General features: G+C 65.9%; 46 protein-coding genes (2 of these 46 only partly in view). 20 read left to right on the top strand and 26 right to left on the bottom strand.

What is annotated here, in order from left to right; translation table 11 throughout:
- On the top strand, positions 1-658 hold the 3' portion of the coding sequence (locus tag NHH73_16120) for a TIGR03013 family PEP-CTERM/XrtA system glycosyltransferase (protein ID USX24155.1). Its footprint begins 923 nt before the window's first position; 658 of the gene's 1,581 nt are visible here — the last part of the coding sequence; its start codon lies off the left edge, out of view; its stop codon occupies positions 656-658.
- A 102-nt stretch (positions 659-760) separates the two neighbouring features.
- Here NHH73_16120 and NHH73_16125 read toward each other — a convergent pair whose 3' ends face one another.
- The 8 genes from NHH73_16125 to NHH73_16160 all read right to left on the bottom strand — a co-directional run bounded on the left by NHH73_16125 (position 761) and on the right by NHH73_16160 (position 8,548).
- Positions 761-1,165 (bottom strand): hypothetical protein, encoded by a 405-nt coding sequence (locus NHH73_16125; protein ID USX24156.1) that lies wholly within the window; start codon positions 1,163-1,165, stop codon positions 761-763.
- Positions 1,166-1,604: 439 nt separating this feature from the next.
- Positions 1,605-2,015, bottom strand: coding sequence for an Hpt domain-containing protein (locus NHH73_16130; protein USX24157.1), 411 nt, complete (start codon positions 2,013-2,015; stop codon positions 1,605-1,607).
- A gap of 115 nt (positions 2,016-2,130) precedes the next feature.
- Positions 2,131-3,003, bottom strand: a complete 873-nt coding sequence (locus NHH73_16135; protein ID USX24158.1) for a proteasome-type protease — start codon at positions 3,001-3,003, stop codon at positions 2,131-2,133.
- A 46-nt stretch (positions 3,004-3,049) separates the two neighbouring features.
- The gene (locus NHH73_16140) at positions 3,050-3,853 is read right to left on the bottom strand and encodes a transglutaminase family protein (GenBank protein USX24159.1); all 804 of its coding nucleotides are present in this window, start codon (positions 3,851-3,853) and stop codon (positions 3,050-3,052) included.
- 15 nt (positions 3,854-3,868) lie between these two features.
- Complete coding sequence (locus tag NHH73_16145) at positions 3,869-4,822, bottom strand: alpha-E domain-containing protein (protein ID USX24160.1); 954 nt, start codon at positions 4,820-4,822, stop codon at positions 3,869-3,871.
- 9 nt (positions 4,823-4,831) lie between these two features.
- Entirely contained in the window at positions 4,832-6,262 is a 1,431-nt protein-coding gene (locus tag NHH73_16150) for a circularly permuted type 2 ATP-grasp protein (protein ID USX24161.1), read from the bottom strand.
- A 200-nt stretch (positions 6,263-6,462) separates the two neighbouring features.
- Positions 6,463-7,080, bottom strand: a complete 618-nt coding sequence (locus NHH73_16155; protein ID USX24162.1) for a PRC-barrel domain-containing protein — start codon at positions 7,078-7,080, stop codon at positions 6,463-6,465.
- A gap of 232 nt (positions 7,081-7,312) precedes the next feature.
- Entirely contained in the window at positions 7,313-8,548 is a 1,236-nt protein-coding gene (locus tag NHH73_16160) for a D-amino acid dehydrogenase (GenBank protein ID USX24163.1), read from the bottom strand.
- A 213-nt stretch (positions 8,549-8,761) separates the two neighbouring features.
- On the opposite strand from NHH73_16160, the gene NHH73_16165 reads away from it, so the two are divergent.
- The 9 genes from NHH73_16165 (at position 8,762) to NHH73_16205 (ending at position 21,125) form a co-directional block, all read left to right on the top strand.
- The gene (locus NHH73_16165; GenBank protein ID USX24164.1) at positions 8,762-9,646 is read left to right on the top strand and encodes an N-acetylmuramic acid 6-phosphate etherase; all 885 of its coding nucleotides are present in this window, start codon (positions 8,762-8,764) and stop codon (positions 9,644-9,646) included.
- Between the two features lie 29 nt (positions 9,647-9,675).
- The gene (locus tag NHH73_16170) at positions 9,676-10,566 is read left to right on the top strand and encodes a LysR substrate-binding domain-containing protein (protein ID USX24165.1); all 891 of its coding nucleotides are present in this window, start codon (positions 9,676-9,678) and stop codon (positions 10,564-10,566) included.
- Positions 10,567-10,802: 236 nt separating this feature from the next.
- Positions 10,803-13,568: a TonB-dependent receptor gene (locus NHH73_16175; GenBank protein USX24166.1), complete on the top strand. Its 2,766-nt coding sequence runs from the start codon at positions 10,803-10,805 to the stop codon at positions 13,566-13,568.
- The gene (locus tag NHH73_16180; protein ID USX24167.1) at positions 13,568-14,632 is read left to right on the top strand and encodes an LD-carboxypeptidase; all 1,065 of its coding nucleotides are present in this window, start codon (positions 13,568-13,570) and stop codon (positions 14,630-14,632) included. The genes NHH73_16175 and NHH73_16180 overlap by 1 nt, the downstream gene beginning before the upstream one ends.
- 52 nt (positions 14,633-14,684) lie before the next feature.
- The gene (locus NHH73_16185; protein ID USX24168.1) at positions 14,685-15,509 is read left to right on the top strand and encodes a ferritin-like domain-containing protein; all 825 of its coding nucleotides are present in this window, start codon (positions 14,685-14,687) and stop codon (positions 15,507-15,509) included.
- A 152-nt stretch (positions 15,510-15,661) separates the two neighbouring features.
- Complete coding sequence (gene paoA, locus NHH73_16190; protein ID USX24169.1) at positions 15,662-16,315, top strand: aldehyde dehydrogenase iron-sulfur subunit; 654 nt, start codon at positions 15,662-15,664, stop codon at positions 16,313-16,315.
- Complete coding sequence (locus NHH73_16195; protein USX24170.1) at positions 16,312-17,265, top strand: xanthine dehydrogenase family protein subunit M; 954 nt, start codon at positions 16,312-16,314, stop codon at positions 17,263-17,265. The genes paoA and NHH73_16195 overlap by 4 nt, the downstream gene beginning before the upstream one ends.
- 4 nt (positions 17,266-17,269) lie before the next feature.
- Entirely contained in the window at positions 17,270-19,471 is a 2,202-nt protein-coding gene (locus NHH73_16200; protein ID USX24171.1) for a xanthine dehydrogenase family protein molybdopterin-binding subunit, read from the top strand.
- Positions 19,472-19,565: 94 nt separating this feature from the next.
- Entirely contained in the window at positions 19,566-21,125 is a 1,560-nt protein-coding gene (locus NHH73_16205) for a TerC family protein (protein USX24172.1), read from the top strand.
- A gap of 33 nt (positions 21,126-21,158) precedes the next feature.
- Here NHH73_16205 and NHH73_16210 read toward each other — a convergent pair whose 3' ends face one another.
- From NHH73_16210 to NHH73_16230, 5 genes are all read right to left on the bottom strand, one after another.
- Positions 21,159-22,013: a class I SAM-dependent methyltransferase gene (locus NHH73_16210; protein USX24173.1), complete on the bottom strand. Its 855-nt coding sequence runs from the start codon at positions 22,011-22,013 to the stop codon at positions 21,159-21,161.
- 87 nt (positions 22,014-22,100) lie between these two features.
- Positions 22,101-24,575, bottom strand: coding sequence for a glycosyl hydrolase 115 family protein (locus NHH73_16215; protein USX24174.1), 2,475 nt, complete (start codon positions 24,573-24,575; stop codon positions 22,101-22,103).
- Positions 24,572-28,435: a beta-galactosidase gene (locus tag NHH73_16220; GenBank protein ID USX24175.1), complete on the bottom strand. Its 3,864-nt coding sequence runs from the start codon at positions 28,433-28,435 to the stop codon at positions 24,572-24,574. The genes NHH73_16215 and NHH73_16220 overlap by 4 nt, the downstream gene beginning before the upstream one ends.
- A gap of 205 nt (positions 28,436-28,640) precedes the next feature.
- Complete coding sequence (locus tag NHH73_16225; GenBank protein USX24176.1) at positions 28,641-31,859, bottom strand: discoidin domain-containing protein; 3,219 nt, start codon at positions 31,857-31,859, stop codon at positions 28,641-28,643.
- 344 nt (positions 31,860-32,203) lie between these two features.
- Entirely contained in the window at positions 32,204-32,956 is a 753-nt protein-coding gene (locus tag NHH73_16230) for an SDR family oxidoreductase (GenBank protein USX24177.1), read from the bottom strand.
- 99 nt (positions 32,957-33,055) lie between these two features.
- On the opposite strand from NHH73_16230, the gene NHH73_16235 reads away from it, so the two are divergent.
- Complete coding sequence (locus NHH73_16235) at positions 33,056-33,958, top strand: AraC family transcriptional regulator (GenBank protein ID USX24178.1); 903 nt, start codon at positions 33,056-33,058, stop codon at positions 33,956-33,958.
- Between the two features lie 106 nt (positions 33,959-34,064).
- Positions 34,065-35,240 (top strand): hypothetical protein, encoded by a 1,176-nt coding sequence (locus NHH73_16240; protein ID USX24179.1) that lies wholly within the window; start codon positions 34,065-34,067, stop codon positions 35,238-35,240.
- Here NHH73_16240 and NHH73_16245 read toward each other — a convergent pair.
- The 8 genes from NHH73_16245 to NHH73_16280 are packed head-to-tail and all read right to left on the bottom strand — an operon-like array spanning position 35,237 to position 42,436.
- On the bottom strand, positions 35,237-35,533 hold the full coding sequence (locus tag NHH73_16245; protein USX24180.1) for a DUF971 domain-containing protein: 297 nt from the start codon (positions 35,531-35,533) through the stop codon (positions 35,237-35,239). The two genes, NHH73_16240 and NHH73_16245, sit on opposite strands and share 4 nt — an antisense overlap.
- Positions 35,533-36,531 carry a HEAT repeat domain-containing protein gene (locus NHH73_16250; protein ID USX24181.1) on the bottom strand — a complete coding sequence of 333 codons (999 nt, stop codon included), beginning with the start codon at positions 36,529-36,531 and terminating at the stop codon, positions 35,533-35,535. Before NHH73_16250 ends, NHH73_16245 begins: the two co-directional genes overlap by 1 nt.
- Positions 36,532-36,540: 9 nt before the next feature.
- A complete protein-coding gene (locus NHH73_16255) occupies positions 36,541-37,374 on the bottom strand; it encodes an ABC transporter ATP-binding protein (GenBank protein ID USX24182.1) in 834 nt (277 codons plus the stop codon).
- Entirely contained in the window at positions 37,371-38,237 is an 867-nt protein-coding gene (locus NHH73_16260) for an ABC transporter permease (protein ID USX24183.1), read from the bottom strand. The genes NHH73_16255 and NHH73_16260 overlap by 4 nt, the downstream gene beginning before the upstream one ends.
- Before the next feature lie 10 nt (positions 38,238-38,247).
- Positions 38,248-39,660, bottom strand: coding sequence for an ABC transporter substrate-binding protein (locus NHH73_16265; GenBank protein ID USX24184.1), 1,413 nt, complete (start codon positions 39,658-39,660; stop codon positions 38,248-38,250).
- Positions 39,661-39,677: 17 nt separating this feature from the next.
- Positions 39,678-39,911, bottom strand: coding sequence for a ferredoxin family protein (locus tag NHH73_16270; protein USX24185.1), 234 nt, complete (start codon positions 39,909-39,911; stop codon positions 39,678-39,680).
- 10 nt (positions 39,912-39,921) lie between these two features.
- Complete coding sequence (locus tag NHH73_16275; protein USX24186.1) at positions 39,922-41,658, bottom strand: fumarate reductase/succinate dehydrogenase flavoprotein subunit; 1,737 nt, start codon at positions 41,656-41,658, stop codon at positions 39,922-39,924.
- 34 nt (positions 41,659-41,692) lie between these two features.
- Complete coding sequence (locus NHH73_16280; protein ID USX24187.1) at positions 41,693-42,436, bottom strand: GntR family transcriptional regulator; 744 nt, start codon at positions 42,434-42,436, stop codon at positions 41,693-41,695.
- A 502-nt stretch (positions 42,437-42,938) separates the two neighbouring features.
- Here NHH73_16280 and NHH73_16285 point away from each other — a divergent pair.
- The 8 genes from NHH73_16285 (at position 42,939) to NHH73_16320 (ending at position 53,769) form a co-directional block, all read left to right on the top strand.
- Positions 42,939-43,571, top strand: coding sequence for a response regulator transcription factor (locus NHH73_16285; protein USX24188.1), 633 nt, complete (start codon positions 42,939-42,941; stop codon positions 43,569-43,571).
- Between the two features lie 38 nt (positions 43,572-43,609).
- Entirely contained in the window at positions 43,610-44,776 is a 1,167-nt protein-coding gene (locus NHH73_16290; protein ID USX24189.1) for a response regulator, read from the top strand.
- A complete protein-coding gene (locus NHH73_16295; GenBank protein USX24190.1) occupies positions 44,773-50,208 on the top strand; it encodes a response regulator in 5,436 nt (1,811 codons plus the stop codon). The genes NHH73_16290 and NHH73_16295 overlap by 4 nt, the downstream gene beginning before the upstream one ends.
- A gap of 118 nt (positions 50,209-50,326) precedes the next feature.
- Positions 50,327-50,722: a hypothetical protein gene (locus NHH73_16300; protein ID USX24191.1), complete on the top strand. Its 396-nt coding sequence runs from the start codon at positions 50,327-50,329 to the stop codon at positions 50,720-50,722.
- A 147-nt stretch (positions 50,723-50,869) separates the two neighbouring features.
- Positions 50,870-51,517, top strand: coding sequence for a PEP-CTERM sorting domain-containing protein (locus NHH73_16305; GenBank protein USX24192.1), 648 nt, complete (start codon positions 50,870-50,872; stop codon positions 51,515-51,517).
- Between the two features lie 241 nt (positions 51,518-51,758).
- The gene (gene vapB, locus NHH73_16310; protein USX24193.1) at positions 51,759-51,989 is read left to right on the top strand and encodes a type II toxin-antitoxin system VapB family antitoxin; all 231 of its coding nucleotides are present in this window, start codon (positions 51,759-51,761) and stop codon (positions 51,987-51,989) included.
- Positions 51,990-51,997: 8 nt separating this feature from the next.
- Positions 51,998-52,405 (top strand): type II toxin-antitoxin system VapC family toxin, encoded by a 408-nt coding sequence (locus NHH73_16315; GenBank protein ID USX24194.1) that lies wholly within the window; start codon positions 51,998-52,000, stop codon positions 52,403-52,405.
- Positions 52,406-52,626: 221 nt separating this feature from the next.
- Entirely contained in the window at positions 52,627-53,769 is a 1,143-nt protein-coding gene (locus NHH73_16320) for a cellulase family glycosylhydrolase (protein ID USX24195.1), read from the top strand.
- A gap of 20 nt (positions 53,770-53,789) precedes the next feature.
- Here NHH73_16320 and NHH73_16325 read toward each other — a convergent pair whose 3' ends face one another.
- The 5 genes from NHH73_16325 to NHH73_16345 form a co-directional block, all read right to left on the bottom strand.
- Positions 53,790-54,953, bottom strand: coding sequence for an ROK family transcriptional regulator (locus NHH73_16325; GenBank protein ID USX24196.1), 1,164 nt, complete (start codon positions 54,951-54,953; stop codon positions 53,790-53,792).
- Positions 54,954-55,062: 109 nt separating this feature from the next.
- On the bottom strand, positions 55,063-55,515 hold the full coding sequence (locus tag NHH73_16330) for an RbsD or FucU transport (protein USX24197.1): 453 nt from the start codon (positions 55,513-55,515) through the stop codon (positions 55,063-55,065).
- Positions 55,508-56,302, bottom strand: coding sequence for an ATP-binding cassette domain-containing protein (locus tag NHH73_16335; protein ID USX24198.1), 795 nt, complete (start codon positions 56,300-56,302; stop codon positions 55,508-55,510). Before NHH73_16335 ends, NHH73_16330 begins: the two co-directional genes overlap by 8 nt.
- A 2-nt stretch (positions 56,303-56,304) precedes the next feature.
- Positions 56,305-57,264: an ABC transporter permease gene (locus NHH73_16340; GenBank protein USX29637.1), complete on the bottom strand. Its 960-nt coding sequence runs from the start codon at positions 57,262-57,264 to the stop codon at positions 56,305-56,307.
- Positions 57,265-57,324: 60 nt separating this feature from the next.
- On the bottom strand, positions 57,325-57,671 hold the end of the coding sequence (locus NHH73_16345; protein ID USX24199.1) for a sugar ABC transporter substrate-binding protein. Its footprint extends 631 nt past the window's final position; 347 of the gene's 978 nt are visible here — the last part of the coding sequence; the start codon falls outside the window, past its right edge — the gene reads right to left on this strand; it ends in the stop codon at positions 57,325-57,327.

Below are 57,671 nucleotides of genomic sequence, written 5' to 3' on the forward strand. Positions count from 1 at the left end.
GCAGGAGCGGGTCGGCCGCGACAACCGGCCGTTCAAGGTGCTGAAGTTCCGCAGCATGCGGGTCGACGCGGAGCTGGACGGCAAGCCGAAATGGGCCTCGCAGGACGATCCGCGCGTGACGGCGGTGGGCCGCTGGACTCGCAAGCTGCGCATCGACGAGTTGCCGCAGATGCTCAATGTGTTCAAGGGCGAGATGAGCTTTGTCGGTCCGCGCCCGGAGCGCGCCTACTTCGTCGAGCAGCTGTGCCAGGAGATCGCCTATTACAATGTGCGTCACGGCATCAAGCCGGGCATCACCGGCCTGGCGCAGGTGCGCCACGGCTACGGCGCCTCGGTCGATGACGCCGTGCGCAATCTGCTGGCGGCCCTGACCGACAAGCCGGCTGCCGTCAATCAGGTCTACAACGTCGCGCTCAATGCGCGCACCAGTCTGAACGAGCTGTATCTGACATTGCATGGCTTGCTGGTCGAGCGTTACCCACATCTGCGCGACTACCAGCCCACCTATGGCGAATTCCGCGCCGGCGACGTGCGCCACTCGCAGGCGGACATCTCGAAGGCGTCAAGTCTGCTCGGCTATGTGCCGACCCACGACCTGCGGCGCGGCCTGGACCAGGCGCTGCGCTGGTATATCGCCCAGCTGGATACCAAGGCCTGAAAGCGGATGCTCGGCGCCAGCCCAAAAAAAAAACCGCCGCACCTGGGGTGCCGCGGTTTGATGGCGCTAATGACGAGCTTTGAACTGTGGTAAGGGAAAACCTTAGCGCGGCGCGTAGTTGACGCTGGTCGCTTCCTTGATCACGCGGCCGGCGGTGCGCGCCGCGTTGGCGGCGGCGACGCCACCCATGCCGTCGCCCGCTTCGCGCGCCATGCCGACCAGGCCGACTGCCGCCTGGGCATCGCCGGCGCTGGCGGCGCGCTCGAACAAGGCGATCGCTTCGCTGCGCTTGGCCGGGTTGGACAAATACCGCAATGCCAGTTCGCGCTGGGCGACAGCGGAACCCTGGTCTGCCCACTCTTGCAAACGTCGCTCCGCCGCTGGTTGGCCCTGCGGACCGATTTGCATCGCGGCGGCTTCAATCACGGTCGAGGCGGGTACGGTACCTTCCTGCGCCTGGCAGGCGATCAACGCTCCGACCAGAACCAGAACCGATGATACCAACACACCTGACTTGTTGAATAAATCCATATATTAGTTACCCTTGGTAATCGCCATTTAAGACGCATTGCAGCATTATACTTGCATCCCGGCAAATTGTCTCTTACGCAATAGTACGCAGACGACGGAACCTTGTCCGTTAGCTTACGATATCGTCGAAATCTGTGTCGCACGTCCGGCGCAACTAGGTGTTAGCGCCAGCGATATCGAATGGTGGCGATATTAACATGAACACTTTCGCACGTCGGATTGCAAGTCCCCAACGAGGGTAACAATTGTAACCATTCGTTAGCAGGGCGCGAAACCCCGGAATCGAGCATAACAGTGTGCACTGCAACATGAGCGTTCGTTACAGTTGTTGAGCTATATCGTGAGATTTAGTGTGGCAGCCGGGCAGAGCCGACGAGCACGCCGGTATGAGGCCGCCGGTACGCGGCCGCAGGCGTTATGCCCGTGTTGTGTTGTCGTCGTGGGGAGCGTTAAGCAGCAGCCAATCCCCGGCTTGCCGCAGCACCAGCTGATATTCGGACTCGAGCTCGGCGAACAGAGGAGGGATAAGCCCGCTTTGGCGTTCGGCGATCGCCTGCTCAAGCTTGAGCGACGACGCCACCAGGCGCTTCGCCCCCAGCGTGCCGATGGAACCGCGCAGGCTATGGAAAATCTTGCCGGCGTCGACCAGACGCTCTTCCTGGAGCGCCGCGCGCGCCTGGTCGAACGGGGCCAGACCCGGCGCGCAAGCGTCGCGCACGATTTTGGAGACGATCGCCAGCGCCTTGTCGTCGTTGCCCATGTATTTGAGCAGCGTGGCAACCGAGAATACATTCTCTTCGGGTCCTGACGTACTGGTTTCAGACATGCGGCACTCCAAACGACATTAATTGACTAATAATACACTGAGCGCTGATGTTGCCTGACAGATTGCCCGAACTTCGCTTCGCTTACTCAAACGACATTTAAGCAAGATCAACACCCTATTGTTGTCCGTTGTTAAATTGCTGCGCCAGCGTCTGTAACGGCGCCGCCGGCGCAACCGGCGCGGTGCCGGCCGGCGGCGCGACGCGCACCGGCTTGCCGCCCGTCTTGGTTGCGTGCAGTACGTTGTTGGTGGCTTCGCGCGCCGCGTTCCACACCGGATTGTCGAGGCTTTCGAACACGCGTTTGAGCTGGTCGCCCCAAGTGTTGCGGATCATCTGGAAATACTGGTTGCGCTCGTCGATGGTGACGAAATGCGTGACGGCCAGCGCGTCGGTATCATAGACCAGCAGATCGAGCGGCAGGCCGACCGAGACGTTGGAGCGCAAGGTCGAATCCATCGAAATCAGCGCGCATTTGGCGGCATCGTCCAGGCTGGTGGCCGGCGTGACCACGCGGTCGATGATCGGTTTTCCGTACTTGGCCTCGCCGATCTGGAAATAGGTGTTTTCATCGTGCGACTCGATGAAATTGCCGGCCGAGTAGATCTGGAACAGGCGGCAGCGCTCGCCCTTGATCTGCCCGCCGAAAATAATGCTGACGTTGAAGTCGATGCCAAAGCCGGCCAGGGACTTGGCGTCGCGCTCGTGCACCCGGCGCACCGCGTCGCCGAGGATGCGCGCGGCCTCGTACATATTGGGCGCGTCCCACAGGCTGTGGCCGTCGGCGGTGGCACGCTCCGACACTAGCTGGCGTATGGATTGCGAAATCGACAAATTCCCGGCGGTCATCATGACCATCATGCGGTCGCCCGGGACCTCGAACACGCTCATCTTGCGGAACGTGCCGACCTGGTCCACCCCGGCGTTGGTGCGCGAGTCCGATAAAAACACCAGCCCGGCGTCGAGGCGCATGCCCACACAATAAGTCATCGTCGTAAAGTATTGAATATAAGTACGACTATTTTACACCTGGTAATTACCTGGCACCAATTTTCACGTCGACTTCCATCGATTCCTGGCCGCCGCCGCGCCGCACGCCGCGCACCGGCGCCGCCGCATCGTAATCGCGCCCGATAGCCAGGCGGCAATAGGCGTCGGTCATCAGGCGCGCGTGCGTGACGTCGATGCTGATCCAGCCCACATAATCCTTGTCCTCGGCCCAGGCGTCGACCCAGGCATGGCTGGCCGCGTGGCTGGTGTCTTCGGGATCGATATAGCCCGACACGTAGCGCGCCGGAATGCCGTGCGCATGGCAGCAGGCCAGGAACAGGTGGGCATGGTCCTGGCACACGCCCTGGCCCAGCGCCAACGCGTCGCTGGCGGTGGTGGTGACGACGGTCGCACCGCTTTGATACCGGACCGCACCAAAGATGTGCTCGGCCAGCGAAAGCAGGTCCTTGCTCTGCGCCCGGCCGTCCGGCAGGCAGGAGGCGGCCAGTTCCAGGATGCCCGGCGTGGCCTCGGTCAGGCGCGTGGGCACCGTGAAAATCAACGGCGACAGCGTGTCGCCGTTCGGCACCCGTCCCTTGAGCGGCATCTCGGTCTGGATCACGCCGGCGGCGGTGATGGTCAGGCCGTGGTGCGGCGTGGCCATCGTCATCATGTGCGACAGGTTGCCGTAGGCGTCCGTGTAGGCGTGCACATGGCCGGGCATCGCGATATTCCACGACATCACATGCTGCTGCGGCTCCTTGCGCGGCGTCAGGTGCAGCTGCTGGATGGTGTAGGCCAGGGGCGTGGTGTAGGTGTAGCGCGTTTCATGCCGAATATTCAGTTGCATGGATCAGTCGCTCCCTCAAGCCGCCAGCGGCACCAGGAAATCGCGGCTGACGCGGTCGCCCAGTTGGTTGATGTCGGCCAGGAAGCGGGTCAGCGTCTCGTGCAGGCCGGCCTCCAGGATATCGTCGATATTGCTGAATTGCAGCGCGGCGCGCAGCCGGCCGGCCAGGCGTTCGGTATCGGCCGACACATCGTTGCGCACCTCGGCCAGGTTTTGCACCACTTCGTCCATACAGGCCAGCAGCGAGCGCGGCATGTCGCCACGCAGCATCAGCAGTTCGGCGATGCGGGCCGGCGTGATCACGTCGCGGTACACCTTGCGGTAAATCTCGAAGCCCGATACCGAGCGCAGCAGGGCGCCCCAGTAGTAGAAATCGTGCTGGCTCATCGCCTCGCTGCGGGTGGCCTCGGCGCCGCCGCCGTGGAACTTGACATCCAGGATGCGCGCCGTGTTGTCGGCCCGCTCGAGGAAGGTGCCGAGACGGATGAAATGGACGGCCTCGTCGCGCAGCATGGTGCCGACGGTCACCCCGCGCGACAGGTGCGAGCGGAACTTGACCCATTCGAAGAACTTGCTCGGATCGTCCTCCAGCAGATCGCTGTCGAGGCGCTTCTGCATGTCGAGCCAGGTCTGGTTCTGGATTTCCCACACCTCGGTGGTCAAGGTGCCGCGCACGGCGCGGGCGTTCTCGCGCGCCTCGGTCAGGCAGGCGACGATCGACGAGGAGTTGTCGGGGTCGCGCACCATGAAATCGATGACCTCGCGCGCCTCCAGCGTCTTGTGCTTGGCGTCGTAGGCGGCTTGCAGCTCGGAAATGCCAAGCATGGCGCGCCAGCCGTGGGCGTTGTCCTCGTCGGACTGCGGCAGCATCGACGTCTGCACGTTGACGTCGAGCATGCGGGCGGTGTTTTCGGCGCGCTCGGTATAGCGCGCCATCCAGAACAGGTGATCTGCGGTACGGCTTAACATGGTGTCTCCTTAACGTTCCAGTATCCAGGTGTCTTTGGTGCCGCCGCCTTGCGACGAGTTCACCACCAGCGAGCCTTCCTGCAATGCCACCCGGGTCAGGCCGCCGGGCACCATCGAAATGGTTTTACCCGACAGCACGAACGGACGCAGGTCGATGTGGCGCGGCGCGATGCCGTTCTCGACATAGGTGGGGCAGGCTGACAGGGCCAGGGTCGGTTGGGCGATGTAGCCGTCCGGCTTGGCCAGCAGGCGCTGGCGGAAGTCCTCTATCTGCGCCTTGGTCGACGCCGGGCCGACCAGCATGCCGTAGCCGCCGGCGCCGTGCACCTCCTTGACCACCAGCTCGCCCAGATTGGCCAGCGTATAGTCCAGATCCTCTTTTTTGCGGCACTGGTAGGTCGGCACGTTGTTGAGCACCGGTTCCTCGGACAGGTAAAACTTGATCATATCCGGCACGAAAGGATAAATCGACTTGTCGTCGGCCACGCCGGTGCCGATGGCGTTGGCCAGGGTCACGCGGCCGGCGCGGTACACCGACAGCAGGCCCGGCACGCCGAGCGAGGAATCGGGACGGAACGCCAGCGGATCGAGGAAATCATCGTCCAGGCGGCGGTAAATCACGTCGACACGCTTCGGTCCGCGCGTGGTGCGCATGAACACGGTGTTATCGCTGACGAACAAATCCTTGCCCTCGACCAGCTCCACGCCCATTTGCTGGGCCAGGAAGGCATGCTCGAAATAGGCCGAGTTGTACATGCCCGGCGTCATCACCACCACCGTCGGATCGTTGATGCCCATCGGCGCGACCGAGCGCAGATTGTCGAGCAGCATGTCCGGATAGTGGTCGACCGGTGCGATTTTGTTGCGCGCGAACAATTCCGGGAACAGCCGCATCATCATTTTGCGGTCTTCCAGCATATAGGAGACGCCCGAAGGCACGCGCAGATTGTCCTCCAGCACGTAGAACTCGCCGGCGCCGGCGCGCACGATGTCGACCCCGGCGATGTGCGCGTAAATGTCCGACGCCACGTTGATGCCTTGCATCTCCGGGCGGTACTGGGCGTTTTTGTAGATCTGCTCGGCGGGAATCAGGCCGGCCTTGATGATGTTCTGGTCGTGATAGATATCGTGAATGAACATGTTCAGCGCTTTGACGCGCTGAACCAGGCCGGCTTCCATCTTTTTCCACTCGGCGGCGGGGATGATGCGGGGAATAGTGTCGAAGGGGATCAACCGCTCGGTGCCGGCGTCGTCGCCGTACACGGCGAAGGTGATACCGACGCGGCGGAAGGTCAAATCGGCCTCGGCCCGCTTGCGCTCGATGGTTTCGGCCGACTGGCGCTGGAGCCAGCCGCAAAACTCGCGATAGTGTTCACGTACCTCGGCGCTGGCGTGGTGTGCCAGGCCATCAGCGGTCATTTCGTTGAAAAATTTTGCCATATCGAACGTTCCTCTGTGGAGTGCCTTTATCTTCTATCAAGAAGTGTGCCAGAGGAAATGCCCGATATTGGTGCGTTTACACACTTGGGATAACTACACGATGGAGAATAAGGACGCAAAACGCCAAGGCACGCTACGAAGCATACCTTGGCGCTGAGAATTGTGTTGGACAGAATGCAATCGTGCTGTCCCCTCAACAATTACAGGTTGCCGCTGCCCGAGCCGGTGCTACCGTAGCCGGAACCGGTCTGGTTGCCGGTCTGGCTGCCGAGGCCGGTCTGCGATTGGCTGCCGATGCCGGTTTCGCTGCCAAGGCCACTCTGGCTGCCGTAGCCGGGATCGCTCTGCAGGCTGGAGCTTCCAGCGCCCATCACGCTGCCGCTGGCGGTGCGGGTGCCGAGGGCGCCTTGCTGGGTGCCGTAGAAGTTGTGCAGCTGGGTGCTGAACTCGGCGCTGGCCATGTCGGGCCAGTTATCCTTGTCGAAGCCCGGCGCGTTTTTCAGGTGGTCTTTCGACACGTCCAGCAGGAAGCGTTTGTTGACGGTGTCCAGTTGCAGGGCTTCCCAAGGCACGGCAAACAGCTTGTCGCCCATGCCGAGCCAGCCGCCGAAGGAAAGCACCGCGTAGGCGACTTTGCCTTGGCGCATGTCGAGCATGATTTCCTTGATATCGCCCAGGTCTTCTTCCTGGCGGTTGTAGACATCCTCGCCGATCAGGGTGTCTGCGCCCATCAGGCGGGGGCCGGGGCCGCTGTTGACGTCGAGGTCGTTATCGAGGTCGTTGTAGATGCCATAGGTGTCGCGGTCGAGGTAGCTCATGATGGTCTCCAAGTGGTTGAACAAATCCCGTCATTCATGCCGCGGGAACAAGGCTCATCATGCGTCCAGCGCGACGGTAGAGGTATAGGTGCGCGTGCGGTGTCGATGTAGGACGGGGATGAGTTACTGGAGAACATAAGGACTATGCAGGGCGGATTGGCGCAGCGTAATCCGCCATGCATGCGTTTCGACGGCTCATGCATTGGCGGATTACGGCTGCGCCTAATCCGCCCTACGTGGAACCGAGGCCATCAAGAGGGAACGGCAGGGGTTCGCCGCGCAGCGCGCCCGCCAGCAGTTTGGCGCTGCCGCAGGCGAACGTGAAACCGAGCGGGCCGTGGCCGACGTTGAGCCACAAGTTGCCGTAGCGCGTGGCGCCGATGATGGGCGCGCCGCCCGGAGTGGCCGGACGCAGGCCGGCCCACGTTTCGACGTTGCCGTAGTCGGCAGCGCCCGGCATGGCTTCCTTCGCCAGCCGCATCAGGCCGTGCACGCGGCGCTCCTCGATGGCGAGCCTGGCGCCGACCAGATCGACCATGGCCGCCACCCGCAGGCGCCCGCCGATGCGCGCGTACAGCACCTTGCGCTCGAAGTCGGTCACGCTGATTTCCGGCGCGTGGTCGACCGCGCGTATCGGCGCCGTCAGGCTGTAGCCTTTCAGCGGATAAAGGGGTAAATAGATGCCGGCGCGGCCCGCCAGATCGCGGCTGTCGATGCCGGCCGCAAGCACATAATGATCGCCGCCGATGGGGCCGATCGAGGTGTCGAGTCCGGACACCCGGCCGCCGTCGACCGTCAAGGCGTGCACATCGGCATGCGTGACGCCGAGGAAGTTCGGGTGTGCCCGCAGGCGCAGCTCCAGCGCCAGGCAGAACGCGTGGCAGTCGGCCACCGCCTCGCCCGGGTTGAAGATGCCGCCAGCCAGCACGCTTTGCAACGCCGCCAGCGCCGGTTCGCGCGCCACGGCGGCGGCCGGCGACAAGACCTCGGCATCGGCGGCGGCCGCGCCGGCCGCGCGCTCGAACAGGGCGCGGTTGCGATAGACGACCAGCTTGCCGGCGTCGCGCCAGGCGAACTCGGAAGGCGGCAGCACCGGCGACAATTCGGCCATCGCGTTGCGGCTCAGTTCGCCCAATTGCAGCAAGGTGGCGGTGGTGCGGCGGTTGGCGTCGGCATTGCAGTTGCGCAGGAATTGCAGGAACCAGCGCCATTGTCTCGGGTCGGCCTCCAGACGGAGCCGTAGCGGCCCGTCCGGCTGGAACAGCCACTGCAGCGCCTTCAGCGGCACCCCGGCGTCGGCCAGCGGCGCCACGTAGCGATAGCTGAGCTGACCGCCATTGCGGTAGCTGGCCATGCTGCCGACTTGCGCCTCGCGCTCGACCAGGCGCACCTGAAAGCCGGCCTCGGCCAACCACCAGGCCGACGTCAGGCCGACCACGCCACCGCCGATGACGACGATCTCGCTCATCGTTCACTGTCTCCCGATGACAACAACATTATTCCGATAGCCGGCCGCAAGCCGGACCGGATGCGGCCCAGAATAGCGCGCCCCGTCCGCCGCTACCAATGAAAACCGGCGCTGGCTCCATAACCTTATGGAATGCGCGTCCGGCAACGTTTCATGCCTCAAGCCCGCGTTTGGCGATTACACTCACGGTATCAAACCCATCGAGGCATGACGATGCTCAGAACCGAAATTCCCAGCCAGGAACATGCCGGCCTGGACCAGTATCCGGTGCCCGACCTGGTCGACACGCTGATTGCCGACCAGCTCAATGCCATCGCCGCGGTCCGCCAGGCGGCGGGGCAGATCTGTGCCGTCGTCGAGGCGGCCGTGCCCCGCATCGCCTCCGGCGGGCGCCTGATCTACGTGGGCGCCGGCACCTCGGGCCGGCTCGGCGTGCTCGACGGCGTCGAACTGCACCCTACCTTTTCTTGGCCGCACGAGCGCGCGCTGTCGCTGCTGGCCGGCGGCAAGGGCGCCATGTTCCAGGCGGTCGAGGGCGCCGAGGATGACGCCGGCCAGGGTGGCGCGGATCTCGCGGCGCTGCGGCCGGGACCGAAGGATGTGGTGCTGCTGCTGGCCGCCTCGGGCGCCACGCCGTACGTGCTCGGCGCGCTGGAGGCCGCCCGCGCCAGCGAGGCGCTCACCGTCGGCATCGCCAACAATCCGGACGCGCCGCTGGTCCTGCGCGCCGGAATCGGCATCACGCTCGATACCGGCCCGGAAATCATCTCCGGCAGCACGCGTCTAAAGGCCGGCACCTCGCAAAAAATCGTGCTCAACACCATTTCCAGCGCCATCATGGTCCGCCTGCACAAGGTCTACGGCAACCTGATGGTCGATATGAAGCCGAGCAACTCCAAGCTGGTCCAGCGCGCCGTGGCGCTGACGATGCACGCCACCGGCGCCGACGAGGCCCGCGCCCGGGCGGCCCTGGCCCAATGCGGCTTTCACGTCAAAGTCGCCATCGTGGCCTTGCTCAAGGAACTATCGATACCGCAGGCGCAGGCCTTGCTCGACCGCAGCGCGGGCAGTGTACGCGCCGCACTCCTGCTACAGTAACGCGAAGATGCGTTATTGAAAGAGGGACCATGCGGTTACGGCACATAGAAGTTTTCCACGCGATCATGCAAGTCGGCACCATCAGCGGCGCGGCGCAAGTGCTGCACATTTCCCAGCCGGCCGTCACCAAGGTGCTGCAGCATTGCGAGCTGCAACTGGGCATGCCGCTGTTCGAGCGGGTGCGCGGCAAGCTGTATCCGAAGCCGGAGGCGCACCGCCTGTTCGCCGAAACCGAAAAGCTGCACCACGAACTGCAAGGCATCCGCCGCCTCGCCGCCAGCCTCAAAAGCCGCACCGTGGAGACCATCCGCCTGGTGGCCACGCCGACGATCGCCGTCAGCGTCTTGCCGCAGGCGATGAGCGAATGGCGCCGCGCCTTCGCCGACACCCGCTGCGAGCTGGCGACGCACCACACCAGCGAGATCATCAACACGCTGCGCCTCGGCGAGGCCGATCTTGGCCTGTCGTTGCAGGACCCGCGCCATCCCGGCATCATCGCCGAACCGATCGCGCAAGGGGTAATGACGGTGATCGCGCCGCCGGGCACCTGGTCGGCGGCGGAAGAGGGCGAGCCGCTGTCGGCCTGCGGCCTGAAAGGCGAGCTGATCGGCTACACCGACAACGATCCGCTGGGCGCGCAAGTGGAGGCCGCCTGCGAGGCGCAAGGCATCGCGCCCTCGGTCCACACCGTGGTGCAAACCTACCAGATCGCCCGCTCGCTGGTGGAGGCGGGCGGTGGCATGGCGGTGGTCGACCCGTTCACCGCCGCCTCGGGACGCGGCCGGCTGCAAAGCCGTCCCTGGTCGCCCGCCATTCCGATCCCGCTATATCTATTGACGCCAGCCCACGCGCCGCTGTCGCACGGCGCACGCCGCTTGGCTGACAGCATTGCGACGGCCGCGAGGACGCTGCTCGAATAGACTTTATTCTTTACTCCGTGGCAAAAATGATACAAATGCCATTCCGCAAATGGAGCCCGGCTGGCATCCTCCTTCTGCGCCGCTCACTTTATGACTAAAAGTTATAACCTCAAAAGCTATTTTCATTGGATGGCGACAAAGTCGAGCGGCTAATCTGGGTTGGCGGGACAGCGCGGCGCAACGACGCCGCCAGCCGCCAGTCGCGATAGATCGCAGGCACATCAAAGGGAGAGGCCGTGAAGGTTAAGAAACTGGCGCACATGATTGCGCTAATAGGTGTTGTGGCCCCGGCGTCGGGACCGGCGCTGGCGCAAAGCGGCGAAGCGAGCATGCAGCGGGTCGAAATCACCGGCAGCAGCATCAAGCGGGTGGCCAAGGAGGGCGCGCTGCCGGTGCAGGTGATCAACTACGACACCATCGAAAAGCAGGGCATCACCAGCACCGAGCAACTGATCCGCACCTTGTCGGCCAACGGCACCGGCGCCGACAACATGACCTCCGGTAATAACGTCTTCGGCGCCGACGCCGACCGCGTCAGCGGCGGCGCCTCGTACGCGTCGCTGCGCGGACTCGGTCCGAACAGCACCCTGGTGCTGCTCAACGGCCGCCGCATCGCCACCTACGGCGCCAGCGGCAAGTCGGTCGACCTCAACGCGATTCCGCTGGGCGCCATCGCCCGGGTCGAGATCCTCAAGGACGGCGCCTCGGCCATCTACGGCACCGACGCCATCGGCGGCGTCATCAACTTCATCCTGCGCACCGATTATCGCGGCCTGGAGCTCTCCTATACCGGCAATTTCACCGAGGAGGGGGGCGGCGCCAAGCGCCGCCTGTCGCTGCTGGGCGGCACCGGCTCGCTGCAAACCGACGGCTACAACCTGATGGGCAGCGTCACCTACGACAACGACGAAAAGCTGAGCTCGCGCGAGCGCTCGTTCGCCAACGGCTTCCAGCCGGCGCGCGGCCTGTCGCCGGACACCACCGGAACGCCGTTCGCCAATCAACTGAACGGTCCGGGCACGGCCCTCGGCGCCGGCTTCAAGATGCCCGGCGACAGCACCACCTATCTGCAGGCGAACCCGCTGAGCTTCCAGGGCAAGTGCGACACGATTCCCGGCATGTCGCAATACCAGACGGCGCTGTGGAAGGACGTCACCGCCGCCACCCGCAGCACCTATTCGTGCGCCTATGATTACGGCGCCGACTACATCATCAGCTTCCCGGTCGAGCGCCTGAACGCCGTCTCGCGCGGCACCTTGCAAATCAACCCGGACCACAAGGTGTTCGTCGAGGCCTTGTACGGCCACAACAAGGCGCTGTCGGAGCTGACGCCGGTGCAGATCTCGGCCACGGTCGCCAACGGCGGCGTCTATCCGGCCGGCGGCGCCTATTACCAGGACCTGTCGCCGTATATTTCCACTTTCGACAAGACCAAGCCGATCTCGTACAAATGGCGCGCCAACGACTGGGGCTATCGCAAGCAAGAGAACGTCACCGACAACGCCCGCCTGCTACTCGGCGCCGAAGGCGTCCTGCTGGGCAAGTGGGACTACCGCGCCGGCGTGTCGCACGGCGAAAGCAAGACCAAGACCCGCTTGCTGGACGGCTACGGCTACACAAGCAAGATCTATGCGGCGCTCGGCACCGGCCTGATCAATCCGTGGCTGACGCCAGGCCAGACCCAGACGCCGGAGGCGATCGCGCTGATTGATTCCACCCGCTATCGTGGCCCGCTGCAGCACGGCAAGACCAAACTGACCCAGATCGACGGCAACATCTCCGGTGAAGTGATGCAGCTGCCGGCGGGGGCGATGTCGATGGCGGTCGGCTTCGACCTGCGCCGCGAAGGCTACAGCTTCGCCCAGGACGTCGACGCCACGCAAATCCTGCTGGCGCCCGGCAACGCGGCGTTGAACGAGGCCACGCGCGACATCAAGGCCTTCTACACCGAGCTGCTGGTGCCCGTCACCAAGGAACTGGAGCTGCAACTGGCCCTGCGGCGCGACCATTACAGCGTGTTCGGCGATACCACCAACCCCAAGGTCTCGTTCCGCTACCAGCCCAACAGTTCGCTGCTGTTCCGGGGCTCGGCCAACAAAGGCTTCCTGGCGCCGAGCTTCACGCAACTGTATTCCGGCAGCCTGCTGCAGGAACTGCCGAACGGCATCATCGACCCGATCGGCTGCCCGGCCAATCCGGGCAATCCGGCCTTCTGCGCCATTCCGCGCCTGGAGTATCTCACCGGCGGCAACACCAGGCTGAAGCCGGAAACCTCCAAGCAGGGCAGCCTCGGCGTTGTCTTCGAGCCGGTCAAGGGCTATTCGGCGTCCGTCGACTACTGGGCCATCAACACGCTCAACCGCATCCTGAACCGCACGCCCCAGGTCGTGCTGGCCAACGCGGCGGCGCTATCCGAGAACATCATCCGCAACCCGGACAACACCATCGCCTACGTCCAAGCCGGCTGGATCAACGCCGCCGGCGCCAAGACACGCGGCGCCGACCTGAGCCTGCGCGGCGAAGGCAAAGTCAGCAACTATAACTGGAACTTCAGCCTCGACGGCACCTACACCAACAGCTTCAAGTTCGCCGAGTTCGAAGGGCAGGAGTACAAGGAGTACGTCGGCAACTTCTACACCCGCGACCTGTATCTGCGCTGGAAGCACAACGCCAGCATCAGCCTGGCCAAGGGCGACTGGAGCGCCATGCTGATCCAGAACTACAGCACCGGCTACAAGGACCAGTTGCCGAACAACGGCAAGTCGACGCCGCCGCCGGGGTTCAATCCCAACGTCAAGGCGTATACCAAGTACGACTTGTCGGCCACGTACAGCGGCATCCGCAACACCACGATCACCGTGGGCATCCAGAACATCCTCGACACCGATCCGCCGTTCACGGCGCACAACGTCGACGAGGTGGTAGGCGCCGGCTGGGACCCGCGCGTGGCCGATCCGCGCGGCCGCTCGCTCAGCGTCTTGCTGAAGTACAAGTTCCTGTAATGTCGGGCGGATTCGGCCGGCGGCATTTCGGCAAGCTGCTGGCCGCCGCCGCAATCGGCACAAACGCGGCGGCGCAAGCGGCCGCGCCATCGTCCAGGCGGAGGAAAACCATGCGCCTGATCAAACCCGCGAGGCTGATGCCGGGCGACCTGGTCGGCATCATCGCGCCGGGTGGCCATACCAATGAGGAAGCGCTGGCGAAGGCGGTCGGCAATATCGAATCGCTGGGCTTGCGCGCGCGTGTCGGCAACAACATACACTATGTCTACGGCAACTACGCGGGCACCGTCCAGCAGCGGCTCGACGATGTGCACGGCATGTTCCTCGACCCCGAAATCAAGGCGGTGTGGGCGATACGCGGCGGCTCGGGCTGCATCTCGCTGCTGGAACACATCGATTACCGGCTGATACGCGCCCATCCGAAAGTGTTGATCGGCTATTCGGACATCACCAGCCTGCATCTGGCGTTTCTTACGCACGCCGGGCTGGTGACTTTCCATGGGCCGGTGGCATCGTCCACGTTCTCGGAGTATGCCGTCACCCAGATGCAAAACGTGCTGATGACGCCGCACGACAACTATACGATCGCGATGTCGGCGGAGAACGCGCTGGCAGGCGAGACGCACGCCAACTATAAGCTTCGCACGATCCACGCGGGCGTCGCCACGGGACGGTTGATTGGCGGTAACCTGTCGCTGGTCAGCGCGCTGGCCGGCACGCCGTACGCGGCCGACTTCACCGACGCCATCCTGTATCTGGAAGACGTCAACGAGGAGCCCTACCGTATCGACCGCATGATGACGCAGTTGCAGCTCAGCCAGGGGTATCGGAAGGCCGCGGCCGTCATGCTGGGCATTTTCGAAAATTGCGATGGGATCGACGGCGAAAGCGCGCTGTCGCTGGACGAAACGGTCGACCAGCACCTGTTGCCGCTGACCCTGCCGGCGGTCACCGGTTACTCCTTCGGCCACATCCGCCATCAATTCACCATGCCGGTCGGCATCAGGGCGCGGCTCGACACCGCGCAGCAAACGCTGACGTTGCTGGAGCCCGGCGTCGTCTAGGGCGGGGCGGGGTGTTACACTGCCGCCTTTCCCGCAAGCCCCACCAGATCCCGTGCACCCATCCCCCACCCAAGAATCCGCGCCGACCGAGCTGCGCGCCTATGCGCTGCATTGCCTGCTGGAAGCCGATCCGACCAGGAAGGTGGGCGCCGTCGCCGCCATGGCCGCCGCCTCCGCAGCAGGCTTGTGCCCGCCGAATCCGGCTGTCATTCTGCAAGCCACGGCCGCCATCCCCGGACGTCCGCAAAAACCCGGTCTGGTGCCGCCGCGCGAAGTGGGGCGCCGTTCGATGAATACGCTGGAAGGGCGCGCCATGCTCATCCACGCGCTGGCCCACATCGAATTCAACGCCATCAACCTCGCCCTGGACGCGCTGTGGCGCTTCCCGGGCTTGCCGCCAAGCTACTACACCGACTGGTTGCGCGTCGCCGACGAAGAAGCGTTGCATTTTTCCCTGCTTGTTGAGCACTTGGGTGCGTTAGGTCACACATACGGCGATTTCACCGCCCACGACAGTTTGTGGGAGATGGTCGAGAGGACCACGGGCGACGTGTTGGCCCGCATGGCGCTGGTGCCGCGCACCTTGGAGGCACGCGGCCTGGACGCGAATCCGCCGCTGCGTGCCAAGCTGGCGCAGGCCGGCGACATGCCCGCAGCCCACATCCTCGACATCATCCTGCGCGACGAGATCGGTCATGTGGAGATCGGCAACCGCTGGTACAGGTATCTGTGCGATCAGCATGGGCTGGAGCCGGGTGCGGCGTATGCCGACCTGGCATTGCGCTATCGCGCCCCGGCGTTGCGCGGCCCGTTCAACGTCGAGGCCCGTGTGCAGGCCGGTTTCACGATGGATGAAATCCGCGCGATGGGTGGCTAGCGGAGCAAAACTACACACGCCGATTGCCTAAACCACCGGGTCCATTGCCTGATCCAACAGTGCGAATCAACCGCTCCGAATGCGCTTAATATAATTAATACTACCTCATCCAGAGGAGGCCTTTAAATCATTAGCCATTAGGACGCCAAGCCATGAACGACCTTAGCCAAGTTACACTCTCCAGGCGGGAACTATTGATCGCCGGCGCGCTGTCGGCAACTGCCAGCGCCGTACCGTCGATCGCCGCCGCCCAGACCGGCAACGCGGCCGCAGCGCAATCCGCCGCCGCGCCTGTGAGCGCGAAGGTCACGTTCCAGGTCAACGGCGAAGTCCGCAAGCTCGAGCTCGATACCCGCACGACCTTGCTCGACGCCCTGCGCGAAAACCTGCACCTGACCGGGACCAAGAAAGGTTGCGACCATGGCCAGTGCGGCGCCTGCACGGTAATCGTCGACGGCCGCCGCATCAATTCCTGCCTCACCCTTGCCGTGATGCACGAAGGCGCCAAGGTCACCACCATCGAGGGACTGGGCACGCCCGCCAAGCTGCATCCAATGCAGGCCGCCTTCGTCAAGCACGACGGCTACCAGTGCGGCTACTGTACCCCGGGGCAAATCTGTTCGGCCGTGTCCGCCCTTGAAGAGATCAAGCAGGGCATCCCGAGCCACGTCAGCCCGGATCTGACCGCGCGTCCGCTGCTCAACGCCACCGAATTGCGCGAACGCATGAGCGGCAACATTTGCCGCTGCGGCGCCTATTCCAACATCATCGACGCGATCAGCGAAGTCGCCGGGAGCGCCGCATGAGAGCCTTTACTTACCAGCGCGCGTCGACACCGGCAGAAGCTGCCGCGCTCGCCGCACGCACGCCCAACGCCAAGTTCATCGCCGGCGGCACCAATCTGCTGGACCTGATGAAGCTGGAGATCGAAACCCCGGGCCACCTGATCGACGTCAATGCCGTCGGCCTCGACAAGATCGAAAGCACGCCGCAGGGCGGCTTGCGCATCGGCGCCATGGTGCGCAACACTGACCTGGCCGCCGACGAGCGCATCCGCCGCGATTATGGCGTGCTCTCGCGCGCCTTGCTGTCAGGCGCCTCGGCGCAGCTGCGCAACAAGGCCACCACCGCCGGCAACTTGTTGCAGCGTACCCGTTGCCCTTATTTCTACGACACCAACCAGGCCTGCAACAAGCGCGCGCCGGGCAGCGGTTGTTCGGCCATCGCCGGCCACAGCCGCAACCACGCCATCGTCGGCGTCAGCGACGAGTGCATCGCCACCCATCCGAGCGACATGGCCGTCGCCATGCAACTGCTGGACGCGGTGGTCGAAACGGTCCGTCCCGATGGTTCGACCCGCAGCATCCCAATGGCGGAGTTCCACCGCCTGCCGGGCAAGACGCCGCATATCGAAACCACGCTGACCGCGGGTGAGATGATCACCGCCGTGACCTTGCCCAAGCCGCTGGGCGGCAAGCATTACTACCGCAAGGTGCGCGACCGCTCGTCCTACGCCTTCGCACTGATCTCGGTGGCCGCCGTGGTGTTGCCGGACGGCACCGGCCGGGTGGCGCTGGGCGGCGTCGCCCACAAGCCCTGGCGCATGCCGGGCGCGGACGACAGCATGGCGCGCGGCGGCAAAGCCGTGGCCGCCCAGTTGCTGGCCGGCGCCAAGACCACCCAAGAGAACGCCTTTAAGATCACCCTGGTTCAGCGCACGATAGAATCTGTGCTGGCGGAAGCGAAGAAAGCCTGACGCCATGAAATTCACCACTCCAGCCACCACCAATCCGATCGACCAGCTCAAGCTCGTCGGCAAGCCCCTGGACCGCATCGACGGCCCGTACAAGACCACCGGCACCGCGCCGTACGCCTATGAACAGCACGAGGCGGCGCCCAACGCCGCCTACGGCTATGTGGTCGGCGCCGCCATCGCCAAGGGACGCATCGTCTCGATGGACCTAGCCGCCGCCAAGCGCGCGCCCGGCGTCATCGCCATCGTCACCGCCGACAACGCCGGCAAGCTGGGCAAGGGCAAGATGAACACCGCCAAGCTGCTCGGCGGACCGGAGATCCAGCACTATCACCAGGCGGTCGCGCTGGTGGTGGCCGAGACCTTCGAGCAGGCGCGCGCGGCGGCGCAGTTGGTCCAGGTCAAGTACGCGGCCGCCAAGGGCGCCTACGACCTGGCCAAGGAAAAGGACAAGGGCGTGCCGCACAAGGACAAGGAGAACGCCGACTCCAAGGTCGGCGACTTCGCCAGCGCGTTCGCCTCGGCGCCGGTGCGCCTCGACGCCACTTACACCACGCCCGACCAGTCGCACGCGATGATGGAACCGCACGCGTCCATCGCCAAATGGGACGGCGACAAGGTCACCGTGTGGACCTCTAACCAGATGATCGCCTGGGGCCAGGGCGACGTCGCCAAGACGCTCGGCATTCCCAAGGAAAAAGTGCGCCTGGTGTCGCCGTACATCGGCGGCGGCTTCGGCGGCAAGCTGTTCGTGCGCGCCGAGGCGGTGCTGGCCGCGCTGGGCGCCAAGGCGGCCAACCGGCCGGTCAAGGTCACCTTGCAGCGGCCGCTGATGTTCAACAATACCACGCACCGGCCGGCGACGATCCAGCGCATCCGCATCGGCGCCAGCCGCGAGGGAAAGATCACCGCCATCGGCCACGAGAGCTGGTCGGGCGACCTGCCGGACGGCCAACCGGAAACGGCGGTCAACCAGACCAAGCTGCTGTACGCGGGCGCCAACCGCATGACCAAGATGCGCCTGTCCGTGCTCGACCTGCCAGAAGGCAACGCCATGCGCGCGCCGGGCGAGGCGCCGGGCCTGATGGCGCTGGAAATCGCGGTCGACGAGCTGGCGGAAAAACTGAAGATGGACCCGGTGACGTTCCGCATCATCAATGACGTCACGCACGATCCGGCCAAGCGCGAGCGCAAGTTTTCGCAGCGCCGGCTGGTCGAGTGTCTGCGCAACGGCGCGGAGCGCTTCGGCTGGAGCGCGCGCAGCGTCGAGCCGGGCAAGGTGCGCGATGGCCGCTGGCTGGTGGGCATGGGTGTCGCCGCGGCATTCCGCAACAACATCGTGATGAAGTCCGCTGCCCGCGTGCGCCTGGACAGCAAGGGCGTTGTCACGGTCGAGACCGACATGACCGATATCGGCACCGGCACCTACACCATCATCGCGCAGACCGCCGCCGAGATGATGGGGTTGACTATCGACAAGGTGGTGGTCAAACTCGGCGACTCCGATTTCCCGGTCTCGGCAGGTTCCGGAGGGCAGTGGGGCGCCAACAGCTCGACGGCGGGCGTGTATGCCGCCTGCGTCAAGTTGCGCGAGGCGATCGCGCAGAAGGCCGGCCTGAACGCCGCCGAGGCCGAATTCACCGGCGGCTCGGTGCGCGCCGGCGGCAAGTCCGTGACGTTGCAGCAAGCCGCTCAGGATGGCGAGATTGTTGCCGAGGACACCATGGAGTACGGTGACCTCGACAAGAAATACCAGCAATCGACGTTCGGCGCGCACTTCGTCGAGGTGGCCGTCGATGCCTACACCGGCGAAACGCGCATCCGCCGCATGCTGGCCGTGTGCGCGGCGGGCCGTATCCTCAATCCCAAGTCGGCGCGCAGCCAGGTGATCGGCGCGATGACGATGGGCGCCGGCGCCGCCTTGATGGAGCACCTGGTCGTCGACAAGCGTGCCGGTTTCTTCGTCAACCACGATCTGGCCGGGTATGAAGTGCCGGTGCACGCCGACATTCCGCACCAGGAAGTCATTTTCCTGGACGAGACCGATCCGATCTCGTCGCCGATGAAAGCCAAGGGCGTGGGCGAGCTGGGAATTTGCGGCGTGGGCGCGGCCATCGCCAACGCGGTCTACAACGCCACCGGTGTGCGCGTGCGCGACTACCCGATCACGCTCGACAAGCTGATCGAAAAGATGCCGCTGACCGCTTAAGTGTTGGCAAAATGCCATCATGTCGGCGCCCCGCCTATCGAACGGGGCGCCGGCATGCATTACAATGCATGCTTCCCAACACTGAAAGCAGCGCATGGAATGGCTATTCGACCCAAACATTTGGGTCGGTCTGTTTGCATTAATCGTTCTCGAAATCGTCCTTGGCGTCGACAATCTCATCTTCATCGCGATCCTCGCCGATAAACTGGCGCCGGAGCAGCGCGACAAGGCGAGGCTCGTTGGCCTGAGTCTGGCGATGCTGATGCGCCTGGGCTTGTTGAGCGTAATGTCCTGGCTGGTCACCCTGACCGAACCGCTGTTCTCGATTGCCTCGCTAAGCTTCTCCGGACGGGATTTGATCCTGCTGCTGGGCGGCTTCTTCCTCCTGTTCAAAGCCACGATCGAACTCCACGAGCGGGTCGAAGGCAAGGTGCACGAAACCCAAGGTGGCTCCAGGGTCTATGCCGGTTTCGGCGCGGTCGTCGCCCAGATCATCGTGCTGGACGCGGTGTTTTCACTCGACGCCGTCATCACGGCCGTCGGCATGGTGGACGAGCTTGGCGTGATGATGGCCGCCGTTATCATTTCGATGGGCGTGATGCTGCTCGCCTCCAAGCCGCTGACGCGCTTCGTCAACGCCCATCCGACCGTGGTGGTGCTGTGCCTGAGTTTCCTGTTGATGATCGGCCTGAGCCTGATTGCAGAAGGTTTCGGCTTCCACATTCCGAAGGGCTACCTGTACGCCGCCATCGGCTTCTCGGTGGTGATCGAGGCGCTGAACCAGCTGGCGCGCCGTAATTTCGTCAGCCGCGAGTCACGTGTTCCGTTGCGCGACCGTACCGCCGATGCCGTGTTGCGCCTGTTGGGCAGCAAGAAGCGCTTCGCCGCCGGCGGCGAGGAAGAGGACACCACGACCACCGTGGCGCCGGAAGCGTTCGAGCAAGAGGAGCGCAACATGGTCAGCGGCGTGCTCAGCTTGTCCCAGCGCTCGGTGCGCTCGATCATGACGGTGCGTTCGAACATCTCGTGGATCGATCTGGATGCGGACACGGCCACCATCCAGGGTCAGATCCTGGAAACGCCGCACAGTTTCTTCCCCGTCAGCCGGGGGCAGCTGGACAACATCATCGGTGTCGTCCGCGCCAAGGAGTTGATGGCCAATTTGGCGCGCGGCGTACCGATTCCTCCGGAACATATCCGCGAGCCCATCATCATGCCCGAGGCCAGCGGCGTGCTGAAGGTGATGGAAACGTTGAAACGTTCGCGTGGTCAACTGGTGCTGATCGCCGACGAGTACGGCACCATCCAGGGCGTGGTGACGCCGATCGATATTCTGGAGGCGATCGCCGGCGAGTTCCCCGACGAGGACGAGCAGCCGGATGTGCAGGAGCAGGGACCGAATTGCTGGCGCGTCGCCGGCACGGCCGATCTGCATTATCTGGAGCAGGTGCTGGAGACGGACGAACTGATCAGTGAGAACGACGACTACACGTCGCTGGCCGGCTTCATGCTGGAGCGCCTCGGCAACCTGCCGACGGTGGGCGAGGCGGTCGAGGTGGACGGTCTGCGGTTCGAGGTGATCGAAGTGGTGGAGCGCCGCATCGCGGCCGTGATGGTGACGCGCGTCGAACCATCCACGCCAGACGACGAGTAATACGTGCGTCGTTGGCGGCGCAAAAATAGCCGATCACCCCGCGCGCCGCAAGATCGCGTACATATTGTCGCTGAGCGGACTGCGATCCAGCAGCGACATCCGCACCACATCCAAACCAGCCAGCTTCGCGGTCGCCTTCAACGTCTCCGGCGTGAAATAATTCACATGATCCGGCCAGCGGAAGCCGCACCAGCGTGGCCCGCGCAAATACCGGTTGAGGCAATTGTAATTGGGTACCTTGACCAGGATCGATCCACCCGGCTTGAGGCGCTTCGCCGAGCGCTCCAGCACCGCCAGCGGATTGATGTCGTGCTCGAGAAAAGACGCCATGATGATGACGTCGAAATATCCGTCCTCGAAATGCTCCAGCCCATCCATCGCCGAGGCGTGCACACAGCGGCCGCCGGCCTTGCGCAGCTTGCCATCCGAGATCCGCGACAGCTCCTGCGATATCTCTATGCCGTGCGGCACGCTTTTGCCGCGCAAATCCGCCGGCAGCGACTTGAACAAATCATCCAGCAACGAACCCCAGCCACAGCCCACGTCGAGCACATTGATGCGCCCGCCGCGCGCCTCGCGGATCAACCGCTGCACCAAGGTCAGACTCTTGTTCCGCTTCAGGATGCCGCCACGAAAACGCTTGAGCGCGGTGCTGATCGCATAACGAAAGGGCTCTGCTTGCTTGCGCGCCTGCGTTTCCTTCTCGAACGTCACCTCATAAGCGAAATCCCGTGACAGCTCCTCGTAAGCGGGAGGATTGGCCAGAAACACTATACCGGTCTGCTTGCATTGTTTAAGCCGCCAGGGCGAGGGCGCATAGGGCAAGTCGATTTCGTCGCCACCCTGGGCGCGGAGTGGAGAAATTCTCAGTCGTGCGGCGATAGTCATGGGCTGATGCCTGCTGGTCGGTTGCGGGAGCGTGCCGATCAAGACTAGCATGGCCATATTGCACAACGATGACGTGCGCCAAACGTGCTATCGCGGTGTCGGACCGTAGTAACGCGCCGCACCATCGGGGATGATATCGACCCGGTCGAGGATGAAGCCGGGGTCCATGGCGTACAAGCGCAGCCGGTGCTTGCCCGGCGCGAACCGCTGCGGCGCCAGCGACCTGACCGCCGTATTGCTCAGCACGTTGAGCTTCCATTCGCTGCTGCGGCCATGGGTGCGGAAGTCGAGTATCGCCAGCGGTCCGTCATCGATGCGGTAGCCCAGCCTGAGCTGGTTTTCCGACGTCAGCGGATGCGTGGGGAGGGCGACGACGTTGACGCCGACCGGATCGGCGCCATCGGTGTGGAATTCGATTTCCAGCGGCGCGACCGTGCCGGCGTGGCCGGCTTCGATGGAAGGCAAGGCAAGCGACGAGCGCAGCACCGTGCCCATGCTGCCGAGCTCCTCGATTTTTTGCCATTGCGAATGCGGCGCCGCGCTGGATGCGGCAATCGACACCGGGCGCGGCCGACGCGGCGGCGTGGCGGCCGAGGCGGCGCCGTCCGACGATACGGGCCAGGCAGGTTCGGCGAACACCGGCAGGCGGCGCGGCGCCATGTCCATCATGTGCCGCCATTTGCCGTTGGCCAGGGCGTTGTATTCGGCGGTGTCGGCTACGATGGCCCGATGCGCCGCCTTTGCCTCCGTCACGAGCTGCTCGGCGCGGTCACCGGTGTTGTCCGGCAAACCGGCCAGCTCCAGCTTCAGGATGCGCGCGTTCAAGTTGGCGCTTGCGCGCACCGGATACAGCACCAGCTCGTGGAACGCGTCGCGGCGGTCGGCCGGCATGGCTTGCGCCAGCGCCTCGGCGCGCGCGGTGATGGCCGCATACCGGTTTAGGCGCCGCCGCGCTTCGTCGCCGCCCGACCGCAGGTAAGCGGTCGGCTTGTTTGGCGTGGTCGGCTCGGTCTGGCCAAAGCCCATGAATTCCGGCCGGCGCTCCCACGCCAGCGCGTAGTATTCCATCATGATGTCGGTGATCTGCAGCGCATGCTCCGCGCCGAATTGGCGCGCCAGCCACGCGCGCAAGTGCTTGCTGGGCGCCTGTTCCAGCAACGTGTGGTCGAAGGCCAGGTCGAGGAAGTACTGGCTCAGGTATTCCAGCGGCTTGATATCGCCGACATTGGCCACCCACAGCTTGCGGGCGCCAGTGTGGCTGGCCCGCTCCAGCTGCTCGCGCACCAGCGCGGGATGGGTGGTTGCCAGCCACAGGTAATCGTGCGGGCGTCCCCAGTAGGACAAATGATAGTAAAGTCCCGCGCCGCCGGCGCGCTTCGCCTCGGCGGCCGTGCCGAGCTGGCTGATATAGCCGTAATTATCGTCCGGCCAGATCAGGCTGATATCCTCCGGCACCTTCAGGCCGGCTTTGTAGATGTCGAGCACTTCCTTGTACAAGGTGAGCACCTGCGGAATCCGTTCAGATGGAAGCCCCTGCGCCTTGGACAGCAAGCCGCGCTGGATATCGATGACCTGTTCGACGCCATCGCGCGCCTCCGGGATCGTCTTCGCGCCTTCCATCGCGCTGTCGTGCACGCCGCGCAAGCCGACCGACATCAGGGTTTCAAAGCCTTTCACTTGCTGGACCCGCTCGTCCCAGTAGGCGATCATGCGGTCGCGGTTGGTAAAGAAGTTGAACGGTCCGCTCGTCTTCGGATCCCATTCGCGCACGTTGTTGCGCATCATCGGCTCGGCGTGGGAGGTGCCGACCACGATGGCGTAGTCGCGCGCCATTTCCGGGTTGCCGGCGATCTGATAGAAGGGCTTGGTCGAGTCGTGCATCGCCGGCCACAGCGTGTTGGCCTTCAGGCGCCACATCAGCTCGTAGATACGTGCGTAGGTGGCGGGCCCGATGTCACCGGTCTTGAGATCGTAAGTCTTGGCCGCCCAAGGCTGCAAGCCCCAGTCCTCGTCGTTGAGGAAGATGCCGCGATACTGGACCGATGGCGCCCGCGAAAAGACCGTGGCGTCATCGATGGCTACGCGGGCTTGGCGGCGGGGCGTCACGTCCGCCCACCATTCCCAGGCCGAGACGCCGAGTTCGCGCGTCAGGTCCACCACGCCGTAGACCGTGCCCCGGACGTCGGAACCGGCAATCAATACATAGCGCCGTTCTTTGGAGCGGATGACCAGCCGTTTATGCCGCTCCCACTCGCCGCGCAACGCCGCAAGATCCAATCCGTCGCGCTTGGCTAGCTGACGCAACAGCGGCGTATCGACAGCGCCGATGATCACGCAGGTCTTGCCGCAATCTTGCAACCGCGACGAGATGCGCGGCGTTTGGCCGCTCAGCGCCTGCAGGTCGCGACCCAGCAATTTCGCCGCCAGCGCATAGGTCTTCTGGTCCTCATGGACAATGGCGGCCACCGGACCGCCTTGTTGATACAAGGTCAACTCTCCGGCGCCCGCGTGCCGTGCGATAGCGAGCAGCGCCCAGCACGCGAGCGATCCGGCGAACTTCATCGCTGCGCGCTGATCGGGGCCGAACCCGGCATGATCTCCAGCGGCACGCCACCGCGCACCGTGCGAAGGTTGACCAGCTTGACAGGCTCCAGCACGTTGCCGGGCTTGCCGTCGGTGGTGACCGCCAGCGCGATGGTGTTGGCGCCGTTCGGGTTCAGGATGCCCGGCGGGATCACGAACGTGCGCTGCGGACCGATGTGGGCGATGAACTGTCCCATGTTCCAGCCGTTGACGAAGATCAGCGCGCGGTTTTCACGCTCCGAACGCGGCTTGGTGGTGTCGCCGAACGCCAGGCCAAGCTGGATATCGTGGCCCTTCGGCAGATCCAGATCGAACGACGTCCGCAGCCAGTAGGTGCCTGGCGCTGGCGGCGCGTCGCCGCTCTTGGCCCTTGTCCAGCCCGCGTTGGAGCTCTTGCTATCGACCGCCGGCAAGTACCAGCCCTGGCGCTCGCCATACAGGCCGCCATTGTTCATCGGACCGCGCACGACGTCGACGATATTCTCGCCGCCCTGGGTGCCCTGGATGCGCCACACGATCGGCACGGCGTAACGTTGACCGCCGCGCGACGTCAGCGAGGCCGAAATCAAGCCGCGCGCCTCGCGGTGATAGTCGTCGGCCATCAGGTTCCAGTTGTGCGAATTGTTGCGCACCATGACGGCGATCACGTGCGGGCCCTTGGCCAGCTTGTCGCCGAGCGAGAACTTGACGCTGTCCGTGGTCTCGGGGAAGGAGCGGCCGACGTCGAGCTCATGCTGGCCGACGAATTTACCGTCGACCCACACCTGTATCATGCCGGCGCCACCGGCGCCGTAGAACAGCTCCAGTTGATTGCTCTTGGCGTCGGCAAGGTCCAGTCGGCCGCGATACCAGACGTCGCCGTGGTGGAAGCCATAGTCGCTCATCGACAAGGTCGGCTGGCCGCGCTCCGGCATGGTCCAGGTCTGCGCCGCCGAGGCACGGTTGTCGGCCTTGATCCAGGCAGAATCGTCGAACTTCGGCTGCGCCTCGGGGCTGTCCATGCGACGCGTCCAGCCCAAGGTGGCGAGGTCCGGCAGCTTCACCGCGTCCGGCCCTTTGAGCGCGGCGGTGCGCAGGCTGCCGTCCGGCTGGGCGGTGACCGAAAGGTTTTCGCCGTTGAAGGTGACCGTCGATACGGACGGCCCCCAAATCTGCATCTCGCTGGCGGCTGTCGTATCGCCCGTCAACGCCAGTTTGCCACCGGCCAGACTGGCCGAGCGCACCATCGCGGGACTCAGTTGAAGAACCTGACCCGCCGGCGTTTTCTGCGTCCAGAAGGCGATGCTGTTTTTCTCGTCGGCCAGCAACAGCAGCAGCGGGGTGCGGCCACCGCCCGAGATGCGCACGCGCGCCAGCCCGTCGTGCACATATTCCAGCTTCAGCACGCCGTTCTCATAGCGCGATGTCACTTTTCCCTCGATGACTTCGACGTTGGGCGCACTGGCGTAGCGCAGCAGCGTCTCGCCCGGCTCGCCGGCGCGGCCGTGCAGCAGCGCGATATCGCGCTCGCCGTTGGCGAAGTGCGTCTGGAGTTCCGACGTCGAGTAGACCAGGTGATGCCGTTCCAGCTTGTAATCGGCCAGCAGCATCTTGGCGTCCTGGCCGTTCAGGCGCAGTGGCACCTTGTACGTGCCATCCTTGGTCGTCAGGTCGAAGGTGAAGCTGTCGTTGGTCAGCAGGTCCGACGGGCTGTGGACCGCGAACAGTATATGCGTGTTCAGATCGGGGTTGATGTTGTGATAGACCTTGACCTTGTCGGACGAGGTCTTGATCGGCGGCCCTTTGTCCATCTTCGCCAGCGCCTGCTCGGCCGCCTGGACCAGCATGCCTTGCTGTTTCAGGCCGTACGCCTTGGCGCGCAAGCCACGGTCCTCCGAGATCGGCGCGCCGTAATCGTAGGAGGTATACACCACCGGCCCGGCCAGCCAGCCCCACGAGGTGCCGCCGAACGTCATGTAAATATTGTGGATGGTGATGCGGTTGATCAGGTTGGTGCCATAGAACACCCTTTGATACCCCGTGCCCTGACGCTCGCCGGTGCAGTTGTAGGTGCCGTTCGAGCCCCAGTAGTCGAACCAGCCGCCGCCCAGTTCTGCGGCGAATCCCGGCGTCTTGGGCGACGACAGGGCGCCGATCTTCGGCGAGTTCTTGCCGTAGATGCCCCAGTCCGGCGCCTTGTTCGGGCCGGCGGGATCGGCGTGCACATTGCAGGTGCCGCCGGGGTAGCCGTCGAACGCGTACATATCGGTCGGGCCGGGATTGGCCCAGGCCGCGGTCGAATCCTTCGGCGTCCAGTCTGGCAGCCGTCCGGCGGCGTTGTGGAAGAACGGCACGCTGATGCCGTCCGCGCGCGCCTTCTTCGCCAGATGGTCCATGTGACGCACGTGCTTCGGCTCGACCTTGCCCAGCTCGTTTTCCAGCTGGTAGGCGATGACGTTGCCGCCGCCGGTGGTGATCTGGTGGCGGGCGATGATGGCGTTAATCTGTGTCATCCACTCGTCGACGGCGGTCAGGTAGACCGGATCGTCGGTGCGCGCCTCGGCGCGGTTGCGGAACATCCAGCCGGGATAGCCGCCGCCGGTCAGCTCCGCGTTCACGTATGGTCCGGTGCGGGCGATCACGTACATGCCTTCCTCCTCGGCGATCTGGAGGGCGCGTTCGACGTTGCGCACATGGGAGAAGTCGTAGACCCCGGGCGCGGTGGAGTGGTAGCCCCAGTCGAAATAGAAGGCCACGCCGTTGAAGCCGAGCGCCTTCATCTTCTGTATGACGTCCCGCCACAGCGATGGGTTGGGCAGGCGGAACGGGTGGATCTCTCCGGACCACACGACCACGCGCTTGCCGTCGATCAACATCGAGTGCTCGTCCCAGCTGACCTTTTTCGGCTGGCCTTTCGGCTTGGTGGCCTGCGCCAGCGCCTTGCGGTCCTCGACCAATACCGATGCCTGGCCGACGACGCCGGACACGCCGCCTAGTTGCTTGGCCGCGCTCCACGTGCGCAAGCCGTCCAGGCTGTCGGAATACCAGCGGCGGCCGCTTGCGGCATCGCCGAAGTAAAGACGCCATTGCCCACCAGGCAGCCTGATCAGCGAGTGGCTGCCGGTGGTGGCGCCCCATTTGGCCCAATTGCCTTGCCGCTCGACGGTCCAGGGGCCTTGCAATGATTTGGCGCTGGCCATCTCGATCAGGCCTGTGGCGCCGTTGCGGGCGAGGGCGGTGTAGCCTCCGTCGGTGACCGCGACGATGGTATCGACATAGTTGTCCGGCAAACCCTGCAACGGCTGCGGCGCCGACCAGGTGCTCAAGTCGGCGTTCGGCGTCAACACATAGCTGCCGCCGGCACCGCGCGAGACGATGGCCTTCAACGATCCGTCCTTGTCGCGCAACCATTCCGGCGCGACGGCCTGCGCGTTGCCCGGCAATGCCAGCGGCACGTTGCGGACGAACTGCCAGTTCTTCAGGTCCGTGGAGCGGGTCAGTCCGAGTTCGGCGCTGTTCGCGCCGGTGGCGTAGAGCACGTAATAATAGCCATCACTGTGGCGCACGATAGCCGGGTCGCGCATCAGTTTGCCCGGCGGCCGGTACGCATCGGAGGCCAACGACGTAAAGGTGACGCCGTCGGTGGACGAGAACAGGCTCAGCCAATTGTCCGACGCGCTATTGAAACTGGCCATCAAGAATGCCGAGGCGTCGGCCGCACCGCCACGCGCCTGGCTGGTTTGCCGGTCCGCGTCCGACGCTTGCGGAATGCCCAATTCCTGGGCGGCGCAGCCCAGCGCCAGGGTCGCGCCGCCGATGCCGGCGATGGTATTTCGAGCGATGCGTGTGAAGTTCAGCATGGACCTATTTCAGTGAGGTAAGAACCACACATCATAAGTCCATATCCCAGCGGAGCAACATGCCTCTCAATCAACAAGTTGAGTGATTGATTCGATTCCTGCCAAGGCCAATTTACATAAGGCGAAATCGAACTCTTCTAAACCACGTAGGGCGGATTAGCGCAGCGTAATCCGCCATGCTCCGTCGACGGCTTATGATGAAATCCTACAGCGACTTCAGGAACGCCAGCACAGCCTCGCGGTCAGCCTTCGACAAGCCCTCGAAGCGCTGGCGTGAGCGGTCCGCTTCGCCGCCGTGCCACAGGACGGCCTCGGTCAGCGTGCGGGCGCGGCCGTCGTGCAGGTAGCCGGCCTTGGCGCCGCCGCCCATGACCTTGTCCGTATAGCCGACGCCCCACAGCGGCGCGGTGCGCCACATCGCGCCCTTGGCCTGGCCCTCGACGAATTTGTCGGCCAAGCCCGCGCCCATGTCGTGCAGCAGCAAATCGGTGTAGGGACGGATGGTCTGGTTGCGCAGCTCGGCGAACAGGTGGCCCGGACCGGTCTTGATCTCGGCCGTGTGGCAGGCCACGCAGCGCATGCCCTGGAACAGCCTGGCGCCGGCGGCGACTTGCTGCGAATCGACGCGGTGCTCGTCGAGCGGCGCCACGCCTTTCGGGAAACCGCTGGCCACGCTGCGCTGGGCCGGCACCGCCACCAGCGCCAGATAGTTCGTGATCGATTGCAGATCGGCCTCGGAGATGCCGGCCTGGGCGGCGCCGGCGCGGCAGGCGACCGGCCCGTTGACGCAGTCGCGGCTGCGGTAGACCGGCGAGGTCACTGCCATGTCGAGCAGCAGCGCTTCGGCCGACTGCTGGCGCAACGTCGCCTTGCCCGCCTTCCAGCCGAAGCGGCCCACCCGCACCGCGCCGCTTTCCGGATCGTAGACGTAGTTGGCCACGCCCTTGACGCCGTCGGCGTCCGGCGCCGAGCGCGCCAGTGCCAGGATGCTCGCCTCCGGGATCGCTTCCAGCAAACCGGCGCCTATCATCGGCTGGGCCGCGCGCAGCGAGAAGATATCCGGCGTCACGCCCTCGAACGCCAGGGTCGGCTTGCGCAGTTCGACCGTCGTGCCGTCAGCCAGCTTGACCGAGCGCGTCTCGAAGCCGGCCACCCGCACGCCGTTGCCCCAGTTCTGCGGCTTGCCGGTGGACGACATGGCGTTCATCTGCACCGCCGTGCCGTATTGCGGATGCGGCAGCTGCTGGCCGCTGGCGTTGGCGGTGGCAACGCGGATCGACATGTTGTCGAGCCGCTGGTTGATCGCGGAAGGTGCCGGGCTGCGGCCGTTGTTGACGTGGCAGGCGATGCAGACGGACTGGTTGAACCGCGCTCCCTGCAGGCCCACCGCCTGCGCGTAGCGGTCGTTGCCCGGCTCGTTGTGGTCGCCGGTGGTGAAGTTGGTGTGCACCAGGCGCCGGCCCTCGACGAAGCGCTGCATATTCTGCATGCCGATGTTGTTGTGCGGCTGCTGGAACATGAACAGGCCGTTGTCGGAGTAGTTGTAGGACACCGACCCGGCGCCGCCCGACAGCGTCTCTTCCGGCAGCGGGAGCGTGTTCAGACGCGGTTGCACGCCGTACCACGGCTTGAGCCCGGCGCCGACCACATACGCCCACTCATACGAGTAATAACGGATGCCGCCGTTGTCGCCCTTGGCGGCCAGCGCGTCGACGGTGGTGAACATCGACGGCGACACTTCGATGACATCGCCGACCACCAGCGCGCGCCCTTTGACGGTGGTGCCGTCGGGGAGGCCATCGGCGCCCAGTCCGGCGTGTCCCGGATAGTTGTCGACGCGGATGGTGCAGCCGTTGTTGATGCCGTTGGCGTTGGTCAGCTTGCCGTTGAGCGGATAGGCCACCGGCTTGCAGATGGTGACGTTGTCGTCCACCAGCTGGCCCGGCGCCATCCAGCCGTAGCCGGTCACGCCGGGGCGGTCGAAGCCGCGGAAGAAGGCCACGCCGCCCTTCAGGAAGTCGACCGTGGTGTACTGGTTGACGGTCAGCGTGGGCTTGGTGACGCCGGCCACCCGGCTGTTGTCGATGATTTCCACGCCCCAGGTGCGGTTCTTGAAGTACTGCGGCACGAAGGTCAGGTAATTGCCCGGTCCCTTGTCGCGCGGCAGGCCGGTGACGGCGTCGATCGTCTCGTTGGGGCCGTAACCGATCTCGTTCCAGTCCTCGCCGCGCTCGCGGCCGTGGCGGGCCAGGCCGCGCGCGCCGAAGCGGGTGACCAGGGTGCCGTCGGCCAGGGAGAATTGCAGCGTCTCGAGCGGCTGGTCGGCCGAGGGCAGGGGCGTCCAGCCGGCGCCGCTGGCGGGGAAATTCAGCGGCGACGTCGTTGCGCCGCCGAGCGTGTTGTCGCTGCCCGGCGTCTTGAATTCCACCTCGTACAGCGAGTAGCCGTACTGGCTGGCGCGCGCCACGCCCTGCAGGCGGACGTAGCGGGCGTCGATGCCGAGGTTGAAGAATTCCTCGGTGCCGCCCTGGCCGTTGGCGACGGCGCGCCGCAAGGTCCAGTTCTGGCCGTCGTCGGACACCAGCAGGTTGTATTGCTTGCCGTAGGAGTTCTCCCAAAGCAGCTTCATGTAGCCGATCGGCGTTTTGGCGCCGAAGTCGAACTGCAGCCAGGCGCCATCCTCGAACGCGCTGGCCCAGCGCGTGTTGGTCTTGCCGTCGATCGCCATGGCGGCCGACTGGCCCGGATTTTCCAGCCTGGAGGAGGTGGCCGCGACCGGTTTGATCGCCACGCCGGGCTGGCTCGGATCGGTCGGCGGCTGCGCCGGCGCGGGATCGGCCGGCGCCGTGCCCGCCGTGCCGGAGAAAGCCTGCACCTCGATGATCGAGTACCCGTATTGCGTGGCGCGTTTGACGCCCTGGATGCGCAGATAGCGGCCCTGGCCGTTCAGTCCCGTCACATCCTCGGTGCCGCCGTCGCTGTTGTCGACGCTCTTGATGGTGGTCCAAGTCGCGTTGTCGTCGGAGACCTGCAGCAAATACTGCGTGGCGTGGGCGTTCTCCCAATCGATGCGCACGCGGGTGATGATTTCGCTCTTGCCGAAGTCGAGGGTCAGGTGCTGGTCGTCGGCGAAGCCGCTGCCCCAGCGGGTGCCGTTGTTGTGATCGATGGCGGCGGCGGCCGACAGGTCGCCGCGCTCGACGGAGCTGGCCGTGACGTTGGCCGGCGTCAGCGGCACTTCCGCCGCGAGCGCCGCGCCCTGTATCCGCATGGCGCTGGCGGTGCGAAGGGCTGGCTGGGCGGCTTCTTCACCGCCGCCTCCGCAAGCCGTCAGCAAGACAATCAAGGCCAGGGGCAAGCCATGGAGGGGGAGCCTGCGCAAACGTCGCAGGTTGAGTTGGTGGCGGCACGGCGAGCGATTCATTCCATTCCCTTTTTGTGTGGTTGGCTATGGCGGCGATCCGTGCTGTGGGAACGTTTCCATTGGCGATGGCTGAGGGCCCGGTCCCGGTGCGATCCCGGCCCGTTCCGACGCGCCGGATGGCGGCGCCTCAGAACTTCTCGGTTACAAAAACTTTCGATTGAGCAACGTTGTCGAAGATATCTGGTGTTGACCCGCGTGTCAAGACGGGTCGCAGAAATGAAAGGCGGTTTTGGGCTGCCGCGGGCGACTTCCGGTTGCGCCACGGCAGCCCCCGGCTCGTCGGTGTGACCTGGATTGGCCTGACCTGAAAAGGCGGTAATCAGCGGGAACGCGGCTTCATCGCGCTACAAACCCGCGCTGTTTTCCGCCATTGCCTTCGCGTCGGCGCCGGCCGGAATGCGCCGTGGCGCTGAGGGATCGTTAGCGGCCAGCCATACCGCTTCCGCCACGTCCATCGCCCGCGTCACCGCCGTCTGCGCCGCCGATGCGGAGAAGACCTGCTGCGCCATGCCGGCATAGGCCTCGGGAATGGCGCCTTCCATATGCGGCCGGGCATTTTTGCCGAAACTGGTATCCGGGGCGCGGCCCGGCAGCACCAGATTCACCCGCACGCCGAATTGTTCAAGTTCCAGTGCCAGCGATTCGGTGAAGGCGTTGACCGCCGCCTTGCTTGCCGTGTAGACCGACAGCAACGGGAGCGGCATCAGGGTGACGGCGGAAGTGACGTTGATGACGACGCCGGCCTTGCGCTGCCTGAACTGCGGCAGCACCGCCTGCGTCATCGCGATCGTGCCGAGCGTGTTGGTGTCGAAGATGAGGCGGGCGCTGGCCATCGCTGTGCCCTCCAGCGCGCCCATCAATCCGAGGCCGGCGTTGTTGACCAGCACGTCGATCGGTCCGGCGGCCTCGACCGCGTGCCGGATGCTGTCGGGATCGGTCACATCGAGCGCGATCACGCGCAGCCGGTCGGAGCGCGGCAATATATCAGGCGCCGGCGAACGCATCGTGGCGACCACGTTCCAGTCGCGGTCGAGGAAGTAGCGGGCGGTTTCAAGGCCGAAGCCGGACGAGCAGCCGGTGATCAAAACGGTTTTCATGAAGTACTCCTGTGGTGGGTAAGCAGGGTTGAACTATAGAATGCGGCGGCAGGACTTGCTATAATCAAACGTCCTAGCTTCATTCGTGAGAGTCCACACATGACCGATCCCCTGACGGAAGTCGTTTCACTGCTGCAGCCGCAGGCGCGTTTTTCAAAAGTCGTGGCCGCGGCGGGGGAGTGGCGCGTGCGCCGCGCCGAATCCGGCCAGCCTTTCTACTGCGTGGTGATGGACGGCGCGTGCCAGCTCACCGTCGGCGCACAGCAACCGATCCAGTTGCGCCAGGGCGACTTTGTGCTGATTCCATCGGCCCACCGCTTTACGATGGACAGCAGCGAGCCCATGACCCCGGCCGAGGCCGAAAGCGAGCCCGTGGCGCTGCCCGATGGCGAGTTCCGGCTGGGCCGGCAAGACGGCCCTGCGGACGTGCGGGTGTTGATCGGCCACTGCGCCTTCGATTCGCCGGACGCGGCGTTGCTGGTCTCGCTGTTGCCGCAACTGGTGCATGTGCGCGGCGAGCGGCGGCTGGCCACCATCGTCGAACTGGTCGGTGACGAATCGCGGGCCCGGCGGCCCGCGCGCGATGTCATCCTGGCGCGGCTGCTGGAGGTGCTGATGATCGAAGCGCTGCGCTCGGCGGCGCACACGGCCGCCTCGCCGGGCCTGTTGCGCGGGCTGGCCGACGACCGTCTTGCCGTCGCCCTCCGGCATATGCACGAAGGCATGACGCGGCCATGGACGGTGGCGCAGCTGGCGAAGGAATCGGCGATGTCGCGGTCGGCGTTTTTCGAGCGCTTCAGCCGCGCGGTGGGCGTCGCGCCGATGGAATATTTGCTGGCCTGGCGCATGGCCTGGGCCAAGCACCTGCTGCGGAGCAATGAGGGCGGCGTGGCCGACGTGGCGCAGCGGGTCGGTTACGGTTCCGCCAGCGCATTCAGCGTCGCCTTCGCCCGCCACGTCGGCTTGCCGCCGGCCCGCTACGCGCGCGGGCAGTCGGACTGAGCGGCCCGTGCTTTGGCGATCAGGCCGGCGTGGCACGACGTGGATCAAAGACGCGGCCGCCTTTTGCGCTAAGGTCAAGACTGGCTATCATCGATGGAGCGACATCATGGACGCGCAAGTCAACAGTGGTTTCCAGGCACGCGTCAATCTGATGCGGCTGCTGGCGGCGGGGATGGCCGTCATCTATCACGTGCGCTTCCTGCTGTTCGCCGGCTACCCGGAGGTCTCGGAAAAGAGCTTGGTGCTGACGTTGTTCTACTTTGTCACCAGCCTGGGCCACGAAGCGTTCGTCATGTACATGCTCATCAGCGGGGTGGCCCTGGGCGGACTGTCGATCCACCGCTGGCGCCACGGCGTCGACCCCGGCGCCGATCTGCTGCGCCGCTCCACGTGGTTTTATTGTCTGCTGACCCCGGCGCTATTGCTTGGCGGCGCGTTGGACTTCATCGGCACCCGCGCGCTGGCGCGCCCCGAGGTGTACGCCTATTTCACCATGTTCTCGCCCAGCCTGGGCCTGGAGGCTTTCGCCGGCAACATGTTGATGCTCCAGCGCTTCGTCGTCCCCGGACTGGGCAGCAACACGATGCTCTATCTGCTGGCGTACGAGTGCTGGGCCTACTTCGCGCTGGCCGCGTTGTTCGTGCTCGGAAAGCGTCGCCGCGCGCTGGGCTGGTGCGCCGCCATCGCGGTCGCCTTGGCGGGCAGCGTGCTGGCGCCGGAGTTCCTCGGGTATTTGTTGTTGTGGATCATGGGGACCGGCGTCGGCTGGCTCGGGTATAGCACCAAGGTGCGTTTCCAGCGCCGCTATGGCATGCCGGTCTTTGTGCTCGGCCTGCTGGTGTCGCGCTGGGGTGGCGCGCACGTCGAGCAAGTGCCGGAGGCGTTGATTCCCGCCGCCCGGATGGCGCTGGACTTGCTGTTTGGCGCCAGCTTCGCTTTGCTCACCGTTTGCTGGCTGGCGGCGGGCGCCAGGCAGGCGCCGATCCTGTGGCTGCGCTGGACCGCGTGGCGCCTCAACCGCTGGTTCAGCGGCGCCAGTTTCGTGTTGTTCACGACGCACTTTCCGTTCATGATGTTTGTCGTCGCGGTCGCCTCGGCGCGGTTCCACGTGCCGATCGGCGGCCAGCCCGGCGCGTTCGCGTTCGCCATGTTCGGCGCGACGGTGGTGGCGATCTGCCTGTACGCGTATGCGTTCTCGGCCGTGGCGTCGCGCCTGGCAAGGAGGGTGCGGCGCACAATGCGGGCCCGGATGTTGGCGAAAGCGGCCTCGCCGGTTATTTAAACGCATTCATTGCGCAACGCGCGCAGGTACGGCCAGGGATAGATTCCCCGTTGGTGTCCGTCGTTAAAGATCAATTGCAGTCCGTAGTTGCCGACCACCTCCAGCCGCTCCACCCGCAGGTCGTCGCCGGCAGTGGCGGACGCCAATCCCAGCAAGCGCCCGGACTGGCACTGCGTGCACTTGCAACTCGCCCGCAGTTGCGCGTGCGGCCATTGCTGATGCGCGCCGTCCTGCCAGACGATGGTCAGCACGCGGCCGGCGCGGTCGTTGCTGATTTCGCTTGGGTAGTCCATCAACGGCTCCGTGTGGCGGCGTGGATCTGTTCCAGCGCCAGGCGGGCGGCCTTGCGCACTTCCGGATCGGGATCGGCCGCCACCGGTTCGAGCGCCGGCAGCGCGGCGGCGTCGCCCAGTTCACCCAATGCCAGCGCGGCTTCCTTGCGCAGGTTGCTGATCGCGTGCGTCAGCACCGGCAGCAGCGCCGGCAGCGCGCCCGCGTATTTCAAGCGGCCCAGGCTGCGCGCGGCGCGCAGCCTGATCTGCCAGTAACTGTCGTCCAGCGCCGCCATCAGGGCGGTGCCGACGGCCGCTGGATTGACCGCGTCGGCGCCGTCCCGGACCAGGGCCAGTTTGCCCAGGGTCGTCGCCGCTTCCTCGCGCACTTGCCATACGGGGTCGCGCAGCGCGTCGAGCAAGGCCGCGGCGGTGTCCGCGCCGGCGCCGTAACCGACGGCGCCAACCGCCGCGCGCCGCACTTCGGCGTCCGGGTCGCGGCTGACCAGCGCGGTCAGCGCCGGCAGCGCGGCGGGTTGTTTCAGGTAGCCCAGCACGGCGACGGCTTCCCGGCGCACCGTTGCGTCGCTATCGGCAAGCGCCGCCAGCGCCGGCGCGTAGCTGTGCGGCGAACGCAATTCGCGCACGGCGCGCAGCACGGCGGTTTTTACGAAAGGATCGGCGTGCGCGAGGTGCGGCAGCAGCACCTCGGCACTGTCCGGCTGTTTTACTTCGCTCAAGCTTTGGGCCGCTGCTTGCCGCACGCTTTGGTCCTGGTCGCCGAGGAGGAGGGCGAGGCCGGCCACGCCGTCCGGGGTCTCGAACCCTTCGAGCGCGCGCGCGGCTTCGGCGCGCACGGTGGCGTCGGCGTCGCACAGCGCTTGAATGAACAGGTCGGCGTGTTCCTCGCCGGCCCAGTCGGCCAGGTCCAGCAAGGCGATGCGGCGGACGGTGGCGTCGGAGTTGGACAGGCGCTGGCGCAGTTCGTGCAGTTCGGTGTCGTCGTTTACGGTGTTCATGGGGTCCTTTTAGATGGCGAATTGCAGTTGGCGCAGCGTAGGCGCGCCCAACGGGCTGAGTCGTTCCAGCGGCAGATCGGCGTTGGCCGGATGCAGCAGTTGCAGGCAGCGCCGCTTGAGCGCCGTGAACTCGGGCGATGTCACCAGCGACGCGTCGCGCGGGCGCGCAAAAGGCACCGCGATCTGCTCGATGATGCGTCCCGGACGCGGGCTCATCACCAGCACGCGGTCGGCCAGGAACAGCGCCTCGTCGATGTCGTGCGTGATGAAGACGATGGTGGTGCGGATGCGCGCCCACAAATCCAGCAACAGCTGCTGCATCATCAGGCGCGTTTGCGCGTCGAGCGCGCCGAACGGCTCGTCCATCAGCATCACGCGCGGATGGTTGATCAGCACGCGCGCGATTTCGACGCGCTGCTTCATGCCGCCCGACAGCTGCGCCGGATAGTGCCCGGCGAACGCCTCCAGTCCCACCAGGGCCAGCAACTCCAGCGCGCGGCGGCGGCGCTCGGCGCGCGGCACGCCTTGCATCTTCAGGCCGAAGGCGACGTTGTCGACCACTTTTCGCCACGGGAATAGCGTGTGGTGCTGGAACACCAGGCCCCGTTCGGCGTGCGGGCCGTCAATGGCGCGGCCGTCGACGGTGATGGCGCCACGGCTCGGCCGCAGATGGCCGGCCAGCGCGCCGAGCAAGGTCGACTTGCCGCAGCCGGAAGGGCCGAGCAGGCAGACAAACTCGCCCGGGGCCACCGTCAGGCTGACGTCCTGCACCGCCTCGAACGCCTGGGCGCCGTGTCCCACCCGCAGATGCAGCTTGTCGATGTCAATTTGGCCCACGCTCATGGCTTGCCCTCCGGTTGGTGCCAGGGCATCAGGACCTGGCCGATGGTTTTGACCAGCGCGCTGCTGCCCATGCCCAGCAGGCCGATGACCAGCATGCCGACGACGATGTCGGCGTAGTTCTGGATCGTGTACGAGGCCCAGGTGTAGTAGCCGATGCCGAACTGGCCGGAGATCATCTCCGCCGTGACCAGGCAGAACCACGCGGTGCCCATGCCGATCGACAGGCCGGTGACGATGCTCGGCGCGGCACCCGGCAGCACCACCTCGGTGAAGATGGCGCGCCGTCCGCCGCCCAGGCTGCGGGCCGAGGCGACCAGGCGCGGATCGATGTTCTCGACGCCGTGGACGGTGTTGAGCAGGATCGGAAACAGCGCGCCGGTGAAGGTGATGAACACCATCGACAACTCGGACGACGGGAACATCAGGATCGCCAGCGGTATCCAGGCGACCGCCGGGATCGGCCGCAGCATTTCGAGCGGCGGCATCAGCCAGCTTTCCAGCCGGCGCGAGCGGCCGATGGCCAGGCCGAGCAGGATGCCGAGCAGCGCGGCGACCAGGAAGCCGCTGAACACGCGCGCCACGCTGGCCTTCAGGTGGCCCAGCAACTGCGGCGATTGCAGCAGGGTCCAACCGGCGTGCGCGACCTCGGTCGGCGGCGGCACGTTTTGAAACGTCACCAGGCCGAGGTTCAGGTGGCTGGCCGAGGCCCATTGCCAGGCCAGCAGGCACACCACCAGGGAGGTGGCGCCGGCGCTCCAGCGGGCGGCGCCTGCGCCAAGGCCGGCACCACTGCCGATGCCGCGGCCCGAGGCACCGACGGCCCCGATGCCGTTGCCGCCCGGCGCTTGCTGTGTGCTCTCCATCGGCGCGCTCCTATTTTGCCGCGAGCGCGGACGTGTTGCCCCGCAACGCGGCGAAGTCGAGTACGGAACCGCCATTGCGCGCCGCCCACGCGTCGGCCGCCGCGCGCGTCAGGAAGGCGCTGGTGTCGCCCTTGGCGGTGACGAACCAGGCGTCGCGGGCGAACAGCTTCAGGCCGCTGTCGCGGTCATGGGCGTAGACCACGCGTACCTTCTTGCCGTCCTTCTCGAGCCCGCGCAGGGCGGTGAAGGCGGCGTCGGCGCTGGTGTAATGGCGCACCAGCGGCTCGCCATCGACCCAGATCTGCACCAGCCGCGAAAAGTCGGTGATCGGCTTTCCGGTCGCCGCGTCCTTGGCCACCAGCGGCAGGCGGTTGTAGTTCTTCAGCCGGGCCTCGTAGTCCAGGCCGGCCTGCTTGAAGGCGGCGCGGAGGTAGCGGTCGTCGATGAAGGTGTTGACGTCGAGGTCGTTGTCGGTGCGCTTCATCAACCGCAGCGTGTCGATCGAGGTCTTGACGGCCTGGCGGTATTCCGGTTTCCAGCTGAAGTCGCGCGTCTGCAAGCCCAGCGGGCCGTGGAACAGGTAGTCGACCTCGGCCTCGATGCCGGTCACCTTGGCGATCAGTTCGCTATATTTCTCCGGCTCGGCCGTGATCAGGCGGTCGGCCTCGATGGCCGCGCGCAGGAAGGCGGTGACGATCTCCGGATACCTGGCCGCGTAGGAAGCGTCGACCAGGCTGCCGTGCAGGGTGGGGGACTTGGCCTGCGAGCCGTCGAAGATCTTGCGGGCGTAGCCACGGTGCGGAAACAGTTCGGCGAACGGCACGAAATCGGCGTGCGCGTCGATCTTGTTGCTTTGCAGCGCGGAGCCGGCCACTTCCGGCGCCTGCGTGACGACGGTGATGTCCTTGTCCAGTTCCCAGCCTTGCGCCTTGATGGCGCGCAGCAGCATGCCGTGCGCGGTGGAGGCGAACGGCACCGAGATGGTTTTTCCTTTCAGCTCGGCGAGCGACTGCACGGTCGACGCCTTTGGCACCACGATGCCGTTGCCGCTGCCTTGCACGCTGCCCGACAGCACGCTGATGAACAGGCTTTTCTTGCCGGCCTTCTCGAAGGCGGCGCCGTTGAAGGAACCGGGGAAGTCGGCCATCGAGCCGATGTCGAGCTTGCCGGCAACCATCTCGTTGGTCAGCGGTGCGCCGGACGTGAAGTTTTTCCAAACGATGTCGTATTGCGCGTCCTTGTACTTGCCGTCGCGCGGCAGGTATTTCTCCAGCAGCTTCAGTTCGCGGATCAACAGGCCGCCGGTGGCGCAGTTGATGGTGGTGTCCTGGGTGCCGATGGCGATGCGGATGGTTTCGGCGTTGGCCGCGCCGGCGCTCAGGGCCGCCAACAGCAGGGTGGTCGAAGTGCGATGCAAGAACATGTCATTCTCCAGAAAGGTCAGCGCAACAGGTAAGGAATATCGACCGTGACGGCGCCGGTCGGGCAATCTTTTTCGCAGGGCATGCAGTACCAGCATTCGTCGAATTTCATGAAGGCCTTGCCTTTGGTGAAGTCGATGGCCAGCACGTCAAGCGGGCAGACATCGACGCACACGGTGCAGCCCTTGTCGGCGATGCACAGCTCTTCGTTGACACGGACCGGCACGCTGCTTGGGTTGAGTGCGATGGGCATGGTGAGCTCCTTAAACGGCAAGCGCTTCGGCTTGCGGGGCGGCAATCCGCAGTCGTTGATAGGCCTGCTTCTCCTGTTCGTCGAGGGCGACGATGTACGGCTCCAGCGGACGCTTGAAACAGGTCATCTTGCCGTCGACCTTCTTCAGCTGCACGTGGCACAGCCAGTCGGCGTCATTACGCTCGGGATGGTCGACCCGGTTGTGGTACAGCCCCCAGCGGCTCTCGGTGCGGAACAGCGAGGCGCGCGCGGCCATCTCGGCGCAATCGCGGATCGCGTGCACCTCCAGCGCGCGCATCAGCTCGTGCGGACCGGCGGCCGACAAGCGGTCCAGGTCGGCGCGGATGGCCTCGAACCGGGTCAGCCCGATTTCCATCTTGCGGGTGACCTTGGGCGGTTGCAGGTAGTCGTTGACCATGCGGCGCAGCTTGTATTCGACCTGGGCCGGCGGCAAGCCGTCGGGCCGGTCGAGCGGCGCCCAGACGCGTGTCCGTTCCGCCTCGACCTGCGCCTCGTCGAGCGGCGCCAGCTCGGTGTCGGCGCAGCGGCGCGCCGCGCTCTCGCCGGCCAGCTTGCCGTAGACGAAGGCGCCCAGCATGTAGTTGTGCGGCACGCAAGCCAGGTCGCCGGCCGCGTACAGGCCGGCCACCGTGGTCTCGGCGTGCTCGTTGACCCAGACGCCGGAGGCAGAATGGCCGCTGCACAGGCCGATCTCCGAGATGTGCATCTCCACCATCTGCTCGCGGTAATCGGTGCCGCGTCCGGCGTGGAAACGGCCGCGGCTTGGCCGCTCGTTGGTGTGCAGGATGGTTTCGATGGTGCTGATGGTTTCCTCGGCCAGGTGGTCCAGCTTGAGGAACACCGGGCCGTTGCCGCCTTGCAGTTCGTTGTAGAACTCCTGCATCATCTGGCCGCTCCAGTAATCGCATTCGATGAAGCGCTCGCCCTTGCTATTGGTGGTGAAGCCGCCGAACGGGCCGGTCACATAGGCGCACGCGGGGCCGTTGTAATCCTTGATCAGCGGATTGATCTGGAAGCATTCGATGCCCGACAGTTCGGCGCCCGCGTGATATGCCATGCTGTAGCCGTCGCCGGCGTTGGTCGGATTTTCGTAGGTGCCGAACAGGTAGCCCGAGGCCGGCAGTCCCAGCCGCCCGGCGGCGCCGGTGGCCAGCACCACCGCCTTGGCGCGGATCACGTGGAAGTCGCCGGTGCGGCAGTCGAAGGACATGGCGCCGGCGATGCTGCCGTCGGCCGCCGTCAGCAGCCGCGTCGCCACCAGCCGGTTGCTGATCTCCACGCGCTGGCGCTTGAGGCGGCGGTACAGCACCTTCTTGATGTCGTGGCCCTCGGGCATCGGCAACACGTAGGTGCCCATGTGGTGCACCTTGCGCATCGCGTAATCGCCGGTTTCGTCCTTCTCGAACTTGACGCCCCAGCGGTCCAGCTCCTCGATCATCGGATAGCTGTTCTGAGCGTAGGCCATCACCGTGCGCTGGTTGACGATGCCGTCGTTGGCGGTGGTGATCTCCTTGACGTACTGCTCAGGCGTGGCGAAGCCGGGCACGACGGCGTTGTTGAGCCCGTCCATGCCCATGGAGATGGCGCCGCTGCGTTTGACGTGGGCCTTCTCCAGCAGCAGCACGCGCAGCGTCGGGTCGGCTTCCTTGGCCTTGACGGCGGCCATCGGGCCGGCTGTGCCGCCGCCGATCACCAGCACGTCGACGGTTTCGATGATGGTTTGCATAGTGTTCACTCCGTGTTGAAAACGACAGGGGCGCTCAGCCTCGGCGCGCGATCTGCAGGCGATACTGGAAGGCGTCGCCGCGGAAATACAGGTATTCGAAGTCGAGCGGCGTGCCGTCGGCCGCGTGGGTCAGGCGCTCGATGCGCAGCAACGCCGTGCCCGCCTCGATGCGCAGCGCGTGGGCCAGCGTGTCGTCGGCCAGCATGGCGTCGATCTGCAGGTCGGCCCGGCCCAGCGCGATGCCGTAATCGTTTTCCAGGATCAGGAAGATGTCGCGCCCGGCCAGATCCTCGCGGCGCAGGCGCTCGCCGATGTCGGGTGGCAGATAGGTCACCTCCAGCGACACCGGCTCGCGGTTCAGGTGGCGCACACGCTTGATTTCGGCCACGTCGGCGCCGGGCGCCAAACCCAGCCGCTGCGCCACATGGGCCGGCGCGGCGATGGTCTTGTGGCTGGTGACCTGGTTGTAGATCTCGTAGCCCATGCGGCCCATGGCCTCGCCGAAGCCCTCGAGCTGGGTCAACTGCTGGAACGCCTTCGGCTTGGAGACGAATGTGCCCTTGCCGGGGATCTTGAAGATCACGCCTTCCTTTTGCAGGTCGTTGAGCGCCTGGCGCACGGTGATGCGGCTGACGCCGAATATCGTGCTCAGCTCGCTCTCGGCGGGCAATTTGGCGTGGGCGGGATAACTGCCGTCGAGGATGCGCTCGCGCAGGTTTTCCTTCACCTGCGTATAGAGCGGGACGGGGGACAGTTCAACGGTACGAAAATTGGTCATCGGTTCACCTGGTCGGCATAAGCCGCCATAACCTGTCATAACAGGTCATGACGATCGAAAGAGCTTGCAGTCTATCGAGGCTGTTTCGGCGTGTGAACGAATGATTGTGTGTTTGCTTATGCGGAAAATTTTACGCGGCGGGAGGCGCGAGGGGGGCAACAAGGGAGAACGTGTGCGCAGGCGCGGTTGTGCAACACTTTCCCGGATTCTGCATCCGCAACCGTGTGGGCCGCGCGCCGGAACACCCGCGTAAGGATTTCCCTACAGCGCAATCAGGCGCGCCCGATGGCGAACCCGTGGGGATCCGGGCATGCTGCGGCTAGCGCCAGCCGATGCCGACAAGGAGAACGACAATGAGCACAGCAGACACACGCCGCCCCCCACCACACGCCGTCCGGCAAGGGTTGTTGTAACAATGGAACAGGAAGACGTGACCGGTGTGTTGTCTGGTAGCATGATCGCTACCTTTGATACGATTTATTCCGGAGAGTTGCACCCCACCATGATAAGAATCCTGATCGCCGACGACCATGCGATCGTACGCGGCGGCCTGCTGCAGCTGTTCGCCCTCGCGGGCGACGTGACGGTGGTCGCCCAGGCCACCAACGGCGGGCAGGTGATCGAAAGCTTGCGCGGTGTGGCGTGCGATCTGGTGTTGCTGGACATGTCGATGCCGGGCATCAGCGGCATTGAGCTGATCGGGCGCATCCGCGCCCACGCGCCGACCCTGCCGATCCTGGTGCTGAGCATGCACAACGAGGCGCTGGTGGTGCGGCGCGCGCTCAAGGCCGGCGCCAACGGCTACATGACCAAGGACGGCGATCCCGAGACCTTGTTGCTGGCCGTGCGCAAGGTCGCCGCAGGCGGGCGCTACATCGATCCGGGGTTGGCCGAGCAAATGGTGTTCGAGGGCGAGGCCGGGCAGACCGAGCGGCCCCACGAGCAGTTGTCCAACCGCGAGCTGAGCATCTTCCGCCTGTTCGTCGGCGGCAAAAGCGTCAACCAGATCGCCGAGGAGCTGGCCATCAGCAACAAAACGGTCAGCACCCACAAGGCGCGCCTGATGCAGAAGATGGGTTTCCAGAGCAATGCCGACATGCTGCGATATGGCATCGATCACGCGCTCGGCCAGTAGGCCGGCGATGCCGCCGCGCGCCGCCACGGGGAACCGCCATGCCGGTTGACCTGCACCTGCGCGAGCGCACCATCCTGATCGTCGACGACACGCCGGCCAACCTGACCGTGGCGGTGGCCATGCTGCAGCGCCATGGCCTGCGCCTGGCGGTGGCGCACAGCGGCGGCGAGGCGCTGCGCCGGGTGGCGTTCGCTCCCCCCGACCTGATCCTGCTCGACGTGATGTTGCCCGACATCGACGGCTTCGAGGTGTGCCGCAGGCTCAAGTCCGGCGACGGGCCGGGCGCGGCGGTGCCAGTGATCTTCATGACCGCGCTCACCGGCACGGCCGAGAAGGTGGCCGGCTTCGCCGCCGGCGCGGTCGACTACGTGACCAAGCCCTTGCAGGCCGAGGAGGTGCTCGCGCGCGTGACCACCCACCTGCGGCTGGCCGCCATGCGGACTAAGCTGGTCGCGCAGAACGCCCAGCTGGAGGACGAGAACCGCGAACGGCGCGCGGCCGAACGGGTGCTGCAGCAATACCGCGACAGCCTGGAATTGCAGGTGGCCGAGCGCACCGCCGAGTTGCGCGAGCTCAGCGCCCACCGCGAATGCGCCCGCGAGGACGAGCGCAAGCACATCGCCCGCGAGCTGCACGACGAGCTGGGGCAATCGCTAACGGCGCTGCGCATGCAGGCGGCGCTGCTGCGGGTGCGCTTCGGCGCCGACATCCCCGGCCTGAACGAGCAGGTGCGCGGCATGACCGAACTGGTCGACCGCACCATCGGCGTGGTGCGCAACGTTGCCACCTGCCTGCGCCCGACCGTGCTCGACCTGGGCATCGGCGCGGCGCTCGAATGGCTGGTCGACGAGTTCCGCCGCAACAGCGGGCTCGATTGCAGCCTGGCCCTGGCGCTGGGCGACGGTCAGCTCAGCGAGCGCCAGGCCGTGGCCGTGTTCCGCATCGTGCAGGAGTCGCTCACCAACGTCGCCCGCCACGCCGACGCCAGCGAGACTTCGGTCTCGCTGCGCCTGGCGGCCACGGGCTGCGAATTGGAGGTCGAGGACGACGGCCGGGGCTTCGACCCGGCGCGCGCGCGGCCGCACTCGTTTGGCCTGCTCGGCATCCGCGAGCGCGTGCTCAGCCTGGACGGCCGGTTGAGCATCGCCAGCGGGCCGGGCGGCCGCACCCGCATCGTGGTGCAACTGCCGCCGGACCCGGCATGAGGCCGGAGCGCCGCCGCGCCGCCCGCGCGCGCCGGGCAATGGCGCGCTTGCTGCTTGGCGCCGCGCTGGCTGGCTGCGCGGGGGCGGTGGCCGGGGCAAGCGCGGCCGGGCCGTCGGCGCGGCTGACGCCGGCCGGCGGCACGGCAAAACCGGCCACGACGGCCCCCGAGCGCTGGTCCGAGCTGACCTTGCCGATGTTCCAGGCGGTCGGCGCCCCACAGGGTCTGGGCAACGTCCTGGTGTCGGCCATCGCCCAAGACCCGCACGGCTTCCTGTGGGTGGCCACCGCCGGCGGCCTGTCGCGCTGGGACGGCTACCGCTTCCAAAATTACACCAACGACCCCGACGATCCGCGCTCGCTGCCGGACAATTACGTCGTCGCGCTGTACACCGATCGCAAGGGCCGGCTGTGGGCGGGTACCGCCAACGGCGGCCTGGCGCGCTACGTGCCGGAGGATGACGGCTTCGTCACCTACAACCCCCAAAGCGCCGGTCTGGCCGCCGGCGGCGTTCACGCGATCGCCGGCGACGGCGGCGACGGCCTGTGGCTGGCCACCAGCGGCGGGCTGTTGCACCTGGATGCTCCCGAGGATCCCGCCCGCGCGCGCGCCACGCGCTACCTTCACCATGCAACCGATCCGGCCAGCCTGCCGGCCGACCTGGTCGGCGCGCTGGCGGTCGGCGCCGACGGCACCGTCTTCGCCGGCACGGACGACGGCCTGGCTTGGCGGGCGCCAGGCGGCGGCGCTTTCACCAGGGTGGCGCTGCCGGGGTACGAGCGCCGCGGCGTGGCCGTGCTGGCCCTGTTCGTCGATCACGCCGGCATGGTGTGGATCGGCACCAACGGCGCCGGCGTGTTCGTGTTCGACCCGCGCACCGGCCGCGTCGGGCGCCACGCCGCCGGCGCCGCCGCCGCCGCGCTGATGAAGCACGTCAACGTCACCGCCTTCGCCGAACCGGTGCCTGGCGAACTGTGGGTCAGTTCCTATTCCTATGGCGTGGCCGTGATCGAGCGTGCCAGCGGCCGCGCGCGCCACCTGACCTACGAGGCGCTGGTGCCGGGCGGTCTGGCCAGCGGCGTCGTGCACACCCTGTTCACCGACCGCGCCGGCGCGCTGTGGATCGGCACCGACAAGGGACTGAACCAGCGCGCGCCGGCCCAGGCGGCGCTGTCGCTGGCGCCGCGCCAGAACTCGCGTCCCGGCCTTAGCGACAACGACGCCACCAGCGTGGCCGAGGCGCCGGACCACAGTGTGTGGGTCGGCCTGCTGCGCCAGGGGGCGGACGTGGTCGACCCGCAACGCCGGCGCGTCGGGCACTGGCCGCCGTCGTCGACGCCCGCGGGCACGCCGGCGACGGCGTCGGCCGCCAACGTCACCGCGCTGTATGCCCGGCGGGACGGCAAGGTGTTGCTGGCCACGGAGTCGGGCCTGTTCCGCGCCGACGCCGACGGCGGCGCCGCCAAGCCGCTGCGCGCGCCCTGGCTCGACCACCGGGTGCATGTGCGCACGCTCAGCGAGGCCGCCGGCAGCCTGTGGATCGGCACCGCGACCAGCGGGCTGCTGCAGGCGCGCGCGGACGGCGCCGGCGGGCTGGACTTGGTCAAGGTGCGCGCGGTCGCAGGGCTCGGCGGCATGGAGATCAGCGACCTGCAGCCCGGTCCGGACGGCTCGCTGTGGGTCGGCACCACCGCCGGCTTGAACCGGGTCGACGCGGTCAGCGGCGCCGTGCTCGAATGGATAGGTGGCGACCGCGCCGATCCGGCGGCGCTGTCCCATCCCAGCGTCAACACCCTGCTCACCGACCGTCGCGGCAGGCTATGGGTCGGCACCAACGGCGGCCTTGACGTGCTGGAACGCCTGGCCGGCGGCCAGCGCCGCTTCCACCGCCTCGGCCGGACCCAGGGTCTGCCCAACACCAGCATCTGCCAGCTGCTCGAGGACGCGCAGGGGCGGATCTGGGCCAGCACCGACGACGGCATCGCCGTCATCGATCCGGACAGCTATGCGGTCGGCGTGCTGGGCGCGGCCGAGGGCGCGCTGTATTCGCCGTACTGGGCGCGCGCGGGCGTCGCCAGCGCCGCCGGCGAGCTGCTGTTCGGCGGCTCCGGCGGGGTCACCATCGTGCGTCCGGAGCGCTACCGCCCGTGGCGCCTGGCCGCGCCGCTGGCCGTCACCGAGGTGCGCCTGGGCGGCAAGGTGGTGCCGCCGGGACGCTACAATCACGCCGCCGGCGGCCCCGGTCCGGCCACCCTGGACGTGCCGGCCGAGGCCAACAGCTTCGCGGTCGGCTTCGCCGCGCTCGATTTCACCGCGCCCGAGCTCAATCAATATGCCTACCGCCTCGACGGCTTCGACCGCATCTGGACCTACGCCGACGCCGGGCACCGGCTCGCGTCCTACACCAACCTGCCGCCCGGCAAGTACCGGCTGCTGATACGGGGCACCAACCGGGCCGGCGTCTGGAGCGCGCACGAGCTGGCGCTGCCGGTGCGGGTGCAGCCGTGGTGGTGGCAAACCTGGTGGTTCCAGGGCGCGGCAGCGCTGCTGGGCCTGGCGGCGCTGTACGGCGCCTACCGGCTGCGGATCTGGCGTCTGGCGGCCCAGCGCGGCGCGCTCGAGCGCGAGGTGGCGGCGCGCACGGCCGAGGTGTTGCGGCAAAAGGCGCTGGCCGACCAGCAGCGCGGCGAGGCCGAACGCGAGCACCGCGCCGCGAGCGAGCGCAACGCCGAGCTGGCGGCGGTCAACGCGGTGGCGCAGATCCTGGCCGGCAAGCTCGAACTGGACCAGTTGATCGCGCTGGTGGGCGACCAGGTGCACCGCCTGTTCCAGTCCGAACGCACCTGCATCAACCTGCTGGACGACACCGACGGCACCTTGCGGGTGGCCTATGTCCACGGCCCCGAGCACGCCGGCAGCCTGGCCGAGGCGCACCAGGCGGCCCTGGCCCGGCTCGTCGCCAGCGGGCGCGGCGAGCTGGCCGGGCTCGGGCCGGGCGACGCCGCCTGCCACGGGACGGGCGGCGTTGCCGACGGTGACGAAGCGCCGGCGGCGCCATCGTGCCTGTACGTGCCCATCATCGCCAACGGCGTGGTGCGCGGGGCGGTGTCGGTGCGCCGCGCCGTCGGTGCCGCCGGCCCGTACCGGGCAAGCGACCAGCGCCTGCTCGACACCATCGCCGCCCACCTCGGCGCGGCGCTGCAAAACGCCCGCCTGTTCCAGCAGGCCGAGGCGGCCCGCGCCAGGGCCGAGGAGGCCACGCAGGCCAAGTCGATGTTCCTGGCCAACATGAGCCACGAGATCCGCACGCCGATGAACGCGGTGATCGGCCTGTCGTACCTGGCGCTGGGCACCGGCTCGCCGTCGCGCCAGCGCGACTACCTGCAAAAAATCCACAATGCCGGCAACTCGCTGGTGGGCATCATCAGCGACATCCTCGATTTTTCCAAGATCGAGGCCGGCAAGCTCGATCTGGAAAGCGCCGACTTCGACCTCGACGACCTGCTGGCCCACGTGGCCGCGATCGCCGGCGGCGCGCGCGGCCCGGCGCTCGAATGCAACTTCGACGTGCCGGCGGCCGTGCCGCGGCGCCTGCGCGGCGACGCCCAGCGGCTCGGCCAGGTGCTGATCAACCTGCTCAACAACGCCCTCAAGTTCACGACCAGCGGCGAGGTCGCGCTGGCGGTGCGCGCGCTCGATGGGCAGGACGCGCGCGTGCAACTCGAGTTCAGCGTGCGCGACAGCGGCATCGGCATGTCGGCGCCGCAACTGGGCAAGTTGTTCCAGGCGTTCACGCAAGCCGACAATTCGTCGACGCGGCGCTTCGGCGGCACCGGTCTTGGGCTCAGCATCTGCAAGAACCTGGTCGATCTGATGGGCGGCACGATCGCCGTCGACAGCGAACCCGGTGTCGGCAGCCGCTTCGTCGTCGTGGTGTCGCTCGAGCGCGCCGGCGAAGGGCTGGCTCCCGCGCCGGGCTTGCCGGCGGCCCTGGACGGCCTGCGGGTGCTGGTGGTCGACGACAGCGCCACCGCGCGCGCCGGGCTGCTGGGAACATTGGACAGCCTGGGGCTGGACGCCGCAGCCGCCGCCTGCCGGCAGGAAGTCTCGCGCTTGTTGTCCGGCGCGGCGCGCTACGACCTGGTGCTGGTCGACGCCGGCATGCCGGGACTGGACCGCGAGTGGGGCGCGGCGCTGGAAGCGGCCCATGGCGCGCCGCCCAAGGTGGCGCTGTTGACCAACGTGGCGGGGGACGAGCCGGACCGCACGCCGTGCGACGGCGGCGTCGACGCCTGCCTGGTCAAGCCGGTGACGCGGGCCGCCATGGTCGACATGCTGCTGGGCCTGTACGCACCGGACCAGCGCCAGGTCGCGCCGGACCAGCGGCGGGCGCCGCCCCGTTTCGACGGCGCGCGCGTGCTGCTGGTCGAGGACAACGAAATCAACCAGGAGATCGCCGTCGGCCTGCTGGAGGCGTGCGGGGTGGTGGTCGAGCTGGCGAACAACGGCACCGAGGCGCTCGACCGGCTGCACGCGGTGGACGCCGCGCGCCGCTACCAGCTGGTGTTCATGGATTTGCACATGCCAGAGCTCGACGGCCACGCCACCACCGTGCGGCTGCGGCAAGACAGCCGTTTCGACGCGCTGCCGATCATCGCCATGACCGCCAACACCATGCCTGCCGAGCGGCAGCGCTGCCGTGAGGAAGGCTTCGACGGCCACCTGAGCAAGCCGCTGATACCGGACGAGCTGCACCGGCTGCTGGCCGGCTACCTGACGGCCGGCGCGCCCGGCGGCCGGCGCGAACAGCAGGCGGTGTTCGACGGCGCCGTGCCGGGCCTGGACCTGGCCGCCGCGCGCCGGGGCGTCGACGGCGACGAGGCCTTGCTGGGCAAGGTGCTGCGCATGTTCAGCCGCGACGAACGCGACCGCGCCCGGCGCATCCGTGCCGCGCTCGCGCAAGGCGACCATGCGGACGCCGAGCGCCACGCGCACTCGCTGCGCGGCCTGGCCGAAAGCATCGGGGCGGCGCGCGTGGCGCGGCTCGCCGGCGATCTGGAGCGCGCGGCGCGGCAGCCGATGGAGGAGGGGCCGCCGGCGTCTGCGGTGGCCGCCGCGCTCGACGCGCTCGACGGCGCGCTGTCCGCCTTGTGCGCCGAACTGGACCGGCGCCTGCCGCCGGCGGCGGAAGCGGCCACCGGCACCGTGCGCGCCCCCGGCGACTGGCTCGCCGAGCTGCGCAGGTTGGACCAGCTCATGCTTGCCGGCGACACCGGGGCGATCGCCTTGTTCGCCGCCGGCGCCGCCGACTTCGCAGCCAGCTTCGGCAGCTGGGACGCCGAAGCAATCCAGCGCAGCCTCGACGAGCGGGACTTCGACGGCGCCCGGGCCGCGCTGCGCTGGGTCGCGCACAAGCACGCGCTGGATTTGTGAACCTGATGGCTTGCCCTACACGAATGTACGGAAATCCCTACCCCATTTTCCTCCTTGCCTGATAGTGCCCGGCAGCGGCTTGAGGCATTGTCTCGGGACCATGGCACAAGGAGTAAAAATGAGGACGGCGTCACTATATGAGCACTACGAGCTGTATGTCAGGGAATACCGGTCGGTCCTGCAGTTGATCGACCGCGGCCTGAAAGTCCGTGGTTCGGACCCTGCGACTGCGGTGCGGGCGCGGCGCGAGCTGTTGGGCCGTGACGCGCTGGCCGCCTTCATCTACGTCACCGAGCGCATGCAGGCGGAGGTGTCCGACGGCAAGCTGGAGGTGGATGTCGTGCTGGCGGCGCTGGTGTACGAATGTTGCGACAAACTGACGTTGGCGAACGAGGAGAACGGCGAAGGCGGGCATGCCGAAAAGGAGTGCGGCCAGCGCCGGCACGGCGTGATTTCCCCGGCCGGGCGCCTGTTCCACGGGGCTTGCCAGCGTTTGCTCAAGCAGGGCGTCTGACGCCCCTGCGCCGGCTAAGGCCAAGCTCGATTGCCCGATTCTTAGGACCGCGCTGATTCTAATTAAAAAAACTATCATGCAGAATTGCTAACTGTATTAAGCTCGCGTTGCGCCGATTTGGCGCGCTCGAAAAATACAGGAGGCACTATGCGCAACTTGTTCTTTGCTATCTGCTTTACGCTGGCCAGCTTGTTCGGCGGCGCCGCCCATGCGTACCAGTACAACTATATCAGCGAGGTCATTCCGGTCGAGTTCACCTCCATTCGGGGCGACTTCACGTATATCCAGTACAGCGTCATCACCGCCCATATCTTCACGCCGACGCTGCTGACCGCCGGCTCCACCTGGGCCCCGGGCACCCAGATCCACATGTACCGCTTCAGTGAAAATTTCGCGCAGCAGGCCCTGATCTACCCGGACCCGAGCGCAGACCCGACTTTTCCGCCAGGCTCGGTGTGGAATCCCAACTATACGGTGACGATGAACATCGGCGCCGTCGATGCCAACGGCCTGCCGACGGTGTTCGACATCAGCCTGCAGCGCCAGCTTCGCACGCCGCCGGGCTTTGAAGACCTCAGCAATCTGCTCGTCTCCAATACCGGCGACCGTGCATGGGGCGGCTACGAAACCTATACGACGTTCAACGGCGCCGCCACCATGCCGGGCACCTGGACCATGGGCGCGGCCCCGATACCCGAACCGGAAACCTACGCGATGATGCTGGCGGGCATGGCCCTGGTCGGCGCCGTGGCGCGCCGCCGCAGCGCCCGCCGCGGGTCCGGACTGGCAATTTGACCAGGACGGTAGCGCAGGTATCGAAGCGAACACCAGAAGGTGGGTCGGGGTCCCGCAGGCCGCATTGATCCCGCCCGCATCGGCGTAATGGGCTTCTCGCGCGGCGCAGCGGTCGCCTTCCGCAGCGCCATCGAGCAGCTGCGCCATGCCGTCACGGCGCGGCCGGTGAGGCATATGTCTTGCCTATGCTATGATCGGCTGCTATATAGAAGATGTCCGCCATATATTTGGGAGTTGCCTTATGCGTACTGTCTCAATTTTCAAAAACGGAAAGAATCAAGCAATCCGCCTCCCTGCCGACATGTCTTATGAGGGTGTCGGCGAGCTGGAAATCACGCGCAGCGGTGACACCATTACACTGCGTCCTGTTCGCCCGAGTTGGTCATCGCTGGCTGAATTGCCCAAGGCCGATGCCGACTTTCTGCAAGAGCGTCAGGCCGTTGTCAATGACGAAGGCAGGTTTGGTCTGTGACCACGTACATGCTGGATACCTACATCTGCTCGTTCATTATGCGCGAGCACCCAGTGTCTGTTTTGCAACGATTGACCGAAAAGGTGGCGCAGAACAATCGGATCGTAATTTCGGCAGCTACCTATGCCGAAATGCGCTACGGGCAGATCGGCAAGAAGGCATCGCCCAAGCATAAAAACCTGGTTGATGAGTTCGTGAAGCGCCTGGACGCGGTCTTGCCATGGGATCAGGCCGCCGTTGATGCGACGATAGAGGTGAAGACCCAACTAACCAAGGCAGGATCGGTCATTGGCGAGAACGACATCGCAATTGCCGGGCACGCTATTTCTACGGGTTGTGTGGTGGTTACAAATAACGTACGTGAATTCAGCCGCGTACCTGGTCTGTCGTATGAGGATTGGGGGGCATCAACATGAGTAGGCTTCATAGCCGGCGCCAGGCCAGTCGGGCGTGAACGTGGTGAGCCGGTGTAAGGCGGTTGCTGTGCTCACGTTTAGCGTACGCCCCGGTCCAGCCGGGGTTTAGCACACCCCACGCTAAACTGATTGTAAAAACCGCCTCATCGAAAATTCACACCATTTGCTTCCATATAATTAAACGAGGGGCTTCCCCTTAATAACAATACTGGAGAGCATGGATGAAAAAGTATATCAAGCAGTTGTTGATCGCCGGCGCGATCGTGTTGTCGGCGGTGGGGCAGGCCCAAGCCCAAGCTACGCCGACTTGTTCGAGCGCGGCGTCCGATCCGGACGGTGACGGCTGGGGCTGGGAGAACAACCAGTCCTGCAAGGTGGCGCCCAAGTGCGCGAGCGCCTCGTCGGACCCGGATGGCGATGGTTGGGGCTGGGAAAACAATCAATCTTGCATGGTGGTCGCCAGCGCGCCGAAGGGGTTCACAGTGTCCGGCAGCGTGCTGAAGGACGCCAATGGCAACGCCTTCATCGCCCGTGGCGTCAACAACCCGCATGCGTGGTACGACACCCAGTCCGTCAACGTGTTGCCGAATCTGGCGGCGCGCAAGACCAACCTGATACGCGTCGTCTGGACCATGAACGGCACCGCGTCGCGCCTCGACCAGATCCTGACCGCCATCGAAGCGCAGAAGATGGTGTCCATCGTCGAACTGCATGACGGCACCGGAAGCAACAGCACAGCGGTGCTTCAGCGCATGGCAAACTACTGGGTGCGCAGCGATGTCGCCGCCGTGCTCAAGAAGCACGAGCGCAGCACCATGATCAACATCGCCAACGAGTGGGGCGACAACGACATGACACCGCTGCAGTGGCGCAACGCCTACATGCAGCCGATCACCACCCTGCGCAACGCCGGCTTTACCACCACCATCGTGATCGACAGTCCCGCGTGGGGCCAGGACGCCAGCGCGGGCTTGTTGTACGGCTGGGACCTGCTCAACCACGACCCACGGCACAACCTGCTGTTCTCGGTGCACGCGTACGTCCGGTTCAACAACCCGAACGACATCTACAACATGATGAACAACTACAAGAGCAATAACCTGGCCTTGTTAATCGGCGAGTTCGGCTACAACTACAACAACGGCAACAACAATCTGGGCTCCAAGGTTGACGCGCCGCTGCTGATGCAGTATGCCCAGCAATTCGGCGTCGGCTACGTGGCGTGGTCGACGCAGGGCAATGATGCCGCCAACGCCTGGCTCGACTTGATGACCAACTGGTCCACCACCACCAGCTGGGGCAACACGGTGTGGTACGGCCAGCATGGCATCAGCAACACGGCGAAGAAAGCGTCGATCTACTAACCGTCAGGCAAGCTGTACGCCTACTTGTCGGACTTGAGGAACAGGTCGCTGTCCGGGGCGAAGTTGGCGTACAGCGGGAGCAGGGCGCCGCCGATGGCGCGGGCGTCCGAGCCGATGGTGCCGCCCAGCACCGACGGCCGCGACACGCCTTCCCAGCTGTAGTAGCCCAGCGCGGCCTCCACCTGCGGCAGCAGCTCGTCGAGCAGGCTGCGCTCGCACGAGCCGTCGATGATCACGCTGTCGAGGTCGAGCAGGCAGGCGGCGCTGTTGATGGTCAGCGCGATGGCGCGCGCGGCATGGTCCAGCCAGGCCATCGTGTGCGGTCGCCACGGTTCGCGCAGCGCGCGGCCGTCGAAACAGGCCGCTTCGTCGAGCCCGGCGGCGATGAACGATCGCTCCAGGCTGAACAAGGAGGCGTCGCTGAGCAGTTGCGCCGGTTGGGTGGCGTCGCCGCGCCGCGCCAGGCCCAGCGGGATCGAGCCGATGGCGCCGGCGTTGCCGTGCAGGCCGCCGCGCAAATTGCTGTCGATGACCAGGCCGCCGCCGATAAAGGTATCGACGTACACGTACAGGAAACTCTTGACGCTGCGTCCCCGCCCGGCAACCAGTTCGGCCACGCAGGCGGCGGCGGTGTCCTTGACGAATTGCACCGGCAAGCCGGTCATCGCCTGCACCCGTTCGCGGATGTCGATGCGGTTCCATTTTTCCGCCTGCTCGGGGGCGATGCCGAGCAGCTTCTGCCAGCCGCCCAGGGCCAGCGGGGCGGCGATGCCGATCCCGCTCAGGCGCTTGGCGCGCACCGGGCCGAGCCGCTCATGGATCAGCGCCAGTTGCTTTTCGATTTCGACGAACAGCGTGTCCGGATCGGGGAAGGTGTACGACAGCGACGAGCGCTCGCGCGTCTTGCCGACGAAGTCGATCAGCAGCACGTCCAGGCTGCGCCGCGCGATCTTGATGCCGATCGAAAACGCGCCGTCCGGGTCCAGCGCGATCGGCACCGACGGTTGCCCGACCTTGCCGCGCAGCGCTTCCAGTTTAAGCACCAAACCTTCTTCGAGCAGGCGGTTGATGATCAGCGAGATGGTCTGCGTGCTGAGATTGGTCTGCCTGGCCAGATCGGCTTTCGGCATTGGGCCCTGCAAGCGGATGGTTTGCAGCACGACCCGTTCGTTGAACTGGCTCATGCCGATCTGGTTGGAGCCGCGCGGGCGCAGCGTCCGGATGTCAGCCTCGGTGGAAACCCCACCAGGCGCGGTCTCTCTTTGTAATTTTTGATTGTTTGGCATTATTTAATTATGCCAGAGCGGCACCGATCACGCCCTTCTTAAAAATGAAGTTGGCGTACGGTTGCGCCTCGCCGGTTTGCACGATGGCGTAGGCGCCGGCGACCCGGTCGTAGAAGGCGAAACGCTCGACGGCGGCGCATTGTCCGGGCGCGGCCGAGGCCAGTTCGCTGGCCAGCGCGATGACCGAGCGCTGCACGGCGGAGGCGTAGCCTTCGGGCGTATGCTCGACCTTCATGTAGGCCACCGGTTGCTCCACCGACTGGTCCAGCGGGAACACCGACAGCACCGCCTGGCAGGCGCGGCGCAGATCGATGCCCGGCATGCGGATGACCGGCTTGCCACGGCCCAGCGACGCCGCCGTGAAGTTGGCGTCCACCACCACGATCTCGTCGCCGTGCCCCATCTCGCACAACACCTTCAGCAACTCGGGCGTGAGCGCGGCATCGATTCCTTTAAGCATGGGCATCTTCCGGCAGGTGGGCGGGGTCCTTGGCGCCGGTCATCACGGCGACGGTGTCGGACATGCTGATGGTCTTGGGATTGACCACGGCGGCGCGCCGTCCCAGCCGCTGGATGTGGATGCGGTCGGCGATCTCGAACACGTGCGGCATGTTGTGGCTGATCAGCACCACCGCCAGGCCACGGTCGCGCACGCGGCGGATCAGTTCCAGCACCATATTGCCTTCCTTGACGCCCAGCGCGGCGGTCGGTTCGTCGAGGATGACGACGTGGCGGGCAAACGCCGTGCTGCGCGCCACCGCCACGCCCTGGCGCTGGCCGCCGGACAGGGTTTCCACCGCCTGCTGCATCGAGCGGATGCCGATCTTCAGATCCTGCATGTGGCGGATCGCCTCGGACAGCATCTTTTTCTTGTCGATGACGCGGAAGCATTTGCCCATGATGCCGGGCTTGAGGATCTCGCGGCCGAGGAACAGGTTCTCGGCGATGGTCATCGCCGGCGCGACGGCCAGGTCCTGATACACCGTTTCGATGCCGTGGCGGCGCGCGTCGATCGGCGAACCGAAGTGGACGGCCTTACCGTCGAGCAGCAGTTCGCCCGTGTCCGGCACGATGGCGCCCGATAAGGCCTTGATCAGGCTGGATTTGCCGGCGCCGTTGTCGCCGATCACGGCCAGGATTTCACCGGCGCGCAGTTCGAAGTCGGTGCCGTCGAGGGCGGTGACGTTGCCGTAGCGCTTGGTCAGGCCGCGCGCCTGGAACACCGGGGTTGCATTGGAGATCGTCATGATTAACCCTTCTTGTGGGTGAGTTGGTCGGTGGCCACAGCCAGGATCACCAGCACGCCCGTGACCAGTACCTGATACACCGAGGGCACGCCCATCAGCGTCAAACCATTGCGGAACACGCCGACGATCAGCACGCCGATCAGGGTGCCGACGATCGAGCCGCGACCGCCGAACAGGCTGGTGCCGCCGATAACGACGGCGGTGATGCTGTCGAGGTTGTCCGTGGCGCCGGCCTGCGGATCGCCGACGCCCATGCGGGCCACCGACAACATCGAGGCGATGCCGTAGAACAGGCCCGCAGCCATGTACACGCCCAGCATGACCTTGCCGGTGGCGATGCCGGTCAGCCGCGCCGACTCGGGATTGTTGCCGACGGCGTAGACGTGACGGCCCGGCGCCGTATCGCGCAGGAACAGCCAGGTCAGGATGTACAGCGCGATCATCAGCACCGTGCCGTAGGTGATCGCGGTCTGGCCGAGCTGGAAGGTGTTCCCGAAGAACATCATCGATTCCGGCACGTCGGTGACGGTTTGCGCGCCCGAGTAGATTTGCGTCAGCGCGAAGGCGATGTTCATCGTGCCCAAGGTAACGATAAAGGCGGGCAGTTTAATCCGGGTCACCAGCGCGCCGTTGAGCGCGCCGATGGCGGTGCAAACGGCGATGCCGCAGGCGATGGCAACATAGGGATCGATGCCCATGTCGACGGCGAACTTGCTCATCACGACCGAGCCGAGCGCCATCACCATGCCGCACGACAGGTCGATGCCGGCGGTCAGCACGATCAAGGTTTGGCCGAGGGCGATCACGCCGACGATCATCACCTGTTGCAGGATCAGCGAGAAGTTCTGGCCGCTCAAAAAGCGGTCCGATTGCGACGCGAAGAACAGCGAGGCGACCACCAAGGCGATGAACGGCCCCAGCGTGGAAACGGGTGGCAGACGGTCGAGCAGGCGGGCGTTCATGGTGGCGTCCTTGGTGAGGGGCAGGGAGCCCTGCAGGCGGGTATTCATGGTCGCGGCTCCTTATTTACGGCCCCAGCAGGCGTCAAGGCCGGCCTGGGTGTCCTTGCTATCCACACCCGTCACCGGCTTGTCGGTGATGAGGGTGACGCCGGTGTCGACATAGCCGCTGGCCTTCTTGCCGGTCCTGGCGTAGAGCAGGCCGGCTTCGACGCCGAGCGCCGCCATCTTCAGCGGGTATTGCTGCGCAGTCGCCGCGATCTTGCCGCTTTTGACATCGCGCACACCGGTGCAGCCGCCGTCGACCGACACCAGCAACACGCCCTTGTCCTTGCCGGCGGCCTTCAGCGCCTTGAACGCGCCGGCGGCTGCCGGTTCGTTGATGGCGTATACCAGGTTGATGCCGGGGT

Source organism: Oxalobacteraceae bacterium OTU3CINTB1, from assembly GCA_024123955.1.
GTDB lineage: Bacteria > Pseudomonadota > Gammaproteobacteria > Burkholderiales > Burkholderiaceae_D > Rugamonas.

Coding starts and splice junctions, on each gene's coding strand:
- NHH73_16130 (USX24157.1), bottom strand. CDS start 2,015: ATGTCTGAAACCAGTACGTCAGGACCCGAAGAGAATGTATTCTCGGTT.
- NHH73_16135 (USX24158.1), bottom strand. CDS start 3,003: ATGACTTATTGTGTGGGCATGCGCCTCGACGCCGGGCTGGTGTTTTTA.
- NHH73_16140 (USX24159.1), bottom strand. CDS start 3,853: ATGCAACTGAATATTCGGCATGAAACGCGCTACACCTACACCACGCCC.
- NHH73_16145 (USX24160.1), bottom strand. CDS start 4,822: ATGTTAAGCCGTACCGCAGATCACCTGTTCTGGATGGCGCGCTATACC.
- NHH73_16150 (USX24161.1), bottom strand. CDS start 6,262: ATGGCAAAATTTTTCAACGAAATGACCGCTGATGGCCTGGCACACCAC.
- NHH73_16155 (USX24162.1), bottom strand. CDS start 7,080: ATGAGCTACCTCGACCGCGACACCTATGGCATCTACAACGACCTCGAT.
- NHH73_16160 (USX24163.1), bottom strand. CDS start 8,548: ATGAGCGAGATCGTCGTCATCGGCGGTGGCGTGGTCGGCCTGACGTCG.
- NHH73_16165 (USX24164.1), top strand. CDS start 8,762: ATGCTCAGAACCGAAATTCCCAGCCAGGAACATGCCGGCCTGGACCAG.
- NHH73_16170 (USX24165.1), top strand. CDS start 9,676: ATGCGGTTACGGCACATAGAAGTTTTCCACGCGATCATGCAAGTCGGC.
- NHH73_16180 (USX24167.1), top strand. CDS start 13,568: ATGTCGGGCGGATTCGGCCGGCGGCATTTCGGCAAGCTGCTGGCCGCC.
- paoA (USX24169.1), top strand. CDS start 15,662: ATGAACGACCTTAGCCAAGTTACACTCTCCAGGCGGGAACTATTGATC.
- NHH73_16195 (USX24170.1), top strand. CDS start 16,312: ATGAGAGCCTTTACTTACCAGCGCGCGTCGACACCGGCAGAAGCTGCC.
- NHH73_16200 (USX24171.1), top strand. CDS start 17,270: ATGAAATTCACCACTCCAGCCACCACCAATCCGATCGACCAGCTCAAG.
- NHH73_16205 (USX24172.1), top strand. CDS start 19,566: ATGGAATGGCTATTCGACCCAAACATTTGGGTCGGTCTGTTTGCATTA.
- NHH73_16210 (USX24173.1), bottom strand. CDS start 22,013: ATGACTATCGCCGCACGACTGAGAATTTCTCCACTCCGCGCCCAGGGT.
- NHH73_16215 (USX24174.1), bottom strand. CDS start 24,575: ATGAAGTTCGCCGGATCGCTCGCGTGCTGGGCGCTGCTCGCTATCGCA.
- NHH73_16220 (USX24175.1), bottom strand. CDS start 28,435: ATGCTGAACTTCACACGCATCGCTCGAAATACCATCGCCGGCATCGGC.
- NHH73_16225 (USX24176.1), bottom strand. CDS start 31,859: ATGAATCGCTCGCCGTGCCGCCACCAACTCAACCTGCGACGTTTGCGC.
- NHH73_16230 (USX24177.1), bottom strand. CDS start 32,956: ATGAAAACCGTTTTGATCACCGGCTGCTCGTCCGGCTTCGGCCTTGAA.
- NHH73_16235 (USX24178.1), top strand. CDS start 33,056: ATGACCGATCCCCTGACGGAAGTCGTTTCACTGCTGCAGCCGCAGGCG.
- NHH73_16240 (USX24179.1), top strand. CDS start 34,065: ATGGACGCGCAAGTCAACAGTGGTTTCCAGGCACGCGTCAATCTGATG.
- NHH73_16245 (USX24180.1), bottom strand. CDS start 35,533: ATGGACTACCCAAGCGAAATCAGCAACGACCGCGCCGGCCGCGTGCTG.
- NHH73_16250 (USX24181.1), bottom strand. CDS start 36,531: ATGAACACCGTAAACGACGACACCGAACTGCACGAACTGCGCCAGCGC.
- NHH73_16255 (USX24182.1), bottom strand. CDS start 37,374: ATGAGCGTGGGCCAAATTGACATCGACAAGCTGCATCTGCGGGTGGGA.
- NHH73_16260 (USX24183.1), bottom strand. CDS start 38,237: ATGGAGAGCACACAGCAAGCGCCGGGCGGCAACGGCATCGGGGCCGTC.
- NHH73_16265 (USX24184.1), bottom strand. CDS start 39,660: ATGTTCTTGCATCGCACTTCGACCACCCTGCTGTTGGCGGCCCTGAGC.
- NHH73_16270 (USX24185.1), bottom strand. CDS start 39,911: ATGCCCATCGCACTCAACCCAAGCAGCGTGCCGGTCCGTGTCAACGAA.
- NHH73_16275 (USX24186.1), bottom strand. CDS start 41,658: ATGCAAACCATCATCGAAACCGTCGACGTGCTGGTGATCGGCGGCGGC.
- NHH73_16280 (USX24187.1), bottom strand. CDS start 42,436: ATGACCAATTTTCGTACCGTTGAACTGTCCCCCGTCCCGCTCTATACG.
- NHH73_16285 (USX24188.1), top strand. CDS start 42,939: ATGATAAGAATCCTGATCGCCGACGACCATGCGATCGTACGCGGCGGC.
- NHH73_16290 (USX24189.1), top strand. CDS start 43,610: ATGCCGGTTGACCTGCACCTGCGCGAGCGCACCATCCTGATCGTCGAC.
- NHH73_16295 (USX24190.1), top strand. CDS start 44,773: ATGAGGCCGGAGCGCCGCCGCGCCGCCCGCGCGCGCCGGGCAATGGCG.
- NHH73_16300 (USX24191.1), top strand. CDS start 50,327: ATGAGGACGGCGTCACTATATGAGCACTACGAGCTGTATGTCAGGGAA.
- NHH73_16305 (USX24192.1), top strand. CDS start 50,870: ATGCGCAACTTGTTCTTTGCTATCTGCTTTACGCTGGCCAGCTTGTTC.
- vapB (USX24193.1), top strand. CDS start 51,759: ATGCGTACTGTCTCAATTTTCAAAAACGGAAAGAATCAAGCAATCCGC.
- NHH73_16315 (USX24194.1), top strand. CDS start 51,998: ATGCTGGATACCTACATCTGCTCGTTCATTATGCGCGAGCACCCAGTG.
- NHH73_16320 (USX24195.1), top strand. CDS start 52,627: ATGAAAAAGTATATCAAGCAGTTGTTGATCGCCGGCGCGATCGTGTTG.
- NHH73_16325 (USX24196.1), bottom strand. CDS start 54,953: ATGAGCCAGTTCAACGAACGGGTCGTGCTGCAAACCATCCGCTTGCAG.
- NHH73_16330 (USX24197.1), bottom strand. CDS start 55,515: ATGCTTAAAGGAATCGATGCCGCGCTCACGCCCGAGTTGCTGAAGGTG.
- NHH73_16335 (USX24198.1), bottom strand. CDS start 56,302: ATGACGATCTCCAATGCAACCCCGGTGTTCCAGGCGCGCGGCCTGACC.
- NHH73_16340 (USX29637.1), bottom strand. CDS start 57,264: ATGAACGCCCGCCTGCTCGACCGTCTGCCACCCGTTTCCACGCTGGGG.